The sequence below is a fragment of the Stappia sp. genome (assembly GCF_048261845.1).
Taxonomy (GTDB): Bacteria; Pseudomonadota; Alphaproteobacteria; order Rhizobiales; family Stappiaceae; genus Stappia.
Genome location: NZ_JBLXFR010000025.1, coordinates 1 through 54,941, shown reverse-complemented (window position 1 = coordinate 54,941; position 54,941 = coordinate 1). Strand labels below are relative to the sequence as shown.

Annotated in this window: 55 protein-coding genes (1 of these 55 running past the window's edge); 24 read left to right on the top strand and 31 right to left on the bottom strand. The window is 64.6% G+C overall.

Going from position 1 to position 54,941, the window contains the following annotated elements; translation table 11 throughout:
- A protein-coding gene (locus ACN0T5_RS12145) for a DUF599 domain-containing protein (protein ID WP_417768863.1) crosses the window boundary here: on the bottom strand, positions 1–566 show its 5' portion. 184 nt of this gene lie to the left of the window's left edge; the window shows 566 of its 750 coding nt (coding positions 1–566); it begins with the start codon at positions 564–566; its stop codon lies beyond the left edge, outside the window.
- A gap of 362 nt (positions 567–928) precedes the next feature.
- On the opposite strand from ACN0T5_RS12145, the gene ACN0T5_RS12140 reads away from it, so the two are divergent.
- Together ACN0T5_RS12140 and ACN0T5_RS12135 are read left to right on the top strand one after the other, a co-directional pair.
- Entirely contained in the window at positions 929–2,413 is a 1,485-nt protein-coding gene (locus tag ACN0T5_RS12140; RefSeq protein ID WP_417768862.1) for a methyl-accepting chemotaxis protein, read from the top strand.
- 987 nt (positions 2,414–3,400) lie between these two features.
- Positions 3,401–3,814, top strand: a complete 414-nt coding sequence (locus ACN0T5_RS12135) for a rhodanese-like domain-containing protein (RefSeq protein WP_417768861.1) — start codon at positions 3,401–3,403, stop codon at positions 3,812–3,814.
- 6 nt (positions 3,815–3,820) lie between these two features.
- Here ACN0T5_RS12135 and ACN0T5_RS12130 read toward each other — a convergent pair whose 3' ends face one another.
- Positions 3,821–4,393: a hypothetical protein gene (locus ACN0T5_RS12130; protein WP_417768860.1), complete on the bottom strand. Its 573-nt coding sequence runs from the start codon at positions 4,391–4,393 to the stop codon at positions 3,821–3,823.
- Positions 4,394–4,500: 107 nt separating this feature from the next.
- Between ACN0T5_RS12130 and ACN0T5_RS12125 the strand changes: the two genes are divergently transcribed.
- From ACN0T5_RS12125 to ACN0T5_RS12115, 3 genes are all read left to right on the top strand, one after another.
- Entirely contained in the window at positions 4,501–5,148 is a 648-nt protein-coding gene (locus ACN0T5_RS12125) for a glutathione S-transferase family protein (protein ID WP_417768859.1), read from the top strand.
- A 150-nt stretch (positions 5,149–5,298) separates the two neighbouring features.
- Entirely contained in the window at positions 5,299–6,906 is a 1,608-nt protein-coding gene (locus ACN0T5_RS12120; protein ID WP_417768858.1) for a carboxyl transferase domain-containing protein, read from the top strand.
- Between the two features lie 64 nt (positions 6,907–6,970).
- Complete coding sequence (locus ACN0T5_RS12115) at positions 6,971–8,932, top strand: acetyl/propionyl/methylcrotonyl-CoA carboxylase subunit alpha (RefSeq protein ID WP_417768857.1); 1,962 nt, start codon at positions 6,971–6,973, stop codon at positions 8,930–8,932.
- A 19-nt stretch (positions 8,933–8,951) separates the two neighbouring features.
- On the opposite strand, the gene ACN0T5_RS12110 is transcribed toward ACN0T5_RS12115, so the two are convergent.
- Entirely contained in the window at positions 8,952–9,839 is an 888-nt protein-coding gene (locus ACN0T5_RS12110; protein WP_417768856.1) for an NAD-dependent epimerase/dehydratase family protein, read from the bottom strand.
- 142 nt (positions 9,840–9,981) lie between these two features.
- On the opposite strand from ACN0T5_RS12110, the gene ACN0T5_RS12105 reads away from it, so the two are divergent.
- Positions 9,982–10,416: a DUF1489 family protein gene (locus ACN0T5_RS12105; RefSeq protein WP_417768855.1), complete on the top strand. Its 435-nt coding sequence runs from the start codon at positions 9,982–9,984 to the stop codon at positions 10,414–10,416.
- 17 nt (positions 10,417–10,433) lie between these two features.
- Here ACN0T5_RS12105 and panC read toward each other — a convergent pair whose 3' ends face one another.
- Positions 10,434–11,303 carry a pantoate--beta-alanine ligase gene (gene panC / locus ACN0T5_RS12100; protein WP_417768854.1) on the bottom strand — a complete coding sequence of 290 codons (870 nt, stop codon included), beginning with the start codon at positions 11,301–11,303 and terminating at the stop codon, positions 10,434–10,436.
- A gap of 170 nt (positions 11,304–11,473) precedes the next feature.
- Here panC and ACN0T5_RS12095 point away from each other — a divergent pair, with 170 nt between their 5' ends.
- Both ACN0T5_RS12095 and ACN0T5_RS12090 read left to right on the top strand, forming a co-directional pair.
- Positions 11,474–12,199, top strand: coding sequence for a VWA domain-containing protein (locus ACN0T5_RS12095; RefSeq protein WP_417768868.1), 726 nt, complete (start codon positions 11,474–11,476; stop codon positions 12,197–12,199).
- A 274-nt stretch (positions 12,200–12,473) separates the two neighbouring features.
- The gene (locus ACN0T5_RS12090; RefSeq protein WP_417768853.1) at positions 12,474–13,187 is read left to right on the top strand and encodes a DnaJ domain-containing protein; all 714 of its coding nucleotides are present in this window, start codon (positions 12,474–12,476) and stop codon (positions 13,185–13,187) included.
- 48 nt (positions 13,188–13,235) lie between these two features.
- Here ACN0T5_RS12090 and ACN0T5_RS12085 read toward each other — a convergent pair whose 3' ends face one another.
- Positions 13,236–14,768, bottom strand: a complete 1,533-nt coding sequence (locus tag ACN0T5_RS12085; protein WP_417768852.1) for a serine hydrolase — start codon at positions 14,766–14,768, stop codon at positions 13,236–13,238.
- A 590-nt stretch (positions 14,769–15,358) separates the two neighbouring features.
- Between ACN0T5_RS12085 and ACN0T5_RS12080 the strand changes: the two genes are divergently transcribed.
- The 6 genes from ACN0T5_RS12080 (at position 15,359) to ACN0T5_RS12055 (ending at position 21,054) form a co-directional block, all read left to right on the top strand.
- Positions 15,359–15,688: a phasin family protein gene (locus ACN0T5_RS12080; protein WP_417768851.1), complete on the top strand. Its 330-nt coding sequence runs from the start codon at positions 15,359–15,361 to the stop codon at positions 15,686–15,688.
- Between the two features lie 549 nt (positions 15,689–16,237).
- Positions 16,238–16,567 carry an ATP-dependent Clp protease adapter ClpS gene (clpS, locus tag ACN0T5_RS12075; protein ID WP_306028376.1) on the top strand — a complete coding sequence of 110 codons (330 nt, stop codon included), beginning with the start codon at positions 16,238–16,240 and terminating at the stop codon, positions 16,565–16,567.
- Between the two features lie 9 nt (positions 16,568–16,576).
- On the top strand, positions 16,577–19,009 hold the full coding sequence (gene clpA / locus ACN0T5_RS12070) for an ATP-dependent Clp protease ATP-binding subunit ClpA (RefSeq protein ID WP_417768850.1): 2,433 nt from the start codon (positions 16,577–16,579) through the stop codon (positions 19,007–19,009).
- Between the two features lie 143 nt (positions 19,010–19,152).
- Entirely contained in the window at positions 19,153–19,941 is a 789-nt protein-coding gene (locus tag ACN0T5_RS12065; RefSeq protein WP_417768849.1) for an AzlC family ABC transporter permease, read from the top strand.
- Positions 19,938–20,291 carry an AzlD domain-containing protein gene (locus ACN0T5_RS12060; protein ID WP_417768848.1) on the top strand — a complete coding sequence of 118 codons (354 nt, stop codon included), beginning with the start codon at positions 19,938–19,940 and terminating at the stop codon, positions 20,289–20,291. The genes ACN0T5_RS12065 and ACN0T5_RS12060 overlap by 4 nt, the downstream gene beginning before the upstream one ends.
- A 106-nt stretch (positions 20,292–20,397) precedes the next feature.
- Positions 20,398–21,054, top strand: coding sequence for a glutathione S-transferase family protein (locus ACN0T5_RS12055; RefSeq protein ID WP_417768847.1), 657 nt, complete (start codon positions 20,398–20,400; stop codon positions 21,052–21,054).
- Between the two features lie 12 nt (positions 21,055–21,066).
- On the opposite strand, the gene ACN0T5_RS12050 is transcribed toward ACN0T5_RS12055, so the two are convergent.
- The 5 genes from ACN0T5_RS12050 to ACN0T5_RS12030 all read right to left on the bottom strand — a co-directional run bounded on the left by ACN0T5_RS12050 (position 21,067) and on the right by ACN0T5_RS12030 (position 24,351).
- Positions 21,067–21,495 carry an HIT family protein gene (locus tag ACN0T5_RS12050; protein WP_417768867.1) on the bottom strand — a complete coding sequence of 143 codons (429 nt, stop codon included), beginning with the start codon at positions 21,493–21,495 and terminating at the stop codon, positions 21,067–21,069.
- 18 nt (positions 21,496–21,513) lie between these two features.
- On the bottom strand, positions 21,514–21,720 hold the full coding sequence (locus tag ACN0T5_RS12045) for a hypothetical protein (RefSeq protein WP_417768846.1): 207 nt from the start codon (positions 21,718–21,720) through the stop codon (positions 21,514–21,516).
- Positions 21,717–22,973 carry a GNAT family N-acetyltransferase gene (locus ACN0T5_RS12040; protein ID WP_417768845.1) on the bottom strand — a complete coding sequence of 419 codons (1,257 nt, stop codon included), beginning with the start codon at positions 22,971–22,973 and terminating at the stop codon, positions 21,717–21,719. Before ACN0T5_RS12040 ends, ACN0T5_RS12045 begins: the two co-directional genes overlap by 4 nt.
- 113 nt (positions 22,974–23,086) lie before the next feature.
- On the bottom strand, positions 23,087–23,890 hold the full coding sequence (locus ACN0T5_RS12035; RefSeq protein ID WP_417768844.1) for a glycerophosphodiester phosphodiesterase family protein: 804 nt from the start codon (positions 23,888–23,890) through the stop codon (positions 23,087–23,089).
- Complete coding sequence (locus ACN0T5_RS12030) at positions 23,887–24,351, bottom strand: RidA family protein (RefSeq protein WP_417768843.1); 465 nt, start codon at positions 24,349–24,351, stop codon at positions 23,887–23,889. Before ACN0T5_RS12030 ends, ACN0T5_RS12035 begins: the two co-directional genes overlap by 4 nt.
- Before the next feature lie 194 nt (positions 24,352–24,545).
- On the opposite strand from ACN0T5_RS12030, the gene ACN0T5_RS12025 reads away from it, so the two are divergent.
- Positions 24,546–25,400: a cell envelope integrity EipB family protein gene (locus ACN0T5_RS12025; RefSeq protein WP_417768842.1), complete on the top strand. Its 855-nt coding sequence runs from the start codon at positions 24,546–24,548 to the stop codon at positions 25,398–25,400.
- A 6-nt stretch (positions 25,401–25,406) separates the two neighbouring features.
- Here the strand turns inward: ACN0T5_RS12025 and ACN0T5_RS12020 are convergent, their stop codons facing one another.
- Genes ACN0T5_RS12020 through ACN0T5_RS12010 form a run of 3 tightly spaced genes read right to left on the bottom strand, consistent with a single transcriptional unit; the run spans position 25,407 to position 27,768 of the window.
- Positions 25,407–26,759, bottom strand: coding sequence for a DNA polymerase IV (locus tag ACN0T5_RS12020; RefSeq protein WP_417768841.1), 1,353 nt, complete (start codon positions 26,757–26,759; stop codon positions 25,407–25,409).
- A gap of 29 nt (positions 26,760–26,788) precedes the next feature.
- Positions 26,789–27,469, bottom strand: a complete 681-nt coding sequence (locus ACN0T5_RS12015; RefSeq protein ID WP_417768840.1) for a hypothetical protein — start codon at positions 27,467–27,469, stop codon at positions 26,789–26,791.
- Complete coding sequence (locus tag ACN0T5_RS12010; RefSeq protein WP_417768839.1) at positions 27,466–27,768, bottom strand: DUF3572 domain-containing protein; 303 nt, start codon at positions 27,766–27,768, stop codon at positions 27,466–27,468. The genes ACN0T5_RS12015 and ACN0T5_RS12010 overlap by 4 nt, the downstream gene beginning before the upstream one ends.
- Positions 27,769–27,922: 154 nt before the next feature.
- Between ACN0T5_RS12010 and ACN0T5_RS12005 the strand changes: the two genes are divergently transcribed.
- Positions 27,923–28,291 carry a response regulator gene (locus tag ACN0T5_RS12005; protein ID WP_067216017.1) on the top strand — a complete coding sequence of 123 codons (369 nt, stop codon included), beginning with the start codon at positions 27,923–27,925 and terminating at the stop codon, positions 28,289–28,291.
- A 15-nt stretch (positions 28,292–28,306) separates the two neighbouring features.
- Positions 28,307–29,728, top strand: coding sequence for a PleD family two-component system response regulator (locus ACN0T5_RS12000; RefSeq protein ID WP_417768838.1), 1,422 nt, complete (start codon positions 28,307–28,309; stop codon positions 29,726–29,728).
- A gap of 638 nt (positions 29,729–30,366) precedes the next feature.
- Here ACN0T5_RS12000 and rpmG read toward each other — a convergent pair.
- The 11 genes from rpmG to ruvX all read right to left on the bottom strand — a co-directional run bounded on the left by rpmG (position 30,367) and on the right by ruvX (position 43,390).
- On the bottom strand, positions 30,367–30,534 hold the full coding sequence (gene rpmG, locus ACN0T5_RS11995) for a 50S ribosomal protein L33 (RefSeq protein ID WP_306028395.1): 168 nt from the start codon (positions 30,532–30,534) through the stop codon (positions 30,367–30,369).
- A gap of 158 nt (positions 30,535–30,692) precedes the next feature.
- A complete protein-coding gene (locus ACN0T5_RS11990) occupies positions 30,693–31,436 on the bottom strand; it encodes an NUDIX hydrolase (protein ID WP_417768837.1) in 744 nt (247 codons plus the stop codon).
- Positions 31,433–31,918 (bottom strand): DUF983 domain-containing protein, encoded by a 486-nt coding sequence (locus ACN0T5_RS11985; RefSeq protein ID WP_417768836.1) that lies wholly within the window; start codon positions 31,916–31,918, stop codon positions 31,433–31,435. Before ACN0T5_RS11985 ends, ACN0T5_RS11990 begins: the two co-directional genes overlap by 4 nt.
- Positions 31,915–34,155: a ribonuclease R gene (rnr, locus tag ACN0T5_RS11980; RefSeq protein ID WP_417768866.1), complete on the bottom strand. Its 2,241-nt coding sequence runs from the start codon at positions 34,153–34,155 to the stop codon at positions 31,915–31,917. The genes ACN0T5_RS11985 and rnr overlap by 4 nt, the downstream gene beginning before the upstream one ends.
- A gap of 86 nt (positions 34,156–34,241) precedes the next feature.
- Entirely contained in the window at positions 34,242–36,929 is a 2,688-nt protein-coding gene (gene topA, locus ACN0T5_RS11975) for a type I DNA topoisomerase (protein WP_417768835.1), read from the bottom strand.
- An 888-nt stretch (positions 36,930–37,817) separates the two neighbouring features.
- Positions 37,818–38,975, bottom strand: coding sequence for a DNA-processing protein DprA (dprA, locus tag ACN0T5_RS11970; RefSeq protein ID WP_417768834.1), 1,158 nt, complete (start codon positions 38,973–38,975; stop codon positions 37,818–37,820).
- Entirely contained in the window at positions 38,972–39,592 is a 621-nt protein-coding gene (gene plsY, locus ACN0T5_RS11965; RefSeq protein ID WP_417768833.1) for a glycerol-3-phosphate 1-O-acyltransferase PlsY, read from the bottom strand. The genes dprA and plsY overlap by 4 nt, the downstream gene beginning before the upstream one ends.
- A 32-nt stretch (positions 39,593–39,624) precedes the next feature.
- Complete coding sequence (locus tag ACN0T5_RS11960; protein WP_417768832.1) at positions 39,625–40,920, bottom strand: dihydroorotase; 1,296 nt, start codon at positions 40,918–40,920, stop codon at positions 39,625–39,627.
- 11 nt (positions 40,921–40,931) lie between these two features.
- Positions 40,932–41,888, bottom strand: coding sequence for an aspartate carbamoyltransferase catalytic subunit (locus tag ACN0T5_RS11955; protein ID WP_417768831.1), 957 nt, complete (start codon positions 41,886–41,888; stop codon positions 40,932–40,934).
- Positions 41,889–41,960: 72 nt separating this feature from the next.
- Positions 41,961–42,887: an AEC family transporter gene (locus tag ACN0T5_RS11950; RefSeq protein WP_417768830.1), complete on the bottom strand. Its 927-nt coding sequence runs from the start codon at positions 42,885–42,887 to the stop codon at positions 41,961–41,963.
- Positions 42,884–43,390, bottom strand: a complete 507-nt coding sequence (gene ruvX / locus ACN0T5_RS11945) for a Holliday junction resolvase RuvX (protein ID WP_417768829.1) — start codon at positions 43,388–43,390, stop codon at positions 42,884–42,886. The genes ACN0T5_RS11950 and ruvX overlap by 4 nt, the downstream gene beginning before the upstream one ends.
- Positions 43,391–43,528: 138 nt before the next feature.
- On the opposite strand from ruvX, the gene ACN0T5_RS11940 reads away from it, so the two are divergent.
- From ACN0T5_RS11940 to gatA, 4 genes are all read left to right on the top strand, one after another.
- Positions 43,529–44,236, top strand: a complete 708-nt coding sequence (locus ACN0T5_RS11940) for a metal-dependent hydrolase (RefSeq protein WP_417768828.1) — start codon at positions 43,529–43,531, stop codon at positions 44,234–44,236.
- Positions 44,237–44,340: 104 nt separating this feature from the next.
- On the top strand, positions 44,341–44,832 hold the full coding sequence (locus ACN0T5_RS11935; RefSeq protein ID WP_417768827.1) for a nuclear transport factor 2 family protein: 492 nt from the start codon (positions 44,341–44,343) through the stop codon (positions 44,830–44,832).
- A 161-nt stretch (positions 44,833–44,993) separates the two neighbouring features.
- On the top strand, positions 44,994–45,281 hold the full coding sequence (gene gatC, locus ACN0T5_RS11930; protein WP_417768826.1) for an Asp-tRNA(Asn)/Glu-tRNA(Gln) amidotransferase subunit GatC: 288 nt from the start codon (positions 44,994–44,996) through the stop codon (positions 45,279–45,281).
- 217 nt (positions 45,282–45,498) lie between these two features.
- The gene (gene gatA, locus ACN0T5_RS11925; RefSeq protein WP_417768825.1) at positions 45,499–46,974 is read left to right on the top strand and encodes an Asp-tRNA(Asn)/Glu-tRNA(Gln) amidotransferase subunit GatA; all 1,476 of its coding nucleotides are present in this window, start codon (positions 45,499–45,501) and stop codon (positions 46,972–46,974) included.
- 194 nt (positions 46,975–47,168) lie between these two features.
- Here the strand turns inward: gatA and ACN0T5_RS11920 are convergent, their stop codons facing one another.
- Both ACN0T5_RS11920 and ACN0T5_RS11915 read right to left on the bottom strand, forming a co-directional pair.
- Positions 47,169–47,804, bottom strand: a complete 636-nt coding sequence (locus tag ACN0T5_RS11920) for a LysE family translocator (protein ID WP_417768824.1) — start codon at positions 47,802–47,804, stop codon at positions 47,169–47,171.
- 80 nt (positions 47,805–47,884) lie between these two features.
- Positions 47,885–48,145: a Rho termination factor gene (locus tag ACN0T5_RS11915; protein WP_417768823.1), complete on the bottom strand. Its 261-nt coding sequence runs from the start codon at positions 48,143–48,145 to the stop codon at positions 47,885–47,887.
- A gap of 252 nt (positions 48,146–48,397) precedes the next feature.
- Between ACN0T5_RS11915 and ACN0T5_RS11910 the strand changes: the two genes are divergently transcribed.
- A complete protein-coding gene (locus tag ACN0T5_RS11910; protein WP_417768822.1) occupies positions 48,398–48,544 on the top strand; it encodes a hypothetical protein in 147 nt (48 codons plus the stop codon).
- On the opposite strand, the gene ftrA is transcribed toward ACN0T5_RS11910, so the two are convergent.
- Positions 48,526–49,548, bottom strand: a complete 1,023-nt coding sequence (gene ftrA / locus ACN0T5_RS11905) for a transcriptional regulator FtrA (RefSeq protein ID WP_417768821.1) — start codon at positions 49,546–49,548, stop codon at positions 48,526–48,528. The two genes, ACN0T5_RS11910 and ftrA, sit on opposite strands and share 19 nt — an antisense overlap.
- A gap of 118 nt (positions 49,549–49,666) precedes the next feature.
- On the opposite strand from ftrA, the gene ACN0T5_RS11900 reads away from it, so the two are divergent.
- Positions 49,667–50,071: a rhodanese-like domain-containing protein gene (locus ACN0T5_RS11900; protein WP_417768820.1), complete on the top strand. Its 405-nt coding sequence runs from the start codon at positions 49,667–49,669 to the stop codon at positions 50,069–50,071.
- Positions 50,072–50,240: 169 nt separating this feature from the next.
- Here ACN0T5_RS11900 and ACN0T5_RS11895 read toward each other — a convergent pair whose 3' ends face one another.
- The 3 genes from ACN0T5_RS11895 to ACN0T5_RS11885 all read right to left on the bottom strand — a co-directional run bounded on the left by ACN0T5_RS11895 (position 50,241) and on the right by ACN0T5_RS11885 (position 54,065).
- Entirely contained in the window at positions 50,241–51,857 is a 1,617-nt protein-coding gene (locus ACN0T5_RS11895; RefSeq protein ID WP_417768819.1) for a hypothetical protein, read from the bottom strand.
- Positions 51,850–53,289 (bottom strand): hypothetical protein, encoded by a 1,440-nt coding sequence (locus ACN0T5_RS11890; protein WP_417768818.1) that lies wholly within the window; start codon positions 53,287–53,289, stop codon positions 51,850–51,852. The genes ACN0T5_RS11895 and ACN0T5_RS11890 overlap by 8 nt, the downstream gene beginning before the upstream one ends.
- Positions 53,290–53,807: 518 nt before the next feature.
- On the bottom strand, positions 53,808–54,065 hold the full coding sequence (locus tag ACN0T5_RS11885) for a YjhX family toxin (RefSeq protein ID WP_417768817.1): 258 nt from the start codon (positions 54,063–54,065) through the stop codon (positions 53,808–53,810).
- A gap of 318 nt (positions 54,066–54,383) precedes the next feature.
- On the opposite strand from ACN0T5_RS11885, the gene ACN0T5_RS11880 reads away from it, so the two are divergent.
- Positions 54,384–54,689, top strand: a complete 306-nt coding sequence (locus ACN0T5_RS11880; RefSeq protein ID WP_417768816.1) for a phosphatidylglycerophosphatase — start codon at positions 54,384–54,386, stop codon at positions 54,687–54,689.
- Between the two features lie 69 nt (positions 54,690–54,758).
- Here ACN0T5_RS11880 and ACN0T5_RS11875 read toward each other — a convergent pair.
- Positions 54,759–54,941, bottom strand: a 183-nt coding sequence (locus tag ACN0T5_RS11875; protein ID WP_417768815.1) for a DUF6455 family protein, incomplete at its 5' end; no start/stop codon positions are given.

The window sequence follows — 54,941 nt, the reverse complement described above, 5'->3', positions numbered from 1 at the left end:
CACCCGAGATAGCCGATCGAGAAGAAGAAGGCCCGCTGGCCGCGGTTGAAGTGGTTTCCGGCCAGCACCATCACGCCGGCCGCCTTGTCGGCGAAGGTCTCGCGCGCGGCGGGATCCATCTCGTCTTCCGGCATCGCCCCCATCAGGATGGTGGCGTAGTTGAACAGCCGGTAAGCCCAGCCGAACTTGAAAAAGGCATAGGCGTAGATCAAGGTCAGGCCGATGACCTTGATCTCCCAGTTGGCGACGCTGCCGCCACTTTCGAGCCCCAGGTCGCTCATGATCCTGAGCACCGAATCCGTCGAGGTCAGCAGCGCAAAGCAACCGCCGATGGCAAGCAACGAGGTGGAGGCGAAGAAACCCGTGCCTTGCTGCAGTCCGGCGGCGATCCCCACATCCATGATCCGGACCGGTCGGCGGCTCATCGTGCGCATCCAGCCGTGGCGATGCCGGTCCATCTGGTAGGAAAGCGTCCGTCGTTTCAGCGGCGACAGCTCGACCAGCACATTGAAGCCGAGCCAGGCCGCGATGAACCAGGCAAGCGCGGCCAGATCCGTTGTCGACATGTCGATCATCTCACTGCTCTTCCGTCCGTCAAGTGCCGTGCGATCTGTGCCGGTCAGCGATACCAACCGTCCGGCAAGAGCGCAACTCTCTCTGATCGAATCCTGTATCGATAAAAAGTAGAAATCATCGTTTTTATTGGAGGAACCCGATTTTTTCCGAATATTTTCCATTTTTCACGATATTCATCTGAATGGAAACTCAAGTTCCTGAATTTCATCTCGTTTATAGACGTGTATTATATATTTAGGAAGGGCGATTGTTTGATTTTCCTCCGCGTAAACTGATATTTTTGCGGATGCCGTTAACGTTGTTTCAGGGATCTTCGGGGCAAGCTCTCCCAAAACAACGGAGATGTCCGGCAATGGTCACTGTGCATATGTTCTACGACAAGAAGAAAGCCCTCCTTGATGCGATCGGCCAGTCACAGGCGATGATCGAGTTCACTCCGGAGGGCAGGATTCTTGCCGCCAACGGCAATTTCCTGGCGGCGGTCGGCTACAGCCTCGAGGAAATCCGGGGCAAGCACCACAGCATGTTCGTCCGGCGGTCCGAGCGTGAAAGCGACGATTACAGGAAATTCTGGGAGAGCCTGGCGCGCGGCGAGGCGCATACCCGCGAGTTTCGCCGCCTCGGCAAGGGCGGTCGTGACGTCTGGTTGCAGGCTTCCTACAATCCTGTCTTTGACAGGGCCGGGCGCACCGTGATGGTGGTCAAGCTTGCCACCGACATCACCGCGGAGAAGCGCCGCAGCCTGGAAACGTCCGGCGAGATCGCGGCCATCCAGCGCTCGCAGGCCGTTATCAGCTTCGACATGGATGGAACGATCCTTGATGCGAACCCGAACTTCCTCGATGCGATGGGGTATCGCCTGGAGGAGATCAAGGGCAGGCATCATCGCATGTTCGTTGGCACCGAGCATGCGGAGAGCGCCGAGTACCGGCAGTTCTGGGACAACCTGCGGGCCGGCAAGTTCCAGGCGAACGAGTATCTGCGCTTTGGCAAGAACGGCAAGGAAGTGTGGATCCAGGCGACCTATAATCCGATCCTCGACGAGGACGGGCAGCCTGTGAAGGTGATCAAGTTCGCCACCGACCGCACCGCCCAGGTGCTGATGCGCAGGCACCGCGAGAAGGTCCAGAAGCAGATCGACGCCGATCTCGATTCCGTCGCCATGTCGATCGCGCAGGCGAATGTGCAGGCGACCGACGCCTCGTCTTCGTCCCTGCAGGCATCCGCCAATGTGCAGGCGGTCGCCACCGCGACAGAGGAACTCGCGACCTCGATCGACGAGATCACCCGGCAGGTCAATCAGGCCATGGAGGTTGCTCAGCGCGCCGTCGTCGAGGCCCAGCAGTCGACCTCCGTCATGTCGGGCCTTGCCGCCGACGCGCAGAAAATCGGCAAGGTCCTGGAACTGATCGACAACATCGCCGGCCAGACGAACCTGCTGGCGCTGAACGCGACGATCGAGGCGGCGCGCGCCGGCGAGGCGGGCAAGGGCTTCGCGGTGGTCGCCAACGAGGTCAAGAGCCTGGCATCGCAGACGTCGAAGGCGACCGAGGACATCAACGCCCAGATCGTCTCGGTGCAGAATTCGTCATCCCTCGCGGAGACCTCGATCCAGGCGATCATGGGCATCATCGAGGAAATCAGCGGCATCTCGGCCAATGTCGCGACGGCGATCCAGGAGCAGTCGAGCGTCACCCGCGACATCTCCGGCAACATGCAGCAAGCCTATACGGGCGTCGAGACGATCACCCGCAACATGCAGCACCTGTCGCAGGAGACCAGCCGGGTCGAGCAGGCGACGGCCAAACTGCGCGAGGCCTCGCGCTCCATCGCGTGAAGTCCGTTGCCGGGCGGGGAGGCGGGCGCCGGTCGCTCCGGTCCCCGGTTCCTGGAAAAGCGGGTAGACTTGCGGGATGACACGGGGGGAAGGCGTCTCTTTCCGGCGGGAAACCCGACATGGACGCGGACGGACGGGTTGCCCTGGTCGGCGGCGGCTCTCCCGAATACCTGGAACTGGTCGCCGATCCGGGCGTGAAGAAGGTGCCGGGCATCCGTTCGCCGCGGAAAAAGTAATCCCCGGAATTCGTCTGAAGCTGCATGATTTCGGCCTGTTCCGGGGAGCTGCGCTCGCCGTCCGGCGGGCTATCCCCGTTCGCTGCCCGCCCGGTGACGCCCGGGCTGCGGGCGCGATCACGACATGCTTCGTGCAATTTTCGATATTTCAGGCGACAATTTTTCGAAAATATTGTTCGGAACGGCCGAAATTGCACAGGTTCCGGCGCCGGAAGCTCGGTGTTTCCGACAGGGGGCGGGGATGCATCTTGCGGCGAGATTGCTCTCCGGCATGCGCGACGCGCACGGCAGGTCGCACATTTTTTGCGCTTGCGAAAAGATTGCCAAATCGTTAAATCCGCGTTCAGACCGAAGGCGGCACGGGGGCAATTCGTTCGCCGCGACAATCGGACAAAAGGACTTCAATGGACGAACAGGTTCAAAAATCCTGTTGGGGCGTAACGGCTTGGGCCGTTCTCCTGGCAGGTGGCATTCTCGCGCTCATGTATGTGTTCGGCGGGGATGTGTCTTCCGCGACCGTGGTCGCGGTGCAGTAAATCCCGCGAGAGGTCCGGACAGATCCGGACCGGCGCGCGACAGGGATCACGACCGGCGAAAACGACCGGTGAGGGATCAGAGGTTTTCAGAACAGGGCGCGGGGATACTCCCCGCGCCCTTTTTGCGTTTCCCGGGAATAGCCGCTTGTCATCGGGCCTCGGTGCGGAAACACTTGCCCCGAACAACAGGCAAGAGCGCCGAGGGGAGGTCCGCGATGGCTGCAAAAATCGTCAAGGGATACAAAGCGCTTCTGGAGGAAGCCAATGCCGTCATCGAGACGCTGGGTGCGGCCGAGGCGGTCGCCCTGCATGGCGACGAGGCCGTGACCTTCGTGGATATCCGCGATGTGCGCGAGTTGCAGCGCGAGGGCAGGGTGCCGGGCGCCCTGCATGTGCCGCGCGGATTGCTGGAGTTCTGGGTCGATCCGGACAGCCCCTATTTCAATCCGGCTTTCGGCGAGGACAAGCGTTTCGTCTTCTTTTGCGCTGCCGGCTGGCGTTCGGCGCTCGCGACCCGCGCCGTGCAGGAGATGGGGCTTGCGCCGGTCGCCCATGTCGAGGGCGGGTTCGGTGCCTGGCGGGAAGCTGGAGGGCCGGTCGAGGAGCCGGAGGCAAGAGCGAAAAGCTAAGCCATTTCAATCCGCAAGAGCGGAAGGGGAGGGCCGGGCCCGGTGCGCGGGACGATCCTGGGGACGGTTGCGGACCGTCATCTGGCGGAAGATCATCTGGCGCAGCTTGCGCACGCCCGAGGGCGTGCTGGAGAGCATCCCGGCATAGGTCTCCGTGTCGAGTTCGAAGAGGACAAGCGTGACGGGGCCGAGCTCCGGCCAGTCGACTTCCGCGCCCCATGTGGGAACCTCGGCGAGGGTAGGCTGGCCGGTGATCGCGGGTATGTCCTCGCGGGCGAGCGTAATCCCTGTTTCCACGGGCCACTCGATATGTGCCAACCCGCTCGGAATTCGCCAAAGTTTCAAGGGTGTACCGATGTCGAGCGTCAACTCGCCGCCATCGTCGGAAAGGTCGATATGCACGAGTCGCTGATCGAAGCTGGTCGGCTCGACGACAATCTCGCCGCCCTCGCGTGCCAGCGTGGCGGTGTTGGCAAGCCGGTAGGCGACCGGCTCCGCCCGCAGGGGGACAAGGCCCGACAGCGCGGCGATGCCTGCGGCGGCGAGCAGGGCGAGGAGGGAGCGGGAAACTTGCAACATCAGCGTGTTCATCCGAATCTGACCCTGCGGGGCCGGTCGGGAACAATCTAGCCTCCGCATATTTACGAAGGCTTGCTCATTCGTTTGCAAAAGGCAGGGCATATCGCATGAAACTGGTGATCGGCAACAAGACCTATTCCTCCTGGTCGCTCAGGGCCTGGCTTGCCGCGCGGCTGACCGGCCATCCGTTCGAGGAGGTGCTTGTTCCTCTCGACACGCCGGAATTTGCGAGCCAGATCCGCGAGATAACGCCGGCGGCCCGGGTTCCGGTGCTGATCGACGACGACGTCACCGTGTGGGATTCGCTCGCCATCATCGAGTATCTGGCCGAACGGTTCCCGGATGCAGGCCTGTGGCCGGCCGGGAGGGCGGTGCGTGCCCATGCCCGGGCGATCTGCGCCGAGTTCCATTCCGGCTTTTCCGATCTGCGCGGGCATTACCCGATGAACCTGCGCCGCGCGCCGGCGCTTCATCCCGCGCGGCCGGATGCGTCGCGCGACATCGAGCGTGTGCGCGAGATCTGGCGCGCGTGCCGCAGCGCGCATGCGGGTGAGGGGGATTTCCTGTTCGGTGCCTTTTCCGCGGCCGATTGCTTCTATGCGCCGGTCGTTACCCGCTTCCTGACCTACCTGTTGCCGATGGACGAGACCGAGCATGCCTATGCCGAGGCGGTGATGGCGCATCCCCTCATGCGTGAATGGAGGGCGTCGGCAGCGCGGGAGACATGGGTCCTGTCCGCCGAAGAGGTGGATTAGAGAATAACCAAGTATCTGTATAAAAACATGAAAATTGATGCTATTGACTAAAACGTAAGCGTCATTCAATGTCTGCGCGACATTCGATGACGGCGGCGCGGGGAGGGAGCTTCCGGGCACCCGCGCGACACCAAACGGGGGGACGACCAGGTGGCGATCCTGCGCAGCAATTCCACGATCCAGGGTCCCGAGGTGGAGGCCAATCGCGCCGCCTGGGACGAGATCCGCGCCGATCTTGTCGACAAGCGGCGGACCGCCGCGCTCGGCGGCAACGAGCGGGCCCGCGAGCGGCACCTGTCGCGCGGCAAGTTGCTCCCGCGCGAGCGCGTCGCCCGGTTGCTCGATCCCGGCAGCCCGTTTCTCGAAATCGGGGCGCTCGCCGCCCATGGCATGTATGGGGACGCGATCCACGGGGCCGGGCTTATCACCGGCGTCGGCCGGGTCTCGGGCCGGGACTGCATGATCGTGTGCAACGATGCCACCATCAAGGGCGGCACCTATTATCCCATGACGGTCAAGAAGCACCTGCGGGCGCAGGAGATCGCCATGGAGAACCGGCTTCCGTGCATCTATCTGGTCGATTCCGGCGGCGCCAACCTGCCCAACCAGACCGAGGTCTTCCCCGACCGCGACCATTTCGGCCGCATCTTCTTCAATCAGGCGACCATGTCCTCCATGGGCATTCCGCAGATCGCCGTGGTGATGGGGTCCTGCACGGCGGGCGGCGCCTATGTGCCTGCAATGTCCGACGAAACCATCATCGTGCGGCGACAGGGGACGATCTTCCTGGCCGGCCCGCCGCTGGTCAAGGCGGCGACCGGCGAGGAGGTCTCGGCCGAGGATCTGGGCGGCGCCGACGTGCATGCCCGCGTTTCGGGCGTTGCCGACCACTATGCGGTCGATGACGACCAGGCGCTGGCCCAGGCGCGCGGCATCGTCGCCAACCTGAACACGGTCAAGGCACCGGACCTGGCCCTGTCCCCGGCGCGTGCGCCGCTGGTCGACCCGAGCGACCTCGACGCGGTGGTGCCGGTCGACCTGAAGAAGCAATACGATATCCGCGAGGTGATCGCCCGCATTGTCGACGGCTCGCAGCTCGACGAGTTCAAAGCGACCTATGGCACGACGCTGGTCACCGGGTTCGCCCGCATTCAGGGTATCCCCGTCGGCATCATCGCCAACAACGGCATCCTGTTTTCCGAATCCGCGCTCAAGGGCGCGCATTTCGTCGAGCTGTGCTGCCAGCGGCGCATTCCGATCCTGTTCCTGCAGAACATCACCGGCTTCATGGTCGGACGGGAATACGAGGCCGGCGGCATTGCCAAGGACGGTGCCAAGCTGGTCACCGCGGTCGCCTGCGCCAAGGTGCCGAAGATCACGGTGATAGTCGGCGGCTCCTATGGTGCCGGCAACTACGGAATGTGCGGGCGCGCCTACTCTCCGCGCTTCCTGTTCATGTGGCCCAATGCGAGGATTTCCGTGATGGGCGGCGAGCAGGCGGCCAGCGTTCTGGCGACCGTCAAGCGCGACAATATCGAGGCCGATGGCGGCAGCTGGAGCGTCGAGGAGGAAACGGCCTTCAAGACGCCGATCCGCGAGAAATACGAGGCGGAGGGCCACCCCTACCACGCCACGGCGCGGATGTGGGACGATGGCATCATCCTGCCGGAGGAAACCCGCACGGTGCTCGGCCTTGCCCTGTCCGCGACCCTCAATGCGCCGGTTCCCGAGACCCGGTTCGGCGTCTTCCGCATGTAATCCCCGCTGCGGGCCGTTTCGCCGGCTCGTGCAAGCCAAGCCTTTTACAACGAGGACCCATCCCATGCTGGAGTCGGTGCTGATCGCCAATCGCGGGGAAATCGCCTGCCGCATCATCAAGACCGCGCGCCGGCTCGGTCTGCGCACCATCGCCGTCTATTCGCAGGCCGACCGCGATGCGTTGCATGTGCGCATGGCCGACGAGGCGGTGGCGATCGGCCCGGCGCCGAGTTCGGAAAGCTATCTGGTCGGCGAGCGGATCCTCGACGCAGCCAGACGGACGGGCGCGGCCTCGATCCATCCCGGTTATGGCTTCCTTTCGGAAAACGCAGCCTTTGCAGAGGCTTGCACGGCGGCCGGCATCGTCTTCGTCGGCCCGTCGGCGGCGGCGATCCGTGCCATGGGTCTCAAGGACGGGGCCAAGTCGCTGATGGAAAAGGCCGGCGTGCCGGTGGTGCCGGGCTATCACGGCGACCGGCAGGAGGCCGAGTTCCTCAAGCAGAAGGCCTACGAGATCGGCTATCCGGTCTTGATCAAGGCGGTTGCCGGGGGCGGCGGCAAGGGCATGCGCCGGGTGGACAAGGCGATCGAGTTCGAGGCCGCGCTTGCCTCCGCGCAGCGCGAGGCGAAGTCCGCCTTTGGCGATGCCCGCGTCCTGATCGAGAAATTTGTCCTCAACCCGCGCCATATCGAGATCCAGGTCTTCGGCGACGGCAGGGGCAATGCCGTGCATCTTTTCGAGCGCGACTGCTCGGCGCAGCGCCGCCACCAGAAGGTGCTGGAGGAGGCGCCGGCTCCCGGCATGACCGCCGAGACCCGCGCTGCCATGGGCGCGGCCGCCGTCGCGGCGGCGAAGGCCGTCAACTATGCGGGCGCCGGCACCATCGAGTTCATCGCCGACGGCTCGGGCAGCCTGCGACCGGACGGCTTCTGGTTCATGGAGATGAACACGCGGCTGCAGGTGGAGCACCCGGTGACCGAACTGGTGACGGGGCAGGACCTTGTCGAGTGGCAGTTCCGGGTTGCCTCGGGCGAAGGCATGCCGCTGGGGCAGGACGAGATTTCCCTGTCGGGCCATGCGGTTGAGGTGCGGCTTTACGCCGAGGACCCGGATACGGGCTTCCTGCCCTCGACCGGGCGTCTCGACCTTCTCGACCTGCCGGGCGGCGAGGGCATCCGCATCGACACCGGTGTCGAGACGGGCGCGGAAATCTCCGCCTTCTATGATCCGATGATCGCCAAGATCATTTCCCACGGGCCCGACAGGGCAAGCGCGCTCGACCGGCTGGCGGCGGCCTTCGACCGCTCGCTGATCGCCGGGCCGAAGAACAATCTCGCCTTCCTTTCGGCGCTGGTTGCCCATCCCGAGGTGCGTGCCGGCGGTTTCGACACCGGCCTGATCGACCGGGACCTGGCGGTTCTCACGAGCGGGGCTGTGTCCGACGCGACGATCGCGGCGCCCGCTGCCGCGCTGGTTGCGCCGGCCGGGACGGACAACGAGCCGGCGGGTTGGCGCGATCCCTTTGCCGCGACAAGCGGTTTCGAGATGGCCGGCCCGCGCCGGTCCGGCGTTCCGGTCGAGGTTGGGGGCGAGCCGCGTCTCGTCACGCTTGGCTGGCGCGGCGGGCAGGCTGGGGGGAGCGGTCCGGACACGGGGCAGGAGGCCGCCACCGCCGGGGTGACGGGGCGCGTGGTGCGCGCCGGGGCGGATGTCTACGCCATCGAGGGCGGGCGTGCGGTGCGCGTGACGCTTGTCGACCAGCTGTCCCGCGCCGCCGACGATGCGGAGGGAGCTGCGGCGATCAAGGCGCCGATGCATGGCAAGGTGATCGCCGTCGATGTGGCGCCGGGCGATGTCGTCGCCAAGGGCGCGCGTCTTGCCGTGGTCGAGGCGATGAAGATGGAGCACGCCATCACCGCGCCGCGCGACGGCACGGTGGAGGCCGTTTTCGTCAGCGAAGGAGGGCAGGTGGATCAGGGCGCGCCTGTGGTGGCGCTGGCGGAAGAGGAAGAGGCGTCTTCCTGACGCCTGCGATGGCGCCCTCTCAGGAGGGCGCCGCGACGAGTGCGGCGACCAGGCTTTCCGCATCGGTGAAACGCGGTTGCCAGCCGAGCAACCGTCTTGCGGTCTCTCCGGAGGCGCGCTGCGACAGGGCGTAGCCGGCGGCGATGTCGAGATCAGGCGGGGCGTCGGCGGCAGCGGGCTCCTGTTCCAGCCGTATGTCCGCGCCCTTGCGCCGCGCGACGAGGGCGGCGAGATCGCCGGCGGCGACCGCCTCGATGCCGCAACCGATCACCTCCACGCGCCGATCCGATTCCACTGCCAGTCTATAGAGATCCGCAAGGTCGCCCGCCTCGACCAGCGGCCACAGCGTGCCCGCCCTGGCGCGGGTCGCGAAGGGTTCTCCGCTGTCCGCCGCCCTGGCCATGTCCGCCACCGGACCGCTGTCCGGGGCGCAGACAAGCGCGGGATGGACGACCGCCAGCGACAGGCCGTCGACCGCCTCCAGCTTTCGTATCGCCGCCGCGACATGGGTGAAGGCCGGGATCGGCGCGTAAGGCACGGTCTCGTCCAAGGGGGCTGGCAGGTTTTCCGGATAGAGCCAGATGCCGCCGGTATGGACGAGGCGGAACGGCGTCTTGCGACCGGGAACGGCCCGCGCGAGGGCCTCGACGAGCGCCGCCTCGGCTGTTTGCGCGTCCGCATCGAAACTGCTGGCGAGATGGATGAGAGCATCGCCGGCCAGGGCGGTGTCGAGCCACTCGGCCAGCTTGCCGACGTCGCCGCGCACCACCCGGGCGCCGGCCTCCCGCAGCAGGGCGGCGCTTCTATCCGAGCGGGCAAGGGCGGTGACGCGGTTGCCGCGCCCGATCAGTGAGGAGAGGACGGCGCGCCCGATCGTGCCCGATCCGCCAGTGAGAAAGATGTTCATGGGCAGGCAGATAGGTCGGCCCGACGCACGTGCAAGCGCTGCCATGGCCGACTGAGCGCGAAATCGTCATCGCCTGTGCATAGCGGGCAAGGCGACAGCCTTGCGGGTTTGCCGGCGCGCGCCAGGCCCTATAACTGGGGGCATGGCGCTGAACCTTCTCAAACTCTGTGTTGGCGTGGACTCCATCGAGGATATGCAGGCCTCGATCGACTTCCGGTTGGAGGAGAAGCGCGCCAGCGGCGCGCCGGTCGAGCAGTATCACACGACGCGGATGGTGCCCTCGCGGCGTGACGAGCTCCTTGACGGCGGTTCGCTTTACTGGGTGATCAAGGGGTCGATCCAGGTGCGCCAGTTTCTCACCGACATCCGCCCCTTTACCGATGCTGCCGGCATCAAGCGCTGCCATCTGGTGCTGGAGCCGGTGCTGCATCCGACACGGCCGCAGCCGCGCCGTCCGTTCCAGGGCTGGCGCTACCTCACGGCCAAGGATGCGCCGCCCGATATCCGCAAGCTGGAGGGGGGCGGCGACATTCCCGACGCGATGCGCCGGGAACTGGCCGAACTCGGCCTGATCTGACGCGACCTGCGAGGCGCTCAGCGCCAGCCGGTCGTGGGGCGGGCGACGCTCATGTTGTCGATGAGCCGGGTCTGGCCCAGCTTTGCGGCGACGAGCAGGCGGGCAGCATTGGTGCCTTTCGGGTCGACCGGCGCCAGCGTCTCGGCGTCCCTGAGTTCCAGATAGTCGACCGTGAAGCCTCCTTGCGTGAGCCGCGCCATGCCCTGTGCGAGGACGGTGGCGGCCTCTTCGCCGGCGGTGATGCGTTCGACGGCTTCACCGAGCACCTGTGGGATGAGGGATGCCGTCCGGCGGTCATCGGCGCCCAGATAGCGGTTGCGTGAGGACATCGCGAGACCGTCTTCCTCGCGCACTGTCGGGCCGCCCAGGATCGTCACCGGAATGTGGAGATCGCGGACGAAGCGCCGGATGACGCAGAGCTGCTGGTAGTCCTTTTCGCCGAAGATCGCGACATCGGGAAGCGCGGCGAGAAGCAGCTTGGTGACGACCGTGGCAACCCCGCCGAAGAAATGCGGGCGGGTGGTGCTTTCCAACCCTTCGGCCGGACCGCCGACCGATACGGCCGTTGCGAAGCCTTGCGGATAGACTTCCTTTGCCGGCGGCATGAAGACACCCTCGACGCCAAGCCCGGCCAGCAGCTTCAGGTCGGCATCCGAATCGCGCGGATAGGCGTCGAAATCCTCCGTCGGGGCGAACTGGGTCGGGTTGACGAAGATCGACACGATGATGTGTCCAGCGTGCTCTCGCGCGGCGCGCACCAGCGACAGGTGTCCTTCGTGCAGGGCCCCCATGGTGGGAACGAGCGCGACGCGCTTGCCCTTTGCCCGCGCCGCGTCAACGGCCTGGCGCATGTCGGCAACGGTCTCGTAAATCTTCGGCCCGATCATTCTTCCGGTATCCTCCCGCACAGGTCGCCGGTCCCGCGCCGGCGCCGGGTACGCTGTTTAGCGTCTTTTGCGGGCAGGGTTTGGTTTTTTACGCGATGGGCGCCATATGAAATTCGACTGCCCGCAGGCGGTGCGCAAGATGAGGGGACGAGGTGGCAGACGAGCGCAAGATGGAGACGACACGCAGCCGCGCGCCGGCCGGGACCACCGGCGGCACGCCGCCCGCCGCCTCGGCGCGCAGCGAGATCGCGGCGTTTCTCGGCGCGGCAAAGGAGACGCGCGATCTTGCACAGGCCGGGCGGCTGGTGATCGCGCTCGACGCCACGATGAGCAGGCAACCCACCTGGGACCGGGCCTGCACGATCCAGGCGGAGATGTTCGCGGCCGCCGGCAAGGTCGGCGAACTTGCCATGCAGCTTGTCTATTTTCGCGGCTTCGGCGAATGCGCCGCCTCGAAATGGGTGAGCGATGCCAGGGCCTTGGCCGGACTTATGACCGGGATCGACTGCCGGGGCGGACAGACCCAGATCCGCAAGGTCCTGCGCCACGCAATCGACGAGACGAAGCGGCGCAAGGTGCAGGCGCTGGTCTATATCGGCGACTGCGTCGAGGAGGATGTCGACGCGCTCTGCGCAAGGGCGGGCGAACTGGGGTTGCTCGGCGTTCCCGCCTTCGTCTTCCAGGAAGGCAGGGACGGGCACGCGGAAGCGGCCTTTCGCGAGATCGCCCGGCTGACCGGAGGCGCGCATTTCCGCTTCGACAGTTCCTCGGCAAGGGAACTCGCCGATCTTCTCAAGGCAACGGCCGTCTATGCCACGGGCGGGCGGGGCGAGTTGGAGAAGCTGATGCGGGGCGGCGACGGCAGTGCAGGGAAACTGCTGTCGCATCTGCGCTGAGAACAGCTCCCGGAGCGTGCATGTCGAAAAGCCGCCTGTTCTGATCCCCGTCGCGTTTGCCTCGGCTTCCTGCCGGGTCTAACGGAAGGGCGCTGGCCTGTCTCCGGCGCGCCGTGCGACTGCGTCTCGGTCGGAGCCGGGACGTCGACGGTGCCGACAGTCGAGGGCGCGCGGCGGTCAAAGCAGTGCGCAGGGGCAAACGCGGTCTCGAAGGGACGGCTTTCCGTCCCTATATTCGTGGCCGTGGCACACTGGATCCAAGGGGACGAAGCGAATGGGATATCTGCTGCTCGGCGTCGGAGCGCTCGGCCTTTTTCTGGCCTTCGCGCAGATGGTCACGCGGAGCAACCCGTCCGATCTTGCCCGGCACGCGAAGACAGTCGGAGGCGTGGCCTTGCTGGTGCTGGCGGTCGTGTTTCTCGTCCTGCGACGGATCGACCTTGCGATGCTGGCGGGCGGCGGCGGGCTGACGCTTCTGGGTCTGCGCGGCGCGCGCGGCTTTCGCCCTGCAGGAAACGGTTCGGCCGGCGCGGGCGCCGGCCAGGTTTCGGTCGTGAGATCCGCCTATTTCGAGATGCGCCTCGATCACGAAAGCGGGGCAATGAACGGGGAGGTGCTGGCGGGCCGGTTCGAGGGCAGGGCGCTTGACGGGATATCGCGCGCCGAGCTCGTCGAGCTCTACCGGGAGACGGCCGCCGATGGCGACAGCCGGGCCTTACTTGAAGCTTATCTCGACCGCCGGGAGCCCGGCTGGCGTGTAGACTTCGATGCGGATACCACAGCGGGGCATGGACCCGCGCCGGGCGCGGGCGCCATGACCGAGCAGGAGGCCTACCAGGTTCTGGGGCTTGCGCCCGGCGCCGGCGAGGCGGAAATCCGGGCGGCGCATCGCCGTCTTATGAAGCGTCTCCACCCCGACCAGGGAGGAAGCGGATTTCTCGCTGCCAAACTCAACGAGGCGAAGGACCTGCTTCTCGATCGTCATTGAACTCACCAATACGCGTGACAAAGTGATTTCTGGCGGTGCGGTCTGCCGTTACTGGTAGACCGCGTAACAGTTGAACCGCTTGCGCTTCAGGCTGCTGCAGGCATTCCAGGCAGCGGTCTTGGTCTCGAAGCCGACAAAGCGGGCGCGGTAGAGCGTGGTGCCACCCGATTCGACCGGTTCGGTGTAGGGGTCGTAGCCGCGCAGGCCGGAGCCGAGCGCGCCCTTGGCCTTCTTCAGCATGGCGATTGCGGCATCCTCGGACTCGGCCGCGGCGATCTGCACCTGCCAGCCGGGAACGGGGTCGGCGGCATTGTTGGCGGCGACCGTCACGGAGGCGTTGGCCGGCACATCGGGCAGATCCGGCGCCGTCGCGGCGGGAGCGGCGGCCGCCACCGCGTCGGGCTTGGCCGAGATGCGGATGGTCTGGGTCTTGACGCTGCGCACGGCCGGCGCACGCGGTGCGGCAACGGGTGCGCGCGGCGCGTTGAGCGAGGCGACCTGCAGGGCCTTCTGGCGGAGCATCGCCTTGAGGTCGGGCTTCTGTGGGACCGGGATGATCGAACCGGTGATGATCTCGGCCTGGTCGGGCTTGCTCGCCTGGGCAAGCTGGATGAGCTGCGCCTGCGGCTTGATGTCGGGAACCGGCACGTTGCGCAGTTCGGCATAGGCGAGCGGCTTCGGTGCCGCCACGGCCGGCGCACTGGCAACGAGGGCCGGGGCCGTCCGCTTGCCGCGGGTTGCCTTGGGCAGGTACTGACTGATCAGCTTCTTCATCTGGGCATTGCGCGAGGCGCCGGAGCGGCCGCCCATCACGACGGCGACGATGTGCCGGCCGCCGGTCTTGACGTTGGTCACCAGGTTGAAGCCCGAGGCGCGGATGTAGCCGGTCTTGATACCGTCAACGCCCTTCACACGGCCGAGAAGGCGGTTGTGATTGCCATAGCGGCGACCCTTGTAGGTGTAGGAGCGGGTTCCGAAATACTTGTAGTATTTGGGAAAACGGTCCTGGATGGCGCGTCCGAGAAGGGCCATGTCGCGCGCTGTCGTGATCTGCTTGGAGTTCGGCAGGCCCGACGGGTTGTGGAACGTCGTGCGCTTCATGCCGATCTGGCGGGCCGTGCGGGTCATCCGCTTGGCGAATGCCGGCACCGAACCGGAGACGTTCTCGGCAACCACCACGGCGACGTCGTTCGCCGACTTGGTGACCAGCGCCATGATCGCGTCCTTGACCCGGATCGTGCTGCCCTTGCGCAGGCCCAGCTTGGACGGCGGGCGGCTCGCGGCATGGGCGGACACTTTCAGCGGTGTCTGCAGCGACATGCGACCGGCCTCGAGTTCCTCGAACAGGACGTAGAGCGTCATGATCTTGGTCAGCGAGGCGGGATACCGCTTGGTGTCAGCCTTGTAGCTGTAGAGCGTGCGTCCCGACTTCACGTCGACGACGATCCCGGAATATTTGGAATTGGCGAATGCGGGAGCAGACAGGGCTGCCGTGAAACCGAGGGCCAGACCGGCAACGATCGTTCCGCGAAACCCGATTGCCATGGCGCGCCATGCACGCCGCACACCTTTACTCAGCACAATGTCACCCCATCGGGTCAGGTGTTTCGTGAGCGGAGACGTCGGGCCCCCGCCGGTCCCGGCCGCTCGTCTCCGCGCGTCATCTCAAGCATGCTCGAAATACGGTTACGAATGTCCAAACATGATCGAACAGGAAAACCGATTTCCGAGATTTTCAGCCGATTTGTCGTCGGCGTCTTGTGAGCGAAGAGTCGCAAATGGCAGTTAATGTGCCGTTACCGACGGGTCGGCAAATTGCTCGCAAATCGTGCGGCAAGCGGTCCGCAATCGCAAGGCTTGCCGAAAATGCCCGCGCGCGCGGGCACTTGGCCGCCGGACAGTGGTCGGAACAGGCCGCGGTCCGCGGTGTTTCCCATGCGGAATGTTTATGTTGCACTGCAAAATGGATTCTTGACAAAATTTTGTGCAGCGCATATATCTGGTGACGTTACCAGGCGCTCGACGTCGAGGCGTGCCCCGCGGCCGATCCCAGGGATCGGCTCACGGACGACAGGACATTCGGGCACATGACATGTCGCCGGATTGACGATGTCGGTCCGCGGGCAGGCACACGGCCATCGCGCCAAACTCAACGCTCAGAGGTCACTATGATGAACAATTTCGAAGACATCCAGAAGCTCGGCAAGGACAACATGGACGTCATGATGCAGAGCTTCGGCGTCATGACCAAGGGCTTCCAGGCGATCGCGTCGGAAGTTGCCGATTACCAGAAGAAGTCCTTCGAGGAAGGCTCCGCCGCCGTTGAGAAGCTGGTCGGGGCGAAGTCCCTGGACAAGGCGTTCGAGGCGCAGAGCGACTACGTCAAGACCGCCTACGAGGGCTTTGTCGGCGAAGTCACGAAGATCGGCGAGATGTATTCCGAGATCGCCAAGGACGCCTACAAGCCCTACGAGGACGTGCTGGCGAAGGTCGGCAAGTAAGCCTCACCGTCTCCCAAGACGATCGCAGGCGGCTTCGCGCCGCCCGAACATCCCGCGTTCCATGGACGCGGGATGTTTGCGTTTTTGCCCGCGCCCGTCGCGGGTTTTTGCGTTTGGCGACAGGGGATCGTCCGGCATCTGCAACAAATCGACGTGTTGCGAAGACGAACGCGTGTTGGCAGCATTGAGGTTGGCGACGGATGCCATACATTAAGAAACGAAGCGGTTGGCCTGTCCTGCTTCGGCAGGCAGCCGGAAGGCCAGCTGCACCAGCGTCGGACAGGCCTGGCATCGAAGCCGCAAGGTGCTGTCCGCAGAGGCCGGGCGGCAGCCGGGGACAAGACAAACGTTCCGACTCCGGCGATGCTACCAAAGGCGGGCGGTGTTCCGGCACCGCCGCGGCCAGCGGGACAGCCCGACGCGAACGCAACCGCCGGCGTGGCCGGCAGACCGAACGAAGGACGCGTATGTGACCGCAGCGAAGACGACAACACGGGTGCCCGCACCGGCCGCGACACCCGGCTGCGGAACAGGGGCGATGGAGAGGCAATGACGAACGGACCGAAACGCGGCGATGGCGACGACACGGGCAACCTGGTCGTTACCAAGACGCGGACCGTCGCCAAGCGGCCGAACCTTTATCGCGTCCTGCTCTTGAACGACGACTACACACCGATGGAATTCGTCGTGCACGTGGTGGAGCGGTTCTTTCAGAAGAACCGCGAGGAAGCCACGCGCATCATGTTGCACGTCCATCACCATGGCGTCGGGGAATGCGGTGTCTTTACCTACGAAGTGGCGGAGACCAAGGTCACGCAGGTCATGGACTTTGCCCGCAAACACCAGCATCCTCTGCAATGCGTGATGGAAAAGAAATAGGGGTCGCCCGTGCCGTCATTCTCTCGAAGCCTTGAAAAGGCCCTGCATCAGGCACTCTCGTTTGCCAACGAGCGCCAGCAGGAATACGCGACCTTGGAACACCTGTTGCTGGCCCTGATCGACGATCAGGACGCGGCCGCGGTGATGCGCGCCTGCAGTGTCGATCTCGACACGCTGAAGCGGAACCTGGTCGAATATATCGATACCGAGCTGGAGAACCTCGTCATCGACGGGGACGACGATTCAAAACCGACAGCCGGATTCCAGCGCGTCATCCAGCGCGCGGTGATCCATGTCCAGTCGTCGGGCCGCGAGGAGGTGACAGGGGCCAACGTGCTCGTGGCGATTTTCGCCGAGCGCGAGAGCCATGCCGCCTATTTCCTGCAGGAGCAGGACATGACCCGCTACGACGCGGTCAACTACATCTCGCACGGCATCGCCAAGCGGGCGGGCATGTCCGAGGCCCGGCCGGTGCATGGCGCCGAGGAGGAGGCGACGATCGAGGAAGGCGCGGAAAAGCCCAAGCAGAAGACGGATGCGCTCGAAGCCTATTGCGTCAACCTCAACGAGAAGGCCAAGTCCGGCCGCATCGACCCCCTGATCGGGCGCGCGGCCGAGATTTCGCGCACCATCCAGATCCTTTGCCGCCGCTCCAAGAACAATCCGCTCTTCGTCGGCGATCCCGGCGTCGGCAAGACGGCGATTGCCGAAGGCCTTGCCAAGCGCATCGTCGACGGCGACGTGCCGGACGTGCTGATGGATGCGACCATCTTTTCGCTCGACATGGGCGCGCTGCTCGCGGGAACCCGCTATCGCGGCGACTTCGAGGAGCGGCTGAAGCAGGTCGTCAAGGAGATCGAGGACTATCCCGGCGCGGTGATGTTCATCGACGAGATCCATACGGTGATCGGCGCCGGCGCCACGTCGGGCGGGGCGATGGATGCCTCGAACCTGCTCAAGCCGGCGCTTGCCTCCGGCTCGATCCGCTGCGTCGGCTCGACCACCTACAAGGAATACCGGCAGTTCTTCGAGAAGGACCGGGCGCTGCTGCGCCGGTTCCAGAAGATCGACGTGAACGAGCCGACGATTTCCGACACGGTGGAGATCCTCAAGGGGCTGAAGCCCTATTTCGAGACCTTCCACAAGGTCCGTTACACCAATGACGCCATCAAGACGGCGGTGGAACTGTCGGCGCGCTACATCAACGACCGCAAGCTGCCCGACAAGGCCATCGACGTGATCGACGAGTCGGGCGCCTCGCAGAAGCTCGTTCCCGAAGGCCGGCGGCGCAAGACCATCGGCGTCAAGGAGATCGAGACCACGGTCGCGACCATGGCCCGCATCCCGCCGAAATCCGTTTCCAAGTCGGACGAGGAGGTTCTGTCGAATCTCAACGCGACGCTGAAGCGGATGGTCTATGGCCAGAACGACGCGATCGAGACCCTGTCTTCGGCAATCAAGCTCTCCCGTGCGGGCCTGCGCGAGCCGGATAAGCCGATCGGCAACTACCTGTTCTCCGGTCCCACCGGCGTGGGCAAGACCGAGGTCGCGCGCCAGCTTGCCGCCTCGCTTGGTGTCGAGCTGCTGCGCTTCGACATGTCGGAATACATGGAGCGGCACACGGTCTCGCGGCTGATCGGCGCGCCTCCGGGCTATGTCGGCTTCGACCAGGGCGGCCTGCTGACGGACGGCGTCGACCAGCATCCGCACTGTGTGCTCCTGCTCGACGAGATCGAGAAGGCGCATCCGGACCTGTTCAACATCCTGTTGCAGGTGATGGACCACGGCCGGCTTACCGACCACAACGGCAAGCAGGTCGACTTCCGCAATGTCATCCTGATCATGACGACCAATGCGGGTGCGTCCGACATGGCCAAGGAGCCGATCGGCTTCAACCGGGTCAAGCGCCAGGGCGAGGACCAGGAGGCGATCAACCGGCTGTTCACCCCGGAATTCCGCAACCGGCTCGATGCGGTCATTGCCTTCGGCTCGCTGCCGACCGAGGTCGTGCACCGGATCGTCGAGAAGTTCGTCATGCAGCTCGAGGCCCAGCTTGCCGACCGCGGCGTGACGTTCGAACTGACGGAGAACGCCATCGCCTGGCTTGCCGACAAGGGCTATGACGAGCGCATGGGCGCCCGTCCGCTTGCCCGGGTCATCCAGGAGCACATCAAGCGGCCGCTGGCCGACGAGGTGCTGTTCGGCAAGCTGCGCAAGGGCGGCACGGTCAAGGTGTCGGTGTCCGAGGATGCCGCCGGTCTCCTGCTGGAGAGCGTCGAGGAGACGCCGGTCAAGCCGAAGACGGAGAAGGCAAAGGCCGCCAAGCCGAAGCGTCGCCGCAAGCCGGCCGCCAAAAAGGCCGAAGCGGTCGAGCCGACGCCGAAAAAGGGCGGCGGCTCCTCCAAGAAGAGCCTGGTCCCGAAGGTTCCACTGGCCGATTGAGGCCAAAGGTCTCGGATTTTCGTGCAGACGGCGCCCCTTGCGGCGCCGTTTTGCTTTTCGCCGCGTTGCTGCTAGGTAAGAGGTCTCCCTCAGGCGGTCCGCTTACGTGTTGAGTCGGCCGCATCGATCCCGGTTTCCTGCCCATGCCGACGCCCCCGTCCGCGCCTGATTCATCCGCGCCCGATCCTTCCGACCCGCTCGCATCCGATGCGGTGGAGGGCCCGGTTTCCGCCCGTGTCTGGGCGCTGCGCGGCATGCGGGCAGCCGTTTCCATCCCTGCGCTGATCCTGACCGCCGCCTTTGTCGGTTATGCGGGTCTGGCCCGCGAAAGCGGGCTGACGCTCGGCGAGACGCTGGCGATGGCGGGCCTTGTCTGGGCGCTGCCGAGCATCGTCGTGCTGACCGGGGCCATCTCGGCCGGTATGGGGCTGTTTCCCGCCGCCGTTGCGGTGGCGCTGGCTTCCGTGCGCCTGATGCCGATGACCATGGCGTTGATGCCGATCATCCGCGTCGAGGGCAAGACGCGGAAATGGCATCTTCTGATCGCCTCGCATTTCGTCGCGGTGACCGCCTGGGTCTTTGCCATGCGCAATCTGGAAAACTATCCGCGCGAGGCCCGGCTGCCGTTCTTTCTCGGCTTTGGCGGCAGCCTGACCGGTTTCGTCTTCTGCATGACCGGCGTTGCCTATCTCCTGGTCGAACGGATGCCGGTGCTCCTGGCCGGGGCGCTGTTCATGCTGACGCCGGTCTATTTCGTCTGTTCCTTGTGGGGGGCGGCGCGCGCCGCGGCCGACAAGGCGGCGATGATCGCAGGGTTGGCGCTTGGCCCGCTCTTCCATCTGCTTCTGCCGGGTCTCGACCTTCTGTGGACCGGACTTGTCGGCGGCACGATCGCCTATGGCGTGACGCGGGCCTGGCGGAGGTTCTCATGACCGGTGCCGGCGATATCTGGTGGTGGCCCTATGTGATGATCCTCGTCGCCGGTTGGCTTGCAACCGACGTGTGGCGCTGGCTGGGCGTTTTCGCCAGCGGGCGGATGCGCGAGGACAGCGAGGTGATGGTCTTCGTGCGGTGCGTCGCCACGGCCCTCGTGGCCGGCGTGATCGCCAAGCTGATCCTGTTTCCGACAGGTGCGCTCGACAATGCGCCCGTGGCTCTCAGGATCGGGGCGGCCGTCTGCGGGTTTGCCGCCTTCTTCGCCTCGCGGCAGAAGGTCGTGGTCGGGGTTGCTGTCGGCGAGGTCGTTCTGGTCGGCGGCTGGCTGCTGCTCGGCATCGGCTAGCGCGGCTGCTCGTCGAAGACTGCTGACACAAGGCTGTCAGGAGGGGGCTGATAGGACCCGTGTCGACGGCGCGAGGGCGCGCTTCAAGACGACGAGGAAACCGACAATGTCCGACGACAAGCTGACGCTTTATTACACCCCCCAAAGCCGGGCCAGCACGACCCGGGCGCTGCTCGACGAGCTCGGCGCGCCTTACGACCTTCATGTGCTGAACATGCGCGCCGGCGAGCTGAAGTCTCCCGAGTTCCTCGCCATCAACCCTCTGGGCAAGGTGCCGGCACTGCGCCACGGCGAGACGATCGTGACGGAGTCGGCCGCCATCGCTCTTTACGTGGCGGACCTTTTCCCGCAGGCCGGGCTGACACCGGGGCTCGATGATCCGCGCCGTGGCGCCTATCTGCGCTGGATGGTCTTCTACGGGTCGTCCTTCGAACCGGCGGTGGTCGACAAGGCCTTCGACCGCGAACCCACGCCTCAGTCGCCCTATGGCACGTACGAGCAGGTGGTGGACCTCCTTGCCGAGCAGCTCGGCAAGGCGCCCTACATGCTTGGCGACGAGATTTCCATCGCCGACATCCAGTGGGGCTCGGCCCTGCGCTGGACGCTGATGTTCAAGATCGTGCCGGACCTGCCGGTCTTCACCGAATATGCGCAGCGCATCACGTCGCGGCCGAGCTTCCAGAAGATCTTCGAGGACGAGGCCCGGCTTGTCGCCGAACACGAAGCCGCCGCCGCCAGGTCCGGCAGCGGCGGGCAAGGCTGAACCGGTCGAGGCTCAGGCGAGGGCGGCGCGGATTTTTTTCGCGTTGGCCTCGAGCACGGCCTGATCGGCCATCTCGCCGGTATGCGGGCGCAGCGAAACGCCGGCAAAGCGCGGAATCACATGCACATGCGTGTGGAAGACGACCTGACCGCCGGCGCTTTCGGAAAACTGCTGGATGGTGGTTCCGTCGGCGTCGAAGGCGCGGGCCACGGCATGCGCCATCTTCTGAACGGTTGCCATGACGGCGAAAAGGTCGTCATGCGTGATGTCGAAAATGTTGCGCGAGGGTGCCTTGGGAACGACCAGGACATGACCATCGCCGCGCGGCATGATGTCCATGATGACGAGGGTCTTGTCGTCCTCGTACACCTTGTGCGCCGGAAGCTCGCCGCGCAGGATTTTCGCAAACACGTTCTGGTCGTCATAGGCGGTCGCTTCTATCGGCATTCCCGGCTCCCCTCATGCGCCCGTGCGGGCGGTGTCCGTTTCGTTCTTCTTGGCAGCACAGCCGGCGGCGCGGTTCAAGTTCTGATTCAGATTCAAGTTGAGAAATCGATTCAAGACCTTGTTCCGCAGCCTGAGCCGGCCTGAATGGGCGGGTTCGGAAATCGATTCAATGGCGGCGAAATCGCGAGTCCGATGAATCGGTTGCGAGCCGACCTTCATCCCTTCCGGAAAGGTGTGTACTCGGCGGCGATCACCGCGCTTTCCCGCTCGACCGCCTGGCGTTCACGGGAGAGGTAATCCGCGACCGCGTCACGCAATCCCGGATGCGCGATGTAGTGGGCCGAGCGCGTCACCGCCGGAAGGTAGCCGCGGGCAAGCTTGTGCGCTCCTTGCGCGCCGGCCTCGACGCGCGAAAGGCCCCGGGCGATGGCAAAGTCGATGGCCTGATAGTAACAGACCTCGAAATGCAGGAAGGGGTGGTCTTCGAGGCACCCCCAGTTGCGGCCGAACAGGGCGTGGGAGCCGATCAGGTTGAGCGCGCCGGCGATATAGCGCCCTTCGCGCCGCGCCATCACGAGGAGTACCCGTTCGCCCAGCCGCTCGCCGAGCAGCGAGAAGAAGGGCCGGTTGAGATAGGGGCGGCCCCATTTGCGGGCGCCGGTGTCCTCGTAGAAGGCGTGGAAGGCGTCCCAGTGGTGCTCGCCAATGTCTGCCCCCGTCAGGCATTCGATCTCGATGCCGGATTGAAGCGCCTCGCGGCGCTCCTTGCGGATCTGCTTGCGTTTGCGCGAGGCAAGATCGCCCAGGAAACCGTCGAAATCCGCATAGCCGCGATTGTGCCAGTGGAACTGCTGGTCGAGGCGCTGCAGATAGCCCTCGGTGCCGGCTGCGTCCCATTCGGCCTCCGTCATGAAGGTGATATGGGCGGAGGAGGCCTGCCGCAGCCGGCAGAGGTCGCGCAGCCCCCCTGACAGGGCCGAGATGGCGGCGTTCCGGTCGATGCCGGACGAGGTCAGGAAGCGGCGGCCGGTCGCCGGCGTGAACGGCACGGAACACTGGAGTTTCGGATAATAGTGCCCGCCGGCGCGCTCATAGGCGTCGGCCCAGGCGTGGTCGAAGACATATTCACCCATCGAGTGGGATTTCAAATAGCAGGGCAGGGCGGCGACCGGCTTGCCGTCCGGGTCCTCCAGGACGAGGTGCTGGGGCAGCCAGCCGGCGGCCTGTCCGACGCAGCCGCTCTCCTCGAGGATCGACAGGAAGTCGTGCGATATGAAAGGGTTGTACTCCCTTTCCGGAGATTCCGATTCAACCGCCTGCGGTTCTGATTCAGGAGCAGGAACAGGCGCTCCGGCATCGGAAAGACGCCAGCCGGGATTGGCCATCGCGTCCCACTGCTCGCGCGTGATCTGGCTGAGCCCGCCGATCGCCTTGAGGCGGAATTCGCGGGTTTCGTCATCGCATGCGGTCACTCGGACAGACCTCGGGCATTGCGCGCGGTCCGGCGCGGGGAGGCGCGGGGGAACGCGGATGAAAGACCGGTTCTGAACTTAGGGCGCGATGACCGGCCTTGCAAAGGCGGATGTCAGCGCGATGCGGTCGCCGCGTCGGGATCGAAGCCCTCGAAGACGATCTGGTCGGCGAAGGCGCGGGCCCTTGCAAGGTCCTCGGGCGTGCGCACTGTCCAGGCGATGATCGGCAGGCCGAACAGCCTGCGATGGACCGAAGGGGCAAGCGCCGGAAGGTCCTTGACCCAGTAGGAGACGAAGCTCGGCCGGGTCCTCAGGCTGTGCAGCATGTGGCGCAGCGCAAAGCGCTCGACGCGACTGGCGCGGCCCCATTCCTTCATGTCCCGCGCGCCGTCGCCAAGCGCGCCGCGCGGGATATCGGGCGCGGCCTCGCGCATCAGGGCCATCATTTCCGGGTCGAAGGACTTCACGGCGACGGGCCCGTCATGGCGGGCGAGGCTGTCGGCGATCGACTTGATGAAGGCGCGTTCCGGCGCGCGGCCGAAGCGCGACTTGATCTCGATGCAGAGACCGACCCTGTCACCGACAAGATCCAGGAGATCGTCCAGCCGCCACAGCCGGTCGTCTGTGCCGCGCATCATGACGCGCGACAGTTCGTCCGCGGTCCTGGCGCGAACCGGACCGGTCTCGAAGGTCAGCCGGTCCAGCGTGTCGTCGTGGAAGACGATGGGAACGTCATCGGCGCTTTGCTGCAGGTCGACCTCGATGGAGAATGACTTCTCCATCGCTGCCGTGATGGCCGAAGGGCTGTTTTCGATGCAGCCCTTCGCAGCGTCATGATAGCCGCGATGGGCGATCGGGCGGGTCGTCAGCCAGGAAATGTCACGCATGGTCCACCGGCCCGCCTGAACGCGTTTCATTCGACCTCGAAGATCCCCTCGACCTCGACGGCGACGCCGAAGGGGAGACCGGCCACGCCTACGGCGGAGCGGGCATGACGGCCGACATCGCCGAGCGCTTCCACGAGGAAGTCGGAGGCGCCGTTCATCACTTTCGGCTGGTCGCCGAAATCCGGAGCGGAATTGACAAAGCCGACGATCTTGACGAGCCGGACGATCTTGTCGAGGTCGCCGAGAGCGGCCTTCGCCTGGGCGAGCAGGTTGATGGCGCAAAGGCGCGCCGCGGCCTGACCGTCCTCGATGGAGACCCCGGCGCCGAGCTTGCCCTGGTATTCGATGCCGTTCGCGCCCATCGGAATCTGTCCGGAGACGAAGAGCTGGTTGCCCGTGCGCACGAAGGGCACGTAGTTGGCCGCCGGTGCGGCTGCCTGCGGAAGCGTTACACCCAGTTCGGCAATGCGTGCCTCGATCTTACCCGACATCCGTGTCCTCCTTTGCGACTGCGGCCGCGACATTGGCGCAATTCCCGTGCTGCATCAAGCCGGCGCGCCGGACGGCGGATCGGAAAGGCGTGGACGATCCAGCGAACTCCCGGTTTGCGGCCTGCGAATGGGGCTGGTGGCGCGACGCAGGATAGGCAAGACTGTTTGACGAGGCTTCGAAGGAGACGCATTTGATGGTTCATATTCGCAAGGGGCGGGCGTTGACGATCGCCGGAATGGCGGTTGCTGTTGTCCTGGGTGCGGGTGTCGCGACGGCCGGCGCAAGCGGGGCTCTGCAGCCGCACCGGGCCATCTACGACCTGACGCTTGCCGACACGTCCCAGGCAGCGGGCATCTCCGGTGTTCGCGGGCGGATGGTCTACGAGTTCACCGGCGGTCCTTGTGAGGGCTACAGCGTGTCTTTCCGCTTCGTCACACAGGTCGCGGACGAGGGTGGAAACGTGCGGGTCACCGACCTGCAGACGAGTTCCTTCGAGGAACCGGCCGGCAGGGCGTTCCAGTTCGTTTCCAAGACCTTCGTCAACCAGAAGCTCAGCGAGGAGACGCACGGACGGGCCGAACACAAGAGCTCGGCCATCGAACTGGACCTCAAGAAGCCGGCCGAAGAGGAAGTGACGCTTCCCGGCGACGCCCTGTTCCCGACCGAACACCTGACGCGGCTGATCGAGAACGCCAACAACGGCAAGCCGATCTTCGTTGCCGACATCTTCGACGGATCGGAGTCGGGGCAGAAGATCTACGAGACCACGGCGGTGATCGGGCCGCAGCGCGACGGGCCGGGTGCGGCGGAAAAGGACGATCCCAAGGCGGTCGAAACGATTGGCGAACACCGGCACTGGCCCGTGACGATCTCCTATTTCGACGGCTCCAGCGACCATACCGGCGAGCGCATGCCGATCTACCAGCTCAGCTTCCTGCTCTACGAGAACGGCATCAGCCGCAGGCTGCTTCTTGATTATGGCGACTTCGAACTGCGCGGAAACCTGGTGGAACTGACGCGAATCGACGCGACGCCCTGCAAGGATTGAGGCGCGTCAGCCGTCCCGCTGGCGGCGCGGGTCGCCGGAGCGCGTGAGGCCGAGTTCGACGGCCTGCTTGCCGAATTTCGAGCGCAGGGCGTCGATGGCCCGTTCCGCCCTGGCGCGCTGGCCGGCGGCCGGATCGACGAGATCGTCCGGATCGGCCTGCGCAGCGCCCGCGAGTTCCGAAACACCGATACCGATCAGGCGGAAGCGGCGCCCGTCCGCGACAGCGCGCAGCAGTTCATCGCCGGTACGGAAGATGCGGTCGGCCAGTTGCGTCGGATCGCCGAGGCTGCGCGAGCGGGTGACGGTCTTGAAATCCGGGGTCTTGAGCTTCAGCGTCACGGTGCGGCCGGACAGGTCGGCAGCCTTCAGACGCGCCGACACTTCCTCGCTCAGGCGGCGAAGGATGGCGCGCAGCTTCTCCGGGTCGGAAATGTCGGTGTTGAAGGTGGTTTCGCTGGAAACGCTCTTCGTCTCCCGGTCCGGAGAAACGCGGCGATCGTCCCGGCCCCAGGCAAGGGTGGCGAGGCGCAGGCCCATGGTGCCGTAGCGCCGGGCGAGGGTTGTGGCGTCCATCTCCTGAAGCTGGCCGATGGTCTTCAGCCCGTCGGCGGCCAGCTTCTCCCGAAAAACCTTGCCGACACCCCAGATCAGCCCGATCGGCTGTCCGGCAAGGAAGTGCGCGGCTTCCTGCGCCCCGATCACCGAGAAGCCGCGCGGCTTGTCGAGATCCGAGGCGATCTTGGCGAGGAACTTGTTGGGAGCAAGTCCGATGGACACGGTAACGCCGATGTCGCGTTCGATCTCGCGGGCGAGGCGGGCGAGGGTCTCGGCCGGCGGCGCATGGTGCAGGCGCTCGGTGCCGGTCATGTCGAGAAACGCCTCGTCGATCGACAGCGGCTCCACCAGCGGTGTCAGCGTGCGCATGCGCTCGCGTATCTCGCGGCCGACCCGCACGTATTTCGCCATGTCCGGCTTGATGATGACGGCGTCCGGGCAGGCTTCGCGGGCCTTGAACATCGGCATGGCCGACCGCACGCCATGGATGCGGGCGATATAGCAACACGTCGAGACCACGCCCCGGGTCCCTCCGCCGATGATCACCGGCTTGTCGAGGAGATCCGGGTTGTCGCGCTTTTCGACGGAGGCGTAGAAGGCGTCGCAGTCGATATGGGCGATGACGAGATTGTCGAGTTCCGGATGAGAAATCACGCGGGGGCTGCCGCAGGCGGCGCAGCGCGGCCGGCCGGCCCGCGTCAGGACCGGCATGCGCGATCCGCAGTCGCGGCAAAGCGCACGCAGCGGAGCCGCACCGCTGTCGTCGCCCGCTGCCTTCGCGCCCTGCATGCCCGTGCCGGTCATGCCCGCATCCTTCGCCCTGGCGCCTGCCGTCAGGCGCCGATCCGGTTGCGAATATAGGCGCCCGCGTCGCGCCAGTCATGGGTCTTCAGCGCGACGCCGTCGATCTCCCCGGCGCCGGCGAAGAAGCGTCGGTCCGCGATGAAATGGACGAGGGTGCTCGTTGCATGGCTGTCGCGCACCGAAAGGATGTTGGTGGCGCTGTCGTCGATGAAGACCACCGGTGCGCGGCGCCCCGCGGCAAGGGCCGCGACCGCGCCTCCCTTGGGTCCGGAATTGGTGAGAAGCGGGTATTCCATGCCGTGCCCGGCAAGGTTGGCAATGCGCGGTTCCCGGTTCCAGTCGCCGGGAAGATTGGTCAGGAAGACGATATCGGCCCTGTCCGACAGGGAACGCAGCGCCTCGGCCGCGCCGTCGACCGGTTGCTGCCGGGGCGCCCAGTCGTCGAAAAAGGCCTGGATCAGGGCCCGCACGGCCGTGCCGTCGAGCAACTGGCCGGCCGTGTCGGCGATGTTGCCGGTCAGCTTGTACTCATGCGACAGGAACGCGAATCCCTGTTCGCCGAGATGCGCCTCGAAAGGCGCCAGGAAATGAAGCACGACCTCGTCGACATCGCAGATGACGAGGGGACGTTCAGGATCCGCCGGATGGCGCCTCGCGTGCTCGCGGATCTGGGCGAGGGTCTGGGGCCTGACGGGGGTCGGTTCGCTCATTCCAGGGGGCCTTCCGATCCGCCATCAAGCGCATAGCGGGCCGCGGCGATGGATGTCGGGCGCAGGCCGCGCGCCTCGCAGAAAGAGAGCAGCAGCGATTCGTGCGCCATGTAGAATTCCAGCACGCCGACGAGGAAGCCGGGCTCCCTGGCCGCGTCGCGCAGCTCCGCCGGGCCGATGCCGGCGAGCGCCAGGAAACGGCCGAGATGCTCAAGGTCCGCAGCGAGATAGCCGAGGGCGTCGGTTGCGAGCGCCTCCGCTTCATCCGCGCCAAAACGGGCCGGGTACCGCTCCGTCATTTGCGTTTGCCTTTCCGAAACGAATTACGTCTACGATATATGGTACCTATCGTGGGAAAGGGGCCGACGCCAGTCACGCTCTCGCCATGCCGGCGCATCTTCGCCCGGCACGTGAGCCGCAGGTGGCCCGGGCGCGGGGACGAAGGCGAGTATTATGGCTAAGACCGTGCTGATTGTTGAGGACAACGAACTCAACATGAAGCTGTTTCATGACCTCCTGGAAGCGCATGGCTACCAGACGCTCCAGACCCGCACGGGCATGGAGGCGCTGGAGCTTGCGCGCGAACATCGCCCGCAGCTGATCCTGATGGATATCCAGTTGCCGGAAGTGTCGGGCCTTGAGGTCACGAAATGGATCAAGGAAGACGACGACCTCAAGACCATTCCGGTCATCGCAGTCACCGCTTTCGCGATGAAGGGCGATGAGGAACGAATCCGGCAGGGAGGCTGCGAGGCCTATATTTCCAAGCCGATTTCGGTCGCGAAGTTTCTCGAAACCGTTCGTTCCTATCTGGGCGACTGACCGACAGGCGGAGGCATGAGCGGGCGCATACTCGTCGTCGACGACGTCAAGGCGAATGTCAGGCTTCTGGAAGCCCGGCTTGGAGCGGAGTATTTCGATGTCCGCTCCGCCGCCAATGGCGAGGAGGCGCTCGCGCTCATCGCCTCCTGGCCGTGCGACATTGTCCTGCTCGACGTGATGATGCCGGGGCTCGATGGATTCGAGGTCTGCCGCCGCATCAAGTCCGATCCGCGCAGCGCCCATGTTCCCGTCATCCTGGTCACCGCGCTGGACCGGACAGACGACCGGATCAAGGGCCTGCGGGCCGGGGCCGACGAGTTCCTGACCAAGCCGGTCAACGATGTGACCCTGGTGGCACGGGTGAAGAACCTGGTGGCGCTGAAACGCGTCACCGACGAATTGCGGCTGAGGGCACAGACCGGTTCGCAACTCGGCCTGACGACACCTTTCGATCCTGCGAGGGAGGAGGAGGCGCGGCTGCTGCTGGTCGACGACCGGCCGACCTCAAGCTCGCGGCTGGTGGAGGCGCTTGGGCGCGAATATGTCGTCGATGTGGAAGGCACGGCGCCTCAGGGACTGATCGCGGCGGCGGAAAAATCCTATGACACGATCCTGATCAATCTCGGCCTTGCGTCCTATGACGCCCTGCGGCTCGTATCGCAACTCCGCGCGCTGGAGCGTACGCGGCTGGTGCCGATCGTCCTGGTGGCCGATCCCGATGACACCGCCCGCACGACGCGGGCGCTGGAACTGGGCGTGAACGACTATGTCCTGCGCCCCGTCGAGCGGACCGAATTGCTGCTGCGGATGCGTTCGCAGATCACCCGCAAACGGGGCAACGACCGGTTGGCGGCCGATGTCGAGCAGACCATCGCGATGGCGATCACCGACCCGCTGACCGGCCTGCGCAATCGGCGCTACCTTGAGACGCATCTCGTCAGCCTCGTCCGCCAGGCGCGCGAGGCGGAATTGCCGCTGTCGGTGATGGTCATCGATATCGATCACTTCAAGCGCATCAACGACCTCCACGGGCATGACGCCGGTGACAGGGTGATCCGTGAAGTGGCGCGGCGCCTGCGCGCACACACGCGCAGCCTCGACATGGCCTGCCGCTACGGAGGCGAGGAGTTCGTCATCCTGATGCCGGAAACCACGCTGGACACGGCGGAAGGGGTTGCCGAGCGTTTGCGCAGGCTGATCGAGACGGAGGCGTTCGCGCTGCCCTCGCAGGACGAGATGCTGGTGACCGTCAGCATCGGTGTCGCCGGGTTCACGGGTCCGGACGACAATGGCGAGGCGATGATCAAGCGGGCCGACCAGGCTCTTTACGAGGCCAAGGGCTCGGGGCGCAACAAGGTGGCACGGGACCGCAAGGCCACGGCCTCGCGGTCGCCGGAGACGCGTCCCGACGCCGGCCGGAAGACGCTGACCGGATAGAAAGTCCCGTTCTGTGCCTCGCGCTCCTGCCGGATCGGGGCTGTCCTGGTTCGAACGCGTGCCCTGGCAGCTATCCGGAAACCTGGCGGGCGGGGGAGCGGTCGCGACGGCACCAGGCGGGGAGCGCGCCGGTTCGAGCAAGAATGTTACGAATTTCGACCGTTAACCGAATTCATTTACATAAAAGGAAAATAAATTCTTAATAAAATGCGCCGGTCTATTGATTCGAAAGGCGCTTTGGGTAGTCTGCCGTTGAAAGAACGGCGATGTTTCGCTCCGGAACATCATCGTGCGACCCGGAAGCGCGCTGCGTCAGCGGCCAATCCGGGCAGGTTCCCACGGAAAGTTCAGGTCCGCCGCATCTCCTGACACCGTGGGTTTGATCGGCGTCCCGCGGGTTGGAGTGGCCTCCTCGTGTAAGCCCGGCAGGGACGCCGATCGCCTCTTTTCTTCCAGGAAATCCAATGCCATTGCCGTCAGGCATTACCTGCCGCGACCGGCCATGCCCTGTTGCTTGCCGTCATGCATGACAGGGCGAACAGGGCGCCGCGTCCTCGTCCCCGGCTGCAACAGGCGACCAGAATCGAAAAAGGCTCCCGAAGGAGCCTCTGTCTCTGTCGTCGTCTGGAAGCCAGATCTTACTTGATCTTGGCTTCGCGGAACTCGACATGCTTCTTCGCGACCGGGTCGTACTTCCGCTTGACCATCTTCTCGGTCATCGTGCGGGAGTTCTTCTTCGTCACGTAGAAGAAGCCTGTGTCGGCCGTCGACAGCAGCTTGATCTTGATGGTGTTGGCCTTGGCCATCGTTCTTGTCCTTGCACTGGTGTCCGGCCGTACGTCGGAGGCTCCGTCAGATTCGGAGAAGACGCTCCACCGGGTATTCCTTGGAAACTGAGCGCGCACCATACGTTTCGCGCGCCCAAAGTCAAGCGGGAAGGCTGGCCCGTCGCGCTCATTCGGCGTCAGATTTCCTCGCGAACGAATCCCGAGCCGCGCCAGTAGTAATAGGGCACCGGTGTTGCCGGGTCGAGATCCGGATCGACCGCCAGGCGCGCCTGCAATTCCTCGATGATCGTCAGTGTGATGGTCGGCAGTTCCAGTGCCTTCGCATCATCGAGCGACAGCCAGTGGACGTCCTCCAGCTCGCCGGAAGGGCCGGTTCCGGAGGGTAGGCGGTCGGCGATGGCGTCTGCGAAGACAGCGAGGAAGCGGGTGTCGAAGCGGCGTGGCCGGCGGGGCGGGGTGATGGCCCGCGCGATCAGGCGGATCGGTGTCAGGTCGGGCAGCAGGCGGCGTTCGGAAAACGCCGCCATGTCGTCCTTGCCCTGCCAGGCGAGATCGCTCGGGGTTCCGACCAGCAGGCCGGCTTCCTCGTAGGTCTCGCGCACCGCCGCCACCGTGAAGGCCCGCGCCCGGGCCTCGGTCCTGGGCGTCTTCATGGCGTGCGTGAGTTTGCGCGCCACTTCCGGGTGATAGCTGCCGGTTACCGGAATGCGGCTGTCGGCCGGATCGACCCGGCCGCCGGGAAACACGAACATGCCCGGCATGAAGCGGTGGCGCATGTGACGGCGTCCCATCAGGACGCGCGGGCTGCCGCCATCGCTCCGGTCGAGAACCAGCAGTGTCGCCGCATCCTTCGGCCGCAGGTTCGGGTTGTTCATGTGACGCTCGGCCTGGGACAGGCGTTGCACGAGGTTCTCGCTCATGCGCGTGTGCCATCTCCGCCGAAATCGATCCCCGGTTCGTCGTCGCCGATCGCGTTGGGGTCGAAACCGTGCATGTAGTTGGCCCATTGCAGGCCGATAAGCGCGCCCTTGATCGGCGGCAGGCAAAAGAGCGTCATCGCGACGATGAGTGGCAGCCAGAGCACCAGATGGACCCACATGGGGGGCACCATCATCACCTCGACGGCCAGCGCGATCGGCAGCACCACATGTCCGACAACGAAGATCGTGCAATAGGGCGGGGCATCGTCGGCGCGATGGTGGTGAAGTTCCTCGCCGCAGGACGCGCAGACCGGCTCGACCTTCAGATACTTGCCGTAAAGGCGGCCGGTGCCGCAGTTGGGGCACAGGCCCTTGGCGCCGAGCAACATCGCACGGGCGACGTCGCGCCGGGGCTTGGCGGCCACGGTGGCAGGGGTGGCGGGGCCGCCGATGCCGGCGGTACCAGCGTAGGTCACAGTCATTTGCGCCGTCCTTTCGGGGGGCCGCCGGTCTTTCCGGCACGGCCGGCGCCACCGCCGCGTGCGTGCTTGCGGTTGCGCGAGATCGTGCGCTCGCGCGCACTCTTTCGCTTGTGATAGTGACCTTCGCTCAAAAGTTCAAACCGCAGCGCGCCCGCATAGGGGGCCGCTTCGACCAGTCGCACCTCGACGCGGTCGCCCAAAGCGAAGGTTTCGCCTGTGGTTCGGCCGCTCATCGAATGCGACGATTCGTCGTAATGGTAATAATCGTCGCCGATGGTCGAAGCGGGCACGAAGCCGTCGGCGCCGGTGTCGTCGAGCCGCACGAAGAGGCCGGACTTCACGACACCGGAGATACGGCCGGTGAAGCGGGCGCCCACCTGGTCGGCGAGCCACAGCGCGATCAGCCGGTCGACGGTGTCGCGCTCGGCCAGCATGGCGCGGCGCTCCGCGGTCGACACATCCGCGCCGATCGCCTCCAGCTTTGCTTCCATGCCATCGGGAAGGCCGTCATCGCCGATCTTCAGCGCTCGGATCAGGCCGCGATGGACGATGAGATCGGCATAGCGGCGGATCGGCGAGGTGAAATGCGCGTAGCGGCGCAGGTTGAGGCCGAAATGGCCGATATTCTCCGGTGAATACTCGGCCTGGGCCTGGCTGCGCAGGATCACCTGGTTGACGAGTTCCGCCTCGGGCGTGCCCTCGACCTTGTGCAGGATCGTGTTGAAGGCGGCGGGACGCAACCCGCCGCTGGCGGCGAGCCGGACACCCAGCGTCGACAGGAATTCCTTGAGCGCTTCGAGTTTTTCCGGGCTGGAGGCATCGTGTACCCGGTACAGCAATGGCACGCCGGCCTTTTCCAGGGTCTCCGCCGCCGCGACATTGGCCTGGATCATGAATTCCTCGATCAGCTTGTGCGCATCGAGGCGTTCCGGCGTGTAGACATCCTCGACGGTGCCATCGGATTTCAGCCGGATCTTGCGCTCGGGCAGGTCCAGATCGAGCGGCTCGCGGGCCTGCCGTCCGCGCTTGAGGCAGTCATAGGCGGCCCAGAGCGGCTTGAGAATGTCCTCCAGGACGGCCTGGGAGACGTCGCTGGAGCTGCCGTCGATGGCGGCTTGCGCCTGCTGGTACGACAGTTTCACCGCCGAGCGCATCATCACCCGGTGGAAACTGTGGCGCAGCTTGTTGCCCTTGGCATCGAAGACCATGCGCACGGCCATGGCCGGCCGGTCCTCGCCTTCCTTGAGCGAGCACAGGCCGTTCGACAGCGCTTCCGGCAGCATCGGGATGACGCGATCGGGGAAGTAGACCGAATTGCCGCGCAGGTGGGCCTCCCGGTCGAGCGGCTCTCCCGGACGCACGTAATAGGCGACATCGGCGATGGCGACGGTCGCGACATGGCCGTCCGGATTGGCCGGATCCGTGTCGGGTTCCGCATGGACGGCGTCGTCATGGTCCTTGGCGTCGGCCGGGTCGATCGTGATCAGGGGCAGTTTGCGCCAGTCTTCGCGGCCTTTCAGCGTCGCTGCCCTGGCGCTTTCCGCTGCCTCGATCACACGGTCGGGAAAGCTGTGCGGAATACCATGCGTGTGCAGCGCGATTTCCGAGACCGCCATTTCCGAATGCATCGCACCGATGCGCTTGTCGATCCGCCCGCGGGGCGCGCCATAGCGGCCGGAACGGGCGATGGCGACCGAGACGAGGTCGCCGTCGACGGCGTCCTTCAGGTCGCTCGTGTCGATGTCCATTTCCTTCTGGCGCCGGTCGATCGGTTCCAGGAAGGTCCGGGGTCCGGATTGCCGCAGGATGCCCAGCACGCTCGCTGCCTGCCGCTCGAGCAGCTTCACGACGCGTCCCGCCCGGGTTGCTTCCGCGCCCGGGTCGTCGGAGGACAGCCGGATCAGCAGGCGGTCGCCAAGGCCGGGCGCGCGCGTTTCAGAGCGCTTGCGATCGGGAACCACGAGGATCTTCGGCGGTGCGCCGTGCTCCTCCGCGTCCCAACTGGCCGGTTCGGCCAGCAATTCGCCGTCCGCGTCGCGGGCACTCACATGCACGACGAGCACGGGCGGCAGGTCGCCGGGGCGGGCCAGCTTCTTCTGGCGCTTTTCCAGCAGGCCGTCGTCAGCCATCTCGCGCAGCAGGCGCTTCAGGTAGATGCGGGCGCCGCCGGTGATGCCGAAATGACGGGCGATCTCGCGCTTGCCCGCCATCGCCGGATTTGCGGCGACAAAGGCCATGATCTCGTCGCGGCCGGGAAGTTCGGCGCTGCCTTTTGCCTTGGCGCCCTTTTTCGCTGCGGGCGGTCGCTTGGGACCCTTTGTGCTCAAGAGCCATCATCCTTGGCGGCGGCCGTCTTTTTCGACGCGGTCTTCTTGGCCGCCGGCTTCTTCGCAGGCGCCTTCTTGGCTGCCGGTTTCTTGGCGGCAGCCTTTTTGGCGGGGGCCTTTTTCGCGGGGGCCTTGCCGGATTTTGCCGCCTTGGCGTTGACCAGCTCGACCGCTTCCTCAACCGTGATGGTGAGCGGGTCCTTGCCCTTGGGCAAGGTGGCGTTGATCTTCGCCCATTTCACGTAAGGGCCGTAGCGTCCGTCCTGGACGGTCATCGCGCCGCCATCGGGATGCTCGCCAAGCTCCTTCAGCGGGGCCGCGGTCGCGCGGCCGCGCGCGCCCTTGGCACGCTTTTCGGCGAGAGCATCGACAGCACGGTTGATGCCGACGGAGAACACTTCCTCGGCGCTTTCCAGGTTGGCATAGGTGCCTTCGTGCAGGACGAAGGGACCGTAGCGCCCGATGCCGGCGGAGATCATCTTGCCGTCTTCGGGATGCGGGCCGACCTCACGGGGCAGGGAGAGGAGCTGGAGGGCCTTGTCGAGATCCATCTCCGAGGCCTGCCAGCCGCGCGGCAGAGACGAGCGCTTGGGCTTGGCTTCCTCGCCGAGCTGCACATAGGGGCCGAACCGGCCGGAGCGAAGCGTGACGTCGAGACCGGTTTCCGGGTCCTGGCCAAGCAGCTTCGGGCCGTCGGCGATCTCGGTGTCGCCGTCGCCGTTGCCGGCAGACAATTGCCTCGTGTATCCGCAATGGGGAGGGTTCTCGTTGGGAACCTTGCCCTCGAGCTTTTCCTTGTCGTAGTGGGAGCACCCCACGAAGGCGCCGAAGCGGCTGACCTTCAGCGACAGGCGACCGCTGCCGCATGCGGGACACTTGCGCGGATCCTCGCCATTGCCGGCGTCCGGGAAGACGTGGGCGGCGAGCATCTCGTTGAGCGCCTCCAGCACCTCCGATACCCGCAGATCCTTGATCTCGTGCACGGTGTTGGAGAATTCCTTCCAGAAATCGCGCAAGACATCCTTCCAGGACAATTCGCCGGCCGAGATGCGGTCGAGTTTCTCCTCAAGCGCGGCGGTGAAGTCGAACTCTACATAGCGGTCGAAGAAGCTCTCCAGGAACGCGGTCACAAGGCGCCCCTTGTCCTCGGGGACGAGGCGCTTGCCGTCTAGATTGACGTATTCGCGGTCGCGCAGGGTCTGCAGCGTCGAGGCATAGGTCGAGGGCCGGCCAATGCCGAGCTCTTCCATCTTCTTGACGAGCGTTGCCTCGGTGAAGCGGGCAGGGGGCTCGGTGAAATGCTGCGCGGTCTCGACCGACTGCCGGCTGACGGCCTCGCCCGCGGCCATTGCCGGAAGCCTGCGGCTGTCCTCGTCCTCCTCGTCGTCGCGGCCTTCCTGGTAGAGCGACAGGAAGCCGTCGAAGCGGACCACCTGGCCGGTGGCGCGCAGGACGGCCGCGCCGGACGGCGCCTTGGCGTCAATGTCGGCGGTGGTCCGTTCCAGAACGGCGGATTCCATCTGCGAGGCGATGGTCCGCTTCCAGATCAGTTCGTAAAGGCGGGCCGCGTCCGGGTCGAGATAGCGGGCAACGTCGCGCGGGCGCCGGGTCAGTTCCGTCGGACGGATGGCCTCGTGCGCCTCCTGGGCGTTCTTCGCCTTGGAGGAGTAGTGGCGAGGCTTTTCCGGGACGTATTCGGGACCGTAATCCTTGCCGATCACGTTGCGGGCGGAGGCGATGGCCTCGCCGGCGATCTGCACGCCGTCGGTTCGCATATAGGTAATGAGGCCGACGGTCTCGCCGCCGATATCAGCACCCTCATAGAGCTTCTGCGCAACCTGCATGGTGCGGGCGGCGGCGAACCCGTATTTGCGCGAGGCCTCCTGCTGCAGCGTGGAGGTGGTGAAGGGAGCCGCCGGATGGCGGCGTTGCGGCTTGGACTCGACATTGGCGACGGTCAGTGTCGCGGCGCGCAGGACCGAGGCGATCTTGTCCGCCTCCGCCTCGTTGGCGATGTCGAGGCGGCCGAGCTTCTTGCCTTCGAAGGTCGCGATGCGCGCCTGGAAGGCGACGCCGGCAAAGGTCTGCAGGTTGGCAAGGACAGACCAGTATTCCTGCCGCACGAAGCGCTCGATTTCCGCTTCCCGGTCGCAGACAAGACGCAGCGCCACCGACTGGACGCGCCCGGCGGAGCGGGCACCCGGCAGCTTGCGCCAGAGGACCGGCGACAGGGTGAAGCCGACGAGATAATCGAGCGCGCGGCGCGCCAGATAGGCATCGACGAGCGGCTCGTCGATGTCGCGCGGGTTGGCCATCGCATCGAGCACCGACTTCTTGGTGATCGCATTGAAGACGACGCGCTGGACCGGCATGTCCTTCAGCGCCTTCTTCTGCCGGAGCACTTCAAGCACGTGCCACGAAATGGCTTCGCCTTCCCGGTCCGGGTCAGTGGCGAGGATGAGCCGGTCGGCGCCTTTCACGGCGCGGACGATGTCGTTGAGGCGCTTCTGGGACTTGGCGTCCACGTCCCAGGTCATGGCGAAGTCGTCGTCCGGGAGGACGGATCCGTCCTTGGCGGGGAGGTCGCGGACATGGCCATAGGAGGCGAGGACCTGATAGTCCGAGCCAAGATACTTGTTGATTGTCTTGGCCTTGGCCGGCGATTCCACGATGACGATATTCATGAGACCCCAAACAGGAATACGGGCGCTCCGCTCCGGCGGAGCGGCGGTACAACTTTGACCAGCATGCGCGACTGACGCGGGACGATCCCCCAATTGCATGGCCGCTGTCAAATGACCTTTCCCGCAAGGCTGGTCAAGGGCTGCGGGACGCACCGGCGGCCGATCATCGTGCAGGGGACACCTGGAGAGGGCAGCAATTCCGGTTCCCGGAGGTGCGGAACGAGACGCGGGACCCCGGCGCACGCGAGCGGATTGGGACCGGACGAAGCCTCCCGCCGGACAGGGACGAGGGGCGCGGGACGTCGTCACCTGCCCCGCCGGCGGCAACCGAAAGTCAAATGGCTGCCTTGCAACCAATTGTTTTTAACGTGTAGTATGATTGTAGAAAACCAAAGGTTGTACAACTTCCGCCAGCCGTCAAAATCGGCCAATCACCGGGTCACAAAATGCCGATCGAATCCCACAAGGACCGCTCCGAAGCCGCGCGCTACTGTGCCCAGATATGCCGGGAGCTGAGAGATCTGGCATCTCATAACGAATTGGATTTTCTTGCATATCTTCTTGAGATGGCTCGGGTTGAGGCATTTGACCGGCACGCCGACATGGAGCGCGCGAGTGCGGAAAAAGTTGTGCGCAGGTAAAATTTACCTGAGGTTGTGTTTCCGGTGGTGATTGCACGGAACTGACGAGGTCGCCAGCACGTCCGAAAACTGGTTGTATTTTATACAACCACAATCTCTATTCAGGGTGGTAAAGGGGCTCGTTCGGGGTGCACAACCGTCGCGGGCATGGTGGTGGAGGTGCGTTTGCCGTTGTGGAACGGGTTTCCGCGGCCTGCCGGCGCGGATCGCAGCAAGTTGATCGTGCTCGTTGAATCCGGGCCGAGGGTCAGCGGCTGTCGATCAGGCTGATCTTCTGGCCACGATGGCGCTCGAGGCGCCCGGCAAGTTCGAGTTCCAGCAGGATGACGTGGACGATGCGCGCTTCGACGCCGGTGTGACGGATGACCTCGTCGACCTCGACCGGCGAACCGCCCAGTGCTGCCAGAACCCTGCCTCTTGCCGTATCGTCGACGCTTGGCGGGTGAGGCCGACCATCGGATGCGGCAGGTTCGGCGATGTCGAGCGGTATGACCGGATCGCCAAGTTGCCGACGTGGGCCGAGGCTCTCCAGCACGTCCTGACCGCCGGCTACCAGTGTCGCACCGTCGCGAATGAGGCGGTTGCCGCCCTCCGAGCGGGGGTCCAGGGGAGACCCGGGAACGACGAAAACCTCGCGGTTCTGCTCGGCCGCGAAGCGGGCCGTGTGCAGGGACCCGGAGGCGCGCGCCGCCTCGATCAGAACGGTTGCAAGCGACATTCCGGAAATCAGGCGATTGCGTCGGGGGAAGTCGCGGGCGCGGGGTTTCCAGCCGAACGGCATTTCGCTGACGATGGCGCCGCCGCGTTCGGCGATATCCCGGTAAAGGTCCCGGTTTTCAGGGGGGTAGACGATATCGACGCCGCCGGCAAGGACGGCCAGGGTGCCGCCGGAAAGGGCAGCGCGATGGGCGGCGGCATCGATCCCGCGCGCCAGGCCCGAGACGATCGTGTAGCCGGCCGACGACAGATGACTGGCGATTTCGGTCGCGATCTTCTGCCCGGCAAGCGAGGCGTTGCGGGCGCCGACCATGGCGATCGTCGCCTCCTCCGCGAGACGGTCGTCGGAGCCGAGCACGGCAATCAGCGGCGGCGCTCCGTCGACATGGCGCAGCAGCGGCGGGTAGCCGTATTCGCCAAGCGCGCGGAACCGCCCGCCGAGGCGCGTCAGGGCCGCGGTCTCTTCTTCCGCCTCGATCTGGGACGCGATCCGGATGGTTCTCTTTCCGCCCTGGCGGGAAAGCTCGGGCAGGGCGGCAAGCGCGGCCTCGGCCGATCCGGTGTGGTTGATCAGTTCGCGAAAGGTGATCGGTCCGACATTCTCGGAGCGGATGAGGCGCAGCCAGGCAAGCCGCTGGCGATCCGTGAGGACGCGGCCGCGCCCCGCTTCGGACCGCTGCGAGGTCATCCCTTGCTTCCGATGCGGCCTTCGGTGCCCTTCAGGAGACGTCCGATGTTCTCGTGATGCTTGGCCCAGAGGATCAATGACAGGAGACCCATCAGTTCGGCGAATTGTACCCGGTCAAAGACGAAATAGAGCAGAAGGGGCGTGACGAGGCTGGCGACCAGCGCCGAGAGCGAGGAATAGCGGGAGACAAGGGCAACGCCGACCCAGATGACGGCGAAGGCGAGAGCCGCCGGCCAGAAGAGGCCGAGCAGGACGCCGAGATAGGTGGCGACGCCCTTGCCGCCGCGAAACTTCAGCCAAAGCGGGAAGAGGTGCCCGAGAAACGCGCCCAGGCCGGCCATGACCATGATGTCGGGTCCGCCGAAGCGTCCGGCGACCAGAACGGCGAGCGTGCCCTTCAGCATGTCGCCGATGAGGGTCAGCGCCGCGAGATGCTTCTTTCCGGTGCGCAGCACGTTGGTCGTGCCGATATTGCCGGAGCCGATCTTGCGGATGTCCCCTTCGCCGGCAAGGCGGGTGATGACAAGGCCGAACGGGATGGAGCCCAGCAGGTAGCCGAAAACAAGGGCTGCGAGAAAATAGGGCAGGGCCAGGCTCCAGCTTATCGGGTCGGGCACGCGCAGCCTCCGGTTGTGATTGTGGTGCAATTCTAGGACGAGACGATGCGTCCCGCAACGATGGTCTGGAGGACCTGCCCGGAAAACCGTGCGTCTTCGAAGGGGGTGTTCTTCGAGCGCGAGCGGATCCGGGCCTTGTCGAGAACCCAGGGCCGGTCCGGATCGAAGACGACGATATCCGCCGGAGCGCCTGTGGCAAGGCTGCCTCCGGGCAGGCCGAGGCGGCGGGCGGGATTGCATGTCATCGCCGCCAGAAGGGTCGACAGCGGGACTTCGCCGGCATGAACCAGCCGGAGCCCGGCGGCGAGCAGCGTTTCCAGGCCGATGGCGCCGTCGGCGGCTTCCGCGAAGGGATGACGCTTGGTCTCGACATCCTGCGGGTCGTGATTGGAAATGATGACGTCGATCGTGCCATCGGCGAGCGCGGCGACCATGGCGAGGCGTTCTTCCTCGGAGCGCAGCGGCGGCGACATCTTGAAGAAGGTCCGGTAGGGGCCGATGTCGTTCTCGTTCAGCGTCAGGTGGTTGATCGAGATGCCGCAGGTGACGTCGAGGCCCTTGCCTTTTGCGCGGCCGACGGCGACAGCACTGTCGGCACAGGAAACGGTCTGGGCGTGATAGCGCCCGCGCGTGAGAGCGGCCAGCCTGAGGTCGCGCTCGACCATGATGATTTCCGCCTCGCGCGGGCTGGAAGGCAGGCCCTTCCAGCTTGCCGCAAGGCTCTCGTTGATGACGCCCGCGCCGGCAAGGTCCGGATCCTCCGTGTGATGCATCACCAGCGCATCGAAGTCGCGGGCATAGGTCAGCAGGCGCCGCATCATGCCGGAATGGGTGACCGAGCGGTGGCCGTTGGAAAAGCCGACGGCGCCGGCCTCGCGCAGCAGGCCGATTTCGCTCATTTCCTCGCCGCCGAGCTGCTTGGTCAGCGCCGCAAGCGGGTGGACATTGACCACGGCCGTGTCGCGGGCGCGGCGCAGGACGAAGTCGACCAGGGCCGGATCGTCGATGACGGGATCGGTCTGGGGCGAGGTGACAATGGTCGTGACGCCGCCGGCGGCTGCCGCCTGGCTGGCGCTTGCAAGCGTCTCGCGGTGTTCGCCGCCGGGTTCGCCGACGGTGACGCCGATGTCGATCAGTCCCGGCGCCACGACCGCGCCGGCGACGTCGATCACCTGCGCGCCCTCCGGGGCACCCTGGTTGAGGGCGGTTGCTCCGGCGGCCGCGATGCGGCCGTCGACAAGCAGGACGGAGCCCTGTTCGTCGATGCCATTGGCCGGGTCGATGACGCGGGCATTGGCGAGAAGGATCGGGGTCGGGGTCGCCGCCATGGTCGTCCTCCTCAATTGTTCGGCAGGTGGGCGGCGAGCGCCTCGAGAACGGCCATCCGCACGGCAACGCCCATCTCGACCTGCTCGCGGATCAGGCTTTGCGGACCATCGGCGATCTCGGGATCGATCTCCACGCCCCGGTTCATCGGGCCGGGATGCATGACGAGCGCATCCGGCTTGGCGCTGTCGAGCTTGTCCCGGTCGAGGCCGTAATAGCGGAAATACTCGCGCACGGAGGGAATGTAGGAACCGGCCATGCGTTCGCGCTGAAGTCGCAGCATCATGACGATGTCGGCGCCGGCAAGGCCCTTGCGCATGTCCTGGAACACCTCGACCCCCATCCGGGCGATGCCGTTTGGCAGCAGCGTGGACGGGGCGACGACCCGCACCCGCGCGCCGAGCGCGTTGAGCAGGATGATGTTGGAGCGGGCGACGCGCGAATGAAGGATGTCGCCGCAGATGGCCACCGTCAGACGGGCGATCCCGCCCTTGTGGCGGCGGATCGTCAGCGCGTCGAGCAGCGCCTGGGTTGGGTGCTCATGGGCGCCGTCGCCGGCATTGACGACCGAGCACCCGACCTTTTGCGCCAGAAGATGCACCGCGCCGGCTGCATGATGGCGGACGACGATGATGTCGGGATGCATCGCGTTCAGCGTCGCGGCGGTGTCGATCAGCGTCTCGCCCTTCTTCACCGAGGACGAGGAGACCGACATGTTCATCACGTCGGCGCCGAGCCGCTTGCCGGCGATCTCGAAGGACGACTGCGTCCGTGTCGAGGCTTCGAAGAAGAGGTTGATCTGGGTGCGGCCGCGCAGGACGGACTTTTTCTTCTCCACCTGCCGGCTGATCTCCACGGCGGCTTCCGCCCTGTCGAGAAGGGCGGTGATCTCGTGGGGCTGCAGGCCCTCGATGCCGAGAAGGTGACGGTGCGGATAAAGCTCCGCGAGAGGAGAGGTCGGTGTGCTCATTAAAGCGTACCCTATAGGCGCTGCGGGCCAGGGGCTCAAGCGCTGAGAACGCTTCTCCACCGCGACGGCGCCCTAAACGGCGATGAGGAGGACAAGCGGCATGGAGACGGCCGCGACCAGCGTCTGCAGTGTCAGGATTTCGGCCATCAGCGGCGCGTCGCCCCCCATCTGGCGGGCGAGCAGGTAGGCATTGCCGGCGGAGGGAACCGACATGGCGATCATCACCGCCGTGAAGGCCGGGCCGTGGACGCCGATCAGCGTCGCGAAAAGGAAGCCGAAGAGCGGCATGACGGCAAGCTTGAGGACGGTGGCGCTCGTCAAGGCGGGACCCGGCCGGCGCAGGGAGCCCAGATTGAGCCCGGCGCCGACGCAGACGATGCCGATGGGAAGCGCCGCGCTGCCGAGGATCTCCAGTGTCGACCAGGCGAAGCGCGGCAGCGGCAGACCGGTCAGGTTGATCGCAAGACCCACGGCGGTCGACCAGATCAGCGGGTTGCGGACGAGATCGAGCGCGATCTTCGCGGCACCCGGCGCCTCGCCGCTGGCAAAGCGCGACAGCACCAGCACGTTGATGATGTTGAGAAGCGGGATCATCGCGACCACGGCCACCGCCAGCAGCGCAACGCCGTCGGCGCCCAGCAATTCGTCGGCGATGGCCAGCGCGACGAAGGTGTTCCAGCGTGTCGCGCCCTGGAAGACGGATGAAAATCGCGGGCCGTCTATGCCGAAGCTGCGCTTCAGGACCGGCTGAAGGGCCAGCGCGAGAGCCGTCATCGCGAAGATGGACAGGACCAGGGCGGCGCTCATCTCGAAGGCGGGGATCGCCATGAAGTCGGTGCGCGCGACGGTCGAGATGATGATGGCGGGAAACAGCAGGAAATAGGCGATCTTCTCGATGCCGCGCCACTGGTCGCCGGTGATGAGACCCATGCGGGCAACGACATGGCCGGCGGCAATGACGAGGAGGACCGGAACGAGCGCGTTGAGAATGCCGTTCACGGCGAGGGTTCCTGTCGTTGCGCGTTGCGCGCCAGATGGGCGAGACGGTCGAGATAGCCCTGAAGGATGAAGGCGGCGGCCATCTTGTCGACAAGTTCGGCCCGGCGTGCGCGCGAGCGGTCGGCCTCGATCAGCGTGCGGGTGACGGCGGCCGTCGACAGGCGCTCGTCCCAGGCGGTCATCGGCAGATCCGTCAGCGGGGCGAGGTTGCGGGTGAAGGAGCGGGTCGCCTGGACCCTGGGACCTTCGGAACCGTCCATGTTCAGCGGCAGCCCTATGACCAGGCCGCAAATCTCGTGCTTGCGGCAGATGTCGAGCAGGAGGGCGGCGTCGAGACCGAACTTCTTGCGGCGGATGGTCTCCAGAGGCGAGGCGATGCCACGTCCGAGATCGGAGAGCGCGAGGCCGATCGTCTTGGTGCCGAGATCAAGGCCGAGCAGCCGGCGGCCCGGGGGCAGGGCGGCGGCGAAATCCTCGTGCGACAGGAGCGGATCATGTGCCATCTCCCGGCTTTAGCACGGCGATGCGCGGGCGAACAGATCGCGGGATTGCGGTTGCCGCTCAAGCGGCTAGATTCCCACCGGACAATCATGGCGCAGGGGCCGCCCCTGCGACACACCCGAAAAAGACGAGGCAATGCAATGAAGATCACCCATCTTGGCCACGCGGCCTTTCGCGTGGAAACTCCCGGCGCGACGATCCTCATCGACCCGTTTCTTTCCGGAAACCCGTCCTTTCCCGCCGACATGAGCGTCGAGCAGGCGAGCGAAGGGGTGACCCATATCCTGCTGACTCACGGACATGACGACCATATCGGCGACACGATCGCCATCGCCAAGGCGACCGGCGCGCAGGTCACCGCGAACTTTGAAATAACCATGTGGGTGCAGTCGCAGGGGCACGAGAACATCAACCCGATGGGCTGCGGGGGCACCGTCGATGTCGGTCCCTTCGCCGTCTCGCTCACCCAGGCGCATCACACCTCGTCGTCGCTCGCCGGCGGTTGGCCGCCGGTCTACATGGGTCAGCCGAACGGGCTGATCGTCCGCGCGAAGGGGCAGCCGGTGCTCTATCACATGGGCGATACCGACATTTTCGGCGACATGGCGCTGGTCAACGAACTCTACGCGCCGAAGGTCGGCATCGTGCCGATCGGCGACCGCTTCACCATGGGCGCGCGCACGGCCGCCCTGGCCTGCCGCCGCTATTTCGACTTCGACACGGTCATTCCCTGCCACTACGGCACGTTCCCTATCCTCGACCAGTCGGCGGATGCCTTCGTGCGGGAAATGGGCGACCAGGGCTCGCGCGTGAAGGTGACGGCGCCGGGCGCCTCGCTGGAGGTCTGAGGAGATCCGGGGCGGGCGGAGGCCTGCCGATTTTCGTTGGCGACCCGCTGGACAGATGATGAATGTTCACGTAATGTTCTCATCTGTCCAGAACGGGTGCAGCCATGACCAACATTGTCCGTCCCTTTGCTTCCGGCGCGAAAGCGCTGCCGTTTCGTTCCCGCCTTGATGATTACATCGTGACCCTGTCGCGCGGGGACCTTGCCGGTGCTGCCCGCGCCCATTTCGCGCCCGACATCCGCCTTTACGACAATGGGGCGCTTGCCGCCGACGGGCTGGAGGCGGTGCTGCGCAAGATGATGCCGGTGCTGCGCCGCTTCACCATGCTGCGCGGCACGGTCGACGACCTTGTCTGCGACAGGGCGCGGGAAATGGCGGAGTTCGCCTGCCGCTTCGACGGGGTCGATGTCGACGGGCGGATGGTGCGCGAGACGGTGATCTTTCGGCAAAGCTGGCGGCTCGGGCGCATTGTCGAGGAACGCCAGGAGCGGGGCGGGCGCGTCGACCGGGCCTTTGGCGACGACCGGCTGCTGCGCAGTCTCGTCAGCGGCGCGCGGGCCATGCCGGCCGGCGTTGGCGGACGTATTTGCGCCTGAGTGCGGGCCTGTTGTCTTGCAGGGGGAAGGAAGCGGGTGATATAGGCCGTTGGGAAAGGCGGGGCGTTCGCTTCGCCAGCCGTCATCATGTGGCCGTTCGGAGTGGATCCAAGAAGGGTCGCCAGCGGAACGGGCCGGTTCCGAGCTTCTGGAGAGTTTGCATGTCCGTCGATATCGATACGGTGAAGCGCGTCGCCCATCTGGCGCGGATCAAGGTCACGGACGACGAGGCCGGCAAGATGACCGGCGAGCTCAACACGATCCTGGCTTTTGTCGAGCAGCTTGACGAGGTCGACGTCGAGGGCGTCGAGCCGATGACCTCGGTGGTCAAGCAGGAGATGAAGAAGCGCCAGGACGCGGTCACCGACGGCGGCTACCCGGACAAGGTGACGGGCAACGCGCCCGCTTCCGACGACAATTTCTTCATGGTCCCGAAGGTCGTGGAATAAAGCCATGGCCTTCGTGGCGGGCATCGAAAGCCCGCCGGTGCTGGATTACCCCGATACGCCCTTTTCCGTCTTCTGCCGCAAGCAACTGGTTGCCGCCGGCACGGCCTGCAAGACTTGACGGGAGCCGCGCAGGGCGCGAGACAGGCGCAACGACATGCCGTGAGCGCGCGGCGCAGACCATTCCAGCGTGACCTTAAGTCCCAGCGAGACGACCCAGATGACCGAGCTGACGAAACTGACCCTGGCAGAGGCCCGCGACCGGCTTGCCGCCCGCGAGATCAGCGCGAGCGAGCTGACGAACGCCTATCTTTCGGCGATCGAGGCGGCCAATCCCTCGATCAACGCCTATGTCGCGGTCACGCCCGACCGGGCCCGCGAGATGGCGGCGCGTTCGGACGAGAAGCTGGCCCGGGGCGAGGGCGGGGCGCTGGAAGGCATTCCGCTCGGCATCAAGGACCTTTTCGCGACCGAAGGCGTGCATACGCAGGCCTGCAGCCACATCCTCGACGGCTTCAAGCCGCCGTATGAATCGACCGTCACCGCCAACCTGTGGGCGGACGGTGCCGTGATGCTCGGCAAGCTGAACATGGACGAGTTCGCCATGGGCTCGTCGAACGAGACATCCTATTACGGCAATGTCGTCAATCCGTGGCGGCGCGCCGGCTCCGACGAGGCGCTGGTGCCGGGCGGCTCGTCGGGCGGTTCGGCGGCCGCCGTTGCCGCCTCGCTTTGCCTTGGCGCGACTGCGACCGACACGGGCGGCTCGATCCGCCAGCCGGCGGCGCTGACCGGCACGGTCGGCATGAAGCCGACCTACGGGCGCTGCTCGCGCTGGGGCGTCGTCGCCTTTGCCTCCTCGCTCGACCAGGCCGGGCCGATCACCCGGACCCTGCGCGACAACGCGATCATGATGCGCTCGATGGCCTCGAGCGACCCGAAGGACACGACCTCGGTGGACATGCCCGTGCCCGATTACGAGGCGGCGATCGGCCGTTCGGTCAAGGGTTTGAGGATCGGCATTCCGGCCGAGTACCGGGTCGAGGGCATGCCGGAGGAGGTCGACGCGCTGTGGGCCAGGGGCATCGAGTGGCTGAAGGCGGCCGGCGCCGAGATCGTCGAGATCAACCTGCCGCACACGAAATACGCGCTGCCGGCCTATTACATCGTCGCACCGGCCGAGGCCTCGTCCAACCTCGCCCGCTATGACGGCGTGCGTTACGGCTTGAGGGTTCCCGGCGAAGACATTGCCGACATGTATGAAAACACCCGCGCCGCCGGGTTCGGAGCCGAGGTGAAGCGGCGCGTTCTGATCGGCACCTATGTGCTTTCCGCCGGCTATTACGACGCCTATTACCTGCGCGCGCAGAAGGTGCGCACGCTGATCAAGCGCGATTTCGACCTGGCTTTCGAGGCCGGCGTCGACGCGATCCTGACGCCGGCGACCCCGGATGCGGCCTTCGCACCTGGCGCCTTCAGCGGCGATCCGGTGCAGATGTATCTCAACGACATCTTCACCGTGACGGTGAACATGGCCGGTCTTCCGGGGCTTGCCGTGCCGGCCGGTCTCAACCGGGACGGGCTGCCGCTCGGGCTGCAGCTGATCGGCCGTCCGTTCGACGAGGAGACGCTCTACACGCTCGGCCATGTGCTGGAAGAGGCCGCCGGCCACTTCGAGCCGGCGAAGTGGTGGTAGGTGCAATTGAGTCAATTCCTGCGCTGGATCTTGCAAGAATTGCTCGAAAATTTATCGGGATTGTCGCCTGAAACCTGATGTTTGAAGACGGCCCGGACGGATCCCGTCCGGGCCGTCCTGTTTGCCGGCCGCCGCACTGTTTCCGCTGCCGGCCGCGTCCGGACGGGGACAAGGCGAAGGACCGCGTGGGGATTTCAGCTCGCCGCCGCACGCCGCCAGCCGGCGGCCAGAAGGCCGGCGCCGATCATCATCGAACCGCCGGTCCGGTTGATCCACATCCGCACGGAGGGCTTGCGGATGCGGGTGCGGATGACTGACGCCATCAGCCCGTAGGCGGCGGCGTTGAGTGTGGCGAGGGTGACGAACGTCACCTCCAGGATCGCCATCTGCGGCAGCAAGGGCTGCGCCGTGTCGAGAAACATCGGCAGGAAGGCGACGAAGAAGACGATGCTCTTCGGGTTGAGCGCCGTCACCGCATAGGTGTGCAGGGCGATCCGCAGGGCCGACGCGCGGGGCGCGTCGGGTTCGGCATCCGGAACGATGGCGACCGGCGCCCGCCAAAGCTTGATCCCGAGCCAGACGAGATAGGCACCGCCGATCCATTTCAGCGCGGTGAAGAGCGTCGCCGAAGTGGCCAGCAGCGCGCCGAGGCCCAGCATCGAGGCCGTCATCGCGGTAAGGTCGCCAAGGGCAACGCCGATGACCGTTGCCGAGGCGGCGGCGCGGCCGTGCCCGAGTGCGTAGGCCACGACCAGAAGGATCGTCGGGCCCGGAATGGCCAGAAGCACGAAGGAGGCGGCGGAAAAGGCCAGCCATGTTTCAAGGGTCATGAATTGCTCCCGCGAAGATGTCTGCTTGCGCAAAGCAATCCACAACCGGAGAGATTTGGAAAGGACTGAATGTCCTGCCCCTAGCTCCGAAGGGCCTTGATCAGCTCGGCCTTGTTCATGTCCGACCTGCCCTCGATGTCCAGTTCGGCCGCCCTGTCGTAAAGCTCCTCCCTGGTCCATTCCTCGTAAGGGGGCGCCTTGCCGCCCTTCTTCGCGGGGTCGCGATCCTCGCGCTCCTGGGCATTCGCGATGCGGGCGGACTTTTCCTTGCTGTTGCCCTCCTTGCGGAGCGCCTCATAGACGTCCTCGTTCTTGATGCTCGGGCGATCCTGCGTACCCATGTACGTTCCTCCGTCCTGTTTGCCGGCCAGTCGCTTCGCCGGCCAGTTGACGCGGAAACGCCGGCGGCGCCGCGTGCTGACGCTGTTGCAGCAGGAAGAACGATCGAAACCGCCATTCGTTCCCCGGCCCGAAGGCAACCCCGCCGGGCGGAAATGCCGGGTCCCAGGACCATGAGACCTTGGAACCATGCCGGGGGCAGGGCGGTTGACCATGGAGATGCCTCCAACCCGGCCCGAGGACCGAATTTTCCGATGAACGATACTCCTACCGAGAAAACCCCGCAGGAAGCCCGGCAAGGCCGTCGCGGCCGCCCGGTGCTGCTTGTGCTTGCCTTGAGTGCCGCGATTGCCGCGATCGGCCTTGCGGTTGTCGGCCTGGCTTATTCCCCTGGAGGCTGATCCTGCGAGGCGAGACCGGCGAGGCCGCCGCGACCCTCGGCCGGAGGCCCGCCGAACCGTCTGCGGTAGCTTGACGGCGTGACGCCGAACCGCGCGCGGAACTGCCGCCGCAAGCTGTCGGCGGAGCCGAAACCGCAGGCGAGCGACACGTCCTCGAGCGGCCGGTGCGGCTGTGTCTCGAGCAGGAGTTGCGCGGCGCGAAGCCGTTCCTGCAGGATCCACGCGCCGGGGGAGAGGCCGGTGGCGCCGATCACCCTGCGGTGAAAGGTGCGCTCGCTCATGCCGGCCTTCCTCGCCAGTCCGTCGACCTTGATCGGATCGCCGAGATTTTGCCGGATCCAGTCGAAGACCGGACCGAGCCGGCCGCTCTCGTGTGCGCTTGGCACCGGCGAGGCGACGAACTGCGCCTGGCCCCCGTCGCGATGGGGCGGTACCACCAGACGGCGGGCAACCCCGTTGGCAAGCTCCGCGCCGAAATCCCGGCGCACGACATGCAGGCACAGATCGATGCCGGCGGCGGACCCGGCCGCCGTCAGGATGTCGCCCTCGTCGACATAGAGCGTGTCCTCGACGAAGCGAATGTTCGGAAAACGGTCCTTCAACGCAGGCAGGTAGCGCCAGTGGGTGGTCGCGCGGCGCCCGTCGAGAATGCCGGCCTCGGCCAGGACAACCGCGCCGGAACACAGCGACATCAGCCGCGCACCGCGCCCGTGCTGTTTTCGCAAGGCGTCCGTCAGCCGCTGCGGGACGGGCTCTGACAGGCCGCGCCAGCCGGGAATGACGATGAGGTCGGCTTCGTCCAGCGCGTCGAGCCCTGCATCGACCGAGACGGAGAGCCCGCCGGCGGCCCGCAAGGGCCTGTCCTCGGCGGCGCAGACCGTAAAGCGGTACCAGCCGGGGCCGGCCTCGGGCCGGGGCAGGCCGAAGACCTCGTAGGCGACGCCGAACTCGAACGTGCAGAGCCCGTCATAGGCAATCACATGGACATTGGGCGGGGTGTTCATCCAGGGCTCGTGACGGCGGGATTGGCAGGATATGCCGGATTATAGCGCCTTCCGCCACTGGCTGCCAGCCGGCGTTCTGCGCAATATCGACCGGCAACATCCAGACCGGAGAGTTTTCATGACCAGCCCCGTTACCGAAATCGCGCCCGCCAGCGCGGACGCCGTGCTCGCGCATTACCGCCAGCGCCTCGCCTTCGAGACCGATTGCGCCGACGTTCATGCGGCGCAGGCAGCCGGCGCTGCGGACTTTGTCCTCTGCGATGTGCGCGGTGCCGAGGCCTACAGACGGGCGCATGTGCCCGGCGCGATCAGCCTGCCGGTCGGCAAGATGACGGATCGGCGCATGGCCGAATGGCCGGCGGAAACGCTCTTCGTCGTCTATTGCGCCGGCCCCCATTGCAACGGCACCGACAAGGCGGCGATCCGCCTCGCGAGCCTTGGCCGCAAGGTGAAGGTGATGATCGGCGGCATGACCGGCTGGGCCGACGAAGGGTATGCCTTTGAGGGGGAGGAGGCGCCGTGAGCGCCTTGTCCCTTGCCTGTTGGCGGCGATCTTGCATCTTGTAGCCGGCCTTGCCCTAGGATCGGAGCCGACGGAAAGCATGCATTCGGCCGGTGGGCTGCGCGGATACGCTCATATAGCCAGGCAAGAAACAACTTGCCCCCAGCTGCGGTTCTCACATCATCTTTGGCTATGATTTATACATAGGGGCGATATACCGCTGGCCGGGATCTGAAATGCCTTCAGCGATACTTTTTACCTGAACAGGAAGGCTCGGTAGAGCGCCGCCGACGGCAACGGCAATCTGAGGATAGGAGTCGCTTAGCTGCGGATAGACTTCTTCCAGAGCTGTAGGCATGGAACCAACTAGCGTCAGTTTTAAGCGTTTACCTTCTTTTTCGATCACGCTGCCATCTAGCTCTTGGACAAGCGGGAGGTTGGCACCGCCGCCGGTAGGAGCCACTCTAACTTCTTTATCGTCACCAGCAACATAGAAGGCGGCAGTCTTAACAAGGTCGGTGATTTTCTTGAAAAGAAGCTTTACGGAATTTTCCTCAAGAAATTCCTCAAGAACTACGTCGATTACGTCACCAGTTACCGTCGAAATCGTTACGGATCCCTGTGTGAAGAGAAGTTCTTTATTGGTCCGGATCGTTCTCTTCAAGGCAGACTGGACCCGTCTGTATTCTTGCGTCCCATCAACAAGGTGGCTTTTATTAAGGATTAATTTTAATAGTAGGTTGTCTATTATATTCCCAGCTTGATTGATAGCATTCGCAGCTGGCCTGACTTCAGCGACTGTTACCCGACTCTTGGTGGGATTATTGACGCAAATGCAACCCGCCACATCCGTTGTGCCTGCTCCAATATCGAGTATGACGTATGGAATTCTGTTGCCTTCAGGAGTTCCTATCAAAGCTCCTGCTCCAGCAGCGGTTGCTTCCAACACTGGATCGCCGATCAATGAGAACGGGAGATCCTCATCACTTAGTTGTCGTGCTTGATTTACAAGATCCTTTGCAATGTCTACTGTAAGACTTTCTTTCAACGTGTCGTCGCTGCATCGAGAGAGAGCAATCGCTTCGGCAATTATGCGGCGCATTTCATGGCTGTTTTTCGGGAAGTGATCAGCCTTCCAAGCTGGATGAGCATATCGGCGTTTTAAGTCAACGCTGATAGCTTTGTCGCGAAGTGATTTTTCGGCCAGAAAATTTAAATGGGCCAAATAAATTACCAATGCATCTCTTTGAGAAAAAGTGCTGGTGGGGTCTTGAGTCGGATCTAACTTCCGACCGTGAAGCGCCCCAACGTCTTGGGTCAAAGTGATAAATTGCTTAGGACTATCAATCAGTCGATCTTGTGGAGCTTCGACAGAATCAAACTGCGCACGAGCCGCGCGTCCAAGATACATCACGCCGTCGTCAATGAATAACTCGGATGGCAAGAGCAATTGTGATTCGCCGGATTCGTTGGATCCCAAATCAAGAGGAAAAAGCTCAGGGACGTCTTCGGGGTCATCGGCAGTACATGCGAAGGCCTTCGAGAACGATGTACCAAAATCGAGACACATAATGTGATTGTCATCAATCAAGCTGGGGGCTGGATAGGCAACTGTGTAAGACTTTTTGATGGAAGTATCTGAGGTAGGCTCAGCCGCCGAGACGATACGCTCTGAAGTTTCTTTTTCGCCCCCTAAAAGCGTCCGCAAAGCCTCGGCCTCGATCGAAGTCAAAAAAACTTCAGCGTTGGATTTGTTAAAGCGCTCGAGGAGGCTCTGTATTATTAATTTAGAAGTATTTCTATCCATATAAACGTTCTACCTCCGCCCTTATCAGGACGACTTGAATATCGCCCTGAATTTTCCTAATTGCACCAGACGTCAATACCCTTGCCGATATGCCAATCTTCAGGTCATCGTCTCCAGCATGAACACTCGGGTCATAGGATACGGTCTCATTCTGAAGTGGACTCAGCTCAATCCGCCTCATCCTCGCAATGGCTCGGCTCCACTGCGCAACCTGCGAAAACCGCTTACTTGCCCTGCTTAATGTTTCACCTTCTGCGGGCATTATGTCTACAACATCTTTTAGCGCTTGCTCTAACTCGATTCCCTGTAGTTCTGATGATTCCAAGGAAATCAACAGGTGGGCGATATACTCGTCAAGTTTGGTCTCTGATATAGCGTCAACAGCTCGAATAGATCGCGTTTCTCTTGGCTCCGTGCCGTTTATGAACCAGTAGGCGATGTCTGGTTCTATGCCCAACGACTGGGACGCAAATTCTCGCGCAGCTCTCTCGACAGTCTGTTTGTTGGATGCGGTAGTCAGTGCTTCCCGTAAAGGCTTGTTCATTACCCCTTGCTTGGCGAATGAGAGCAAAGATTCGACGCCTAACCGAGTGATTTGCTCCGCTTTGATCTCAAAGCTCTTTGGAGGTGAGGCGGGACGCCACCACCTGCGGATTCCGTCCACAATCCTGTATACGACGGGGTCAGTGCGAGCTACGAAATTGAGACGCGCAATTCGTTTCAAACTCGAAAGAAAGTCTTCGGATGTATCATCTCGTAAGTCTCGATCAATAGGCCCAGAATTGGGTAGGTGGCTTAGATAAAGAGACCTGAGTTGAATGCCAATATCTTCACCGGGTTTGGTTTCAGCGGTTGCTAATACGTCTTCAACGCTTGAGTTAATTCGACGAATTCTTCGACATATCGCATCTGGGTTATCGTTCAGCGACGGTATGGTAAGTGAAATCTCTTTGTTGATGCGTTTCAAAAACTCAGTCAGAGTTGCACTGTTTTTTAAAGCTATGGTCACCCAGACGCGCCTAGCGGTCTCAGCTACATCCTCCTCTGCTATCTCCTTAAATGCCAAGTCCACGATCTTCTTGTTTTCGGTAGTCTCCAGGCCTTTTGCGAGGTAGTAGCGATCTTCGCCGTCGTCCAAACGAATTGCGTCCGGTAACGTGTTCGATAGCCTTTGCGCAATCAGCGGAGTCGCAATCCTTTCCGCCGGTTTCGAAATTGAAGCCATTCGTCCGAGTGTCGAAATGGAAATCCAAACTGTGCTTGGATCATCGCTTGCCGCACATTCAGAGATTTTTTCCAATAGCTTTTTGAATTCAATTCTCTCAAAAAGATCTTTGGTGATCTTCCTCTCACGAATAAGCGATCTGAGTTCCGCGATCGGAGACGGAAAATCCTCAATCGATACCTTGGAAGCCGAGTTGTTCTCAGACATTAAGCGTTGGTTCCTTGATTTCGATAGTCAGAGCTCTTCCTCGCCATTTTCCAGCTACGCGTCTTGTTTCGTTGCTACCACTGCGTTGCGGACGCGTACAGTTGGAGCAGACGCTCTGCGATGTGGAAACCTGGACCGCAAAGTGGTCCCAACTTAACATCGGCACGTTCCGGACGAAGTCGCGATTTTGCAAAACACATTTCGACCGTTTGAGGGAATCAAGAAGTGCGAAGTGTTTCGACTGAGCGCGTCTTTTTCCATTCACCTAATTCAACCGAAATTCAGTCGGCGAAATGCTCATCATGCTGATCACAGCCATTCTGGTCGAATGTATGTCACGCATGGCTTGCGTGTACAGAGACCGCATTCAACAAACAGGGCCGGATTCTGAATTGTCCTCATACGGCATGGCCACACTCTTTGAGGCAGTCCGGACGTTCGGCAGTCGCCAATTCGAGGCAAGCCGCCCGCTGCCCCCACCCCGGGAAGCCATTCCAGGCTCCCCGGGGCGTTGGTTTCTACCTGTTGTCGGCCTGCGCGCGCACGCGCACCAGCCCGAGCCGCGTGATGCGGTAGGGGCCGGAGTTGGACGAGGCGATCAGCCGCCGGCGCTTGAGCTTGCGGAAAAGCTCCAGCGTCAGGCCGGTGTGGTGCCACCCTTCGCGGGTGACGATGCGCAACACGTCGATGCGGCCGCGCTCGTCCTTTTCGACGAGCACGCAGCCGCCCTGAGCGAGCAGGTGCAGGACCCGCTGCTCGGTCCTTGAAATATCCATCGGGATGTCAGTTCCGGAAGATGCAATTCGACCGTCGACCGCCGCAGCCCTTGTCGCATGCGGCGTCGTTTGGGTTCTCGCCCGGTCGTCAATCAGGACCGGGCTTTACCGGGCCTCGCGGGTTCCGCGCATCAAATCTCCATCAAAAGACGATATCCAGGTACCGCCGATTGCCGGCGGTCGCAACCGCGCGCGCCGGCCGGGCGGCGGGTCTTGTCCCCAGCGTTGCCAATTTGCCGCAGGAGAGGGCGCCGGATGCAGGTCCGGTCTCAAGTCTGGCGGCTTTTCTTTTCGGCGCTTCGGACCTAAAACACCGTCATGACACCCGCCGAATCCCTTTCCCTGCTCTTCGGGCTGGCCGGCCTTCTCAATCCGTTCGCGCTGCTGATCGGCGCGGCGCTCGGCTGGTACGCGGATGCGCGCGCCAAGCTGATCATCGCGGCCTTCGCCGCGGCGGCGTTGAGCGTTTTGATCGACGCATCGCTCAACCTGAGCGGGGTGCGGCCTATCGGCGGCTATGACGGCGGGCCGCTGGCCGTGCTGCCGTTCCGCTTCGTCGGGGCGCTGCTGATCGCCATGTTCGTCTACGGCATCCGCAAGCGCACGCGCCGCAAGCGCAAGTAGGCCTTGGGGTCGGCCAGGTCCCGGCCAGGCCCCGGTGTTCAGTCCATGTTTTCAGTCATGGCCGGGTTTTCAGTCACGGCCGGTCCAGCGGGCGAACAACTCGCCATTGCGGCAATAGTCCGGCGTTTGCCGCGCGCCGTCCTCATGCGCATCCAGCCAGCCGGCGCAGTCTCGCGGCCGGTCGCATCCCATGCAGCGGTGGATGGCCGTGCGCATCGTTGTCTCGAGGGAGATGCCCTGCGGCATGGCGTC

What these genes read in the sequence shown, in the direction of transcription:
- ACN0T5_RS12140 (WP_417768862.1), top strand. Translation starts at nt 929, where the DNA reads ATGGTCACTGTGCATATGTTCTACGACAAGAAGAAAGCCCTCCTTGAT.
- ACN0T5_RS12135 (WP_417768861.1), top strand. Translation starts at nt 3,401, where the DNA reads ATGGCTGCAAAAATCGTCAAGGGATACAAAGCGCTTCTGGAGGAAGCC.
- ACN0T5_RS12130 (WP_417768860.1), bottom strand. Translation starts at nt 4,393, where the DNA reads ATGTTGCAAGTTTCCCGCTCCCTCCTCGCCCTGCTCGCCGCCGCAGGC.
- ACN0T5_RS12125 (WP_417768859.1), top strand. Translation starts at nt 4,501, where the DNA reads ATGAAACTGGTGATCGGCAACAAGACCTATTCCTCCTGGTCGCTCAGG.
- ACN0T5_RS12115 (WP_417768857.1), top strand. Translation starts at nt 6,971, where the DNA reads ATGCTGGAGTCGGTGCTGATCGCCAATCGCGGGGAAATCGCCTGCCGC.
- ACN0T5_RS12110 (WP_417768856.1), bottom strand. Translation starts at nt 9,839, where the DNA reads ATGAACATCTTTCTCACTGGCGGATCGGGCACGATCGGGCGCGCCGTC.
- ACN0T5_RS12105 (WP_417768855.1), top strand. Translation starts at nt 9,982, where the DNA reads ATGGCGCTGAACCTTCTCAAACTCTGTGTTGGCGTGGACTCCATCGAG.
- panC (WP_417768854.1), bottom strand. Translation starts at nt 11,303, where the DNA reads ATGATCGGGCCGAAGATTTACGAGACCGTTGCCGACATGCGCCAGGCC.
- ACN0T5_RS12095 (WP_417768868.1), top strand. Translation starts at nt 11,474, where the DNA reads ATGGAGACGACACGCAGCCGCGCGCCGGCCGGGACCACCGGCGGCACG.
- ACN0T5_RS12090 (WP_417768853.1), top strand. Translation starts at nt 12,474, where the DNA reads ATGGGATATCTGCTGCTCGGCGTCGGAGCGCTCGGCCTTTTTCTGGCC.
- ACN0T5_RS12080 (WP_417768851.1), top strand. Translation starts at nt 15,359, where the DNA reads ATGAACAATTTCGAAGACATCCAGAAGCTCGGCAAGGACAACATGGAC.
- clpS (WP_306028376.1), top strand. Translation starts at nt 16,238, where the DNA reads ATGACGAACGGACCGAAACGCGGCGATGGCGACGACACGGGCAACCTG.
- ACN0T5_RS12065 (WP_417768849.1), top strand. Translation starts at nt 19,153, where the DNA reads ATGCCGACGCCCCCGTCCGCGCCTGATTCATCCGCGCCCGATCCTTCC.
- ACN0T5_RS12060 (WP_417768848.1), top strand. Translation starts at nt 19,938, where the DNA reads ATGACCGGTGCCGGCGATATCTGGTGGTGGCCCTATGTGATGATCCTC.
- ACN0T5_RS12055 (WP_417768847.1), top strand. Translation starts at nt 20,398, where the DNA reads ATGTCCGACGACAAGCTGACGCTTTATTACACCCCCCAAAGCCGGGCC.
- ACN0T5_RS12045 (WP_417768846.1), bottom strand. Translation starts at nt 21,720, where the DNA reads ATGAAGGTCGGCTCGCAACCGATTCATCGGACTCGCGATTTCGCCGCC.
- ACN0T5_RS12035 (WP_417768844.1), bottom strand. Translation starts at nt 23,890, where the DNA reads ATGAAACGCGTTCAGGCGGGCCGGTGGACCATGCGTGACATTTCCTGG.
- ACN0T5_RS12030 (WP_417768843.1), bottom strand. Translation starts at nt 24,351, where the DNA reads ATGTCGGGTAAGATCGAGGCACGCATTGCCGAACTGGGTGTAACGCTT.
- ACN0T5_RS12025 (WP_417768842.1), top strand. Translation starts at nt 24,546, where the DNA reads ATGGTTCATATTCGCAAGGGGCGGGCGTTGACGATCGCCGGAATGGCG.
- ACN0T5_RS12020 (WP_417768841.1), bottom strand. Translation starts at nt 26,759, where the DNA reads ATGACCGGCACGGGCATGCAGGGCGCGAAGGCAGCGGGCGACGACAGC.
- ACN0T5_RS12015 (WP_417768840.1), bottom strand. Translation starts at nt 27,469, where the DNA reads ATGAGCGAACCGACCCCCGTCAGGCCCCAGACCCTCGCCCAGATCCGC.
- ACN0T5_RS12010 (WP_417768839.1), bottom strand. Translation starts at nt 27,768, where the DNA reads ATGACGGAGCGGTACCCGGCCCGTTTTGGCGCGGATGAAGCGGAGGCG.
- ACN0T5_RS12005 (WP_067216017.1), top strand. Translation starts at nt 27,923, where the DNA reads ATGGCTAAGACCGTGCTGATTGTTGAGGACAACGAACTCAACATGAAG.
- ACN0T5_RS12000 (WP_417768838.1), top strand. Translation starts at nt 28,307, where the DNA reads ATGAGCGGGCGCATACTCGTCGTCGACGACGTCAAGGCGAATGTCAGG.
- rpmG (WP_306028395.1), bottom strand. Translation starts at nt 30,534, where the DNA reads ATGGCCAAGGCCAACACCATCAAGATCAAGCTGCTGTCGACGGCCGAC.
- ACN0T5_RS11990 (WP_417768837.1), bottom strand. Translation starts at nt 31,436, where the DNA reads ATGAGCGAGAACCTCGTGCAACGCCTGTCCCAGGCCGAGCGTCACATG.
- ACN0T5_RS11985 (WP_417768836.1), bottom strand. Translation starts at nt 31,918, where the DNA reads ATGACTGTGACCTACGCTGGTACCGCCGGCATCGGCGGCCCCGCCACC.
- rnr (WP_417768866.1), bottom strand. Translation starts at nt 34,155, where the DNA reads ATGGCCTTTGTCGCCGCAAATCCGGCGATGGCGGGCAAGCGCGAGATC.
- topA (WP_417768835.1), bottom strand. Translation starts at nt 36,929, where the DNA reads ATGAATATCGTCATCGTGGAATCGCCGGCCAAGGCCAAGACAATCAAC.
- dprA (WP_417768834.1), bottom strand. Translation starts at nt 38,975, where the DNA reads ATGACCTCGCAGCGGTCCGAAGCGGGGCGCGGCCGCGTCCTCACGGAT.
- ACN0T5_RS11960 (WP_417768832.1), bottom strand. Translation starts at nt 40,920, where the DNA reads ATGGCGGCGACCCCGACCCCGATCCTTCTCGCCAATGCCCGCGTCATC.
- ACN0T5_RS11955 (WP_417768831.1), bottom strand. Translation starts at nt 41,888, where the DNA reads ATGAGCACACCGACCTCTCCTCTCGCGGAGCTTTATCCGCACCGTCAC.
- ruvX (WP_417768829.1), bottom strand. Translation starts at nt 43,390, where the DNA reads ATGGCACATGATCCGCTCCTGTCGCACGAGGATTTCGCCGCCGCCCTG.
- ACN0T5_RS11940 (WP_417768828.1), top strand. Translation starts at nt 43,529, where the DNA reads ATGAAGATCACCCATCTTGGCCACGCGGCCTTTCGCGTGGAAACTCCC.
- ACN0T5_RS11935 (WP_417768827.1), top strand. Translation starts at nt 44,341, where the DNA reads ATGACCAACATTGTCCGTCCCTTTGCTTCCGGCGCGAAAGCGCTGCCG.
- gatC (WP_417768826.1), top strand. Translation starts at nt 44,994, where the DNA reads ATGTCCGTCGATATCGATACGGTGAAGCGCGTCGCCCATCTGGCGCGG.
- gatA (WP_417768825.1), top strand. Translation starts at nt 45,499, where the DNA reads ATGACCGAGCTGACGAAACTGACCCTGGCAGAGGCCCGCGACCGGCTT.
- ACN0T5_RS11920 (WP_417768824.1), bottom strand. Translation starts at nt 47,804, where the DNA reads ATGACCCTTGAAACATGGCTGGCCTTTTCCGCCGCCTCCTTCGTGCTT.
- ACN0T5_RS11915 (WP_417768823.1), bottom strand. Translation starts at nt 48,145, where the DNA reads ATGGGTACGCAGGATCGCCCGAGCATCAAGAACGAGGACGTCTATGAG.
- ACN0T5_RS11910 (WP_417768822.1), top strand. Translation starts at nt 48,398, where the DNA reads ATGAACGATACTCCTACCGAGAAAACCCCGCAGGAAGCCCGGCAAGGC.
- ftrA (WP_417768821.1), bottom strand. Translation starts at nt 49,548, where the DNA reads ATGAACACCCCGCCCAATGTCCATGTGATTGCCTATGACGGGCTCTGC.
- ACN0T5_RS11900 (WP_417768820.1), top strand. Translation starts at nt 49,667, where the DNA reads ATGACCAGCCCCGTTACCGAAATCGCGCCCGCCAGCGCGGACGCCGTG.
- ACN0T5_RS11895 (WP_417768819.1), bottom strand. Translation starts at nt 51,857, where the DNA reads ATGGATAGAAATACTTCTAAATTAATAATACAGAGCCTCCTCGAGCGC.
- ACN0T5_RS11890 (WP_417768818.1), bottom strand. Translation starts at nt 53,289, where the DNA reads ATGTCTGAGAACAACTCGGCTTCCAAGGTATCGATTGAGGATTTTCCG.
- ACN0T5_RS11885 (WP_417768817.1), bottom strand. Translation starts at nt 54,065, where the DNA reads ATGGATATTTCAAGGACCGAGCAGCGGGTCCTGCACCTGCTCGCTCAG.
- ACN0T5_RS11880 (WP_417768816.1), top strand. Translation starts at nt 54,384, where the DNA reads ATGACACCCGCCGAATCCCTTTCCCTGCTCTTCGGGCTGGCCGGCCTT.